This window comes from Paraglaciecola polaris LMG 21857 (assembly GCF_000315055.1).
GTDB lineage: Bacteria > Pseudomonadota > Gammaproteobacteria > Enterobacterales > Alteromonadaceae > Paraglaciecola > Paraglaciecola polaris.
On the sequence record NZ_BAER01000059.1, the window covers coordinates 1 to 45,876 of the forward strand.

Sequence of the window (45,876 nt, forward strand, 5' to 3'; positions counted from 1 at the left end):
AGTAATTAGTTACCTAAGCTGTGCATTATTCGAATTGATAGTTGAGCAATTCGATATCGCGTTGATAATGCTGTGCAACAGTTTCTATAGAATCTTGGTTATAATAGCGACGATAATCTTTTTGACGGTCGTCTGCTTTACGTTTATGGGGAAGGGAAAAATGTTTCATCCCACAGTGCTGGCTAATAGCAGTAAAATCGTCGGCTAAGGTTTCATAACGGCCAATGTAATCCACAATAATGTTGCCATCTAAATCGACTAGATGGTCGCTCTGTAATTTTGTCGCAATATCAAAATGGAAAATATACGGCCTGCTCAGGGTAAACTTATATTTGATAAAGTCGTTGAAGTTATTGATCCCGTTGAGTAAATGTGGCTTTTCACGTTGAATATGATGGTATGAGGACACCTGTAAATCCCAGGGGTTACGTACAAAGGCAAACTTGTATAACTGACGAAAAAAGGCATCGGGTAGCATTTCTTTAGCGGCGATAACACCCGAGTGACGTGGAAACTTCGTCCCAGTAATGTGTCCGCTCATATTACTTAGTTTGTGGCAGGGGAACATAAGATAATACATGGGATCGTGCCAGCGTAATTTATTCAAAACCGAACGAATGCTTGTTCCACCTGTTTTGGCGATGTGTATGTATAAAAACTTATAACGGTGGTTTAGCAGCATTTATTGCCCTCAGGTAAAAGCCATTCTGGCAAAAATACGCCAGTAGAAATATATCTAAAACGACAGTAGCAAACGAGCTGACTAAATCGAATAGCGCAAAGCAATAATGCTGAAGAACTCCACGTTTAGGTAAAGTTTTGTCAGTGCCTTTGTTTATTTCTGTCAAGCTGTCAGGAGAGGCTATAAAGCAATGCAGGCGTAAACGCATGGAGCAAGTAAATACAGTTTTTTTGGGACAATATTAAGGCTATCGCTAAATACTTAGTTGCTTATAGCCTTTAAAGTGAAGGGTAAGCTTAGATTATGCCGCCATTCGCCCGCAGAACTTGACCGTTTATCCACGCGCCGTCTGGGCCAACTAAGAAGGCTACCGCACGAGCAATATCATCAGGCGTGGCTAATCGCTCTAGTGGACTCATTTTCGCTAGGCGATCAATCATTTCTTGTGATTTTCCATTTAAAAACAAGTCTGTGGCTGTGGGGCCCGGTGCGACTGTATTCACGGTAATTTCTTTGCCGCGTAATTCTTTACTTAGAATAGCACTGAGAGTTTCAACAGCTGATTTTGTGGCCGCGTAAATACCATAGTTCTCTAATTTCAAGCCGACAACACTGGTGGAAATATTCACAATGCGCCCGCCATTTGGCATGCGGTTAGCCGCTTGTTTAAGCGTATTGAACGTACCTTTTAAGTTGACTGCGATTTGCTCATCAAAATCAGCTTCTTCGCTCTGCGCCACAGGTGCATTGATCATTATGCCTGCGTTATTTATTAACACCTTGATTGGGCCTAATTCTTTTTCAACGATATCGAACATATCGATAACGTCGTCGGTATTAGCAACATTGCACTGAACGGCAAAGGCACGGCGATCAGCTTTCTGCAGTTCAGCTACCAGAGCCTGTGCTGGTTCGGCATTTTTGGCGTAATTAATTGCCACAGAAAAACCATCGGCCGATAATCTGCGCGCTATTGCCGCACCTATCCCTTTTGACCCACCCGTGACTAACGCAACTTTTGACAAAGACATAATTAACTCCTGACTCAATATAGGTAAACGACGTTAGCTTACAGGGTTCGGCTTTGAAGATAATCAATGGAAAATTAATCTTACACTTCCGCTTTTTAATTACGCTTATTGTGGCTGAAAAAGTTACACATATGCTTGAAATTGTTGGACGAGCAATAAGCCGTGATTTCCTCTATGTGGTGAGTTAGCCCTTATGAATATGCGGTTTGGCGAGTGGCCTTTTTATTGCACTGGTCAGTTTCTCTACCGCGTTTATTCTGCGCGCTAGTAATCCATCCTACTTTTCTCGATGCAATGAAGGACTAGTCATGACTGAATCATTTAAATATACCGGAAATAAAGGCAAGGGTGGTGAACTACACCAACCTGCCTCGGATACTCACCCCATTATGACCATTGCTCAAGGGTGCCCTGTGAGCGATGATCAAAATTCCTTAAAAGCAGGAGCCAGTGGCCCCACGTTAATGGAAGATCATGTACTTAGAGAGAAATTGTTCCATTTTGACCACGAACGAATTCCTGAGCGCGTAGTTCACGCTCGAGGTTATGGAGCACATGGTTATTTTGAGACATACGAAGCATTAAATGAGTTAACGTGCGCCGATATTTTTCAGCGTAAGGGAGAGAAAACGCCAGTTTTTGCTCGCTTCTCCACTGTCGCGGGAAATAAAGGTTCACCGGATTTAGCGAGAGATGTGCGCGGTTTTGCGGTGAAGTTTTACACGCAAGAAGGCAACTGGGATTTAGTGGGTAACAACATTCCTGTGTTCTTTATTCAAGATGCTATGAAGTTCCCGGATTTGGTTCATTCCGCCAAGGCCGAACCCGACCGTGGTTTCCCTCAAGCACAAACAGCTCATGACAATTTTTGGGATTTCATTAGTTTGACACCAGAATCGATGCACATGGTTATGTGGGCTATGTCTGACCGAGCTATCCCACGTTCTTTGCGCTTTATGGAAGGCTTTGGCGTGCATACTTTTAAATTCATTAGTGCTAAAGGGAACGAAAAATTTGTTAAATTTCATTGGAAGCCCAAAGGCGGAATGCAATCTGTCGTGTGGAACGAGGCAGTGAAATTAAACGGAGCCGATCCTGATTTTCACCGTCGGGACATGTGGCAGGCGATTGGAGAAGGGGACTATCCAGAATGGGAATTAGGTGTACAAGTCTTTGACCAAAAATTTGCAGATGATTTTGAGTTTGATGTTTTTGATGCGACCAAACTTATCCCTGAAGAACAGGTACCGGTAAAAATAGTTGGTCGAATGGTGTTGGATAGGGTTGTAGACAACTTTTTTGCTGAAACGGAACAAGTCGCTTTTTGCACGCAAAATATTGTACCTGGTTTGGACTTTACGCCTGATCCTCTGTTGCAGGGGCGGAACTTTTCTTATCTAGATACGCAAATTAAGCGCCTCGGTGGGCCAAATTTCACCCATATCCCAGTTAATGCACCTAAATGCCCAATGCGTCATTTCCAACAAGACGGACATATGGCCATGCAAAACCCCAAAGGGCGGGTTAACTATGAGCCTAATTCATGGGAAGGAGGAGAGCACAATCCACGGGCATGCCCGGCTCACGGTTACCAGAGTTCATCTGAGCAAGTGAGCGGTGATAAATTGCGCTATCGTTCTGAAACCTTTGCGGACCATTACAGCCAAGCGCGCCAGTTCTATATTAGCCAAACAGATATAGAGCAAGGGCATATACAAAATGCGCTGGTATTTGAGTTATCAAAAGTTGAGCATTTGGCTATACGTGAGCGAATGGTTTCACATCTGTTAAACATTGATGAAACCCTAGCGAAAAAGGTTGCCGATGGTCTGGGCTTGGAGAATATGCCTCAGGCGGCAGAAGCAGCAATGAAGACTCGGGATGATCTGCCGGTGTCGGACGCATTGAGTATTTTGAAAAACGGTACCCATACCTTCAAAGGGCGCAAGTTGGGTATATTAGTCTCTGATGGCGTGGACGCCGCAATCTTTAATAAGGTAACAGATGCATTGAAAGCGCTAGGCGCGAATCATGAGGTGATAGCGCCACAGGTTGGCGGTGTGACATGCAGTGAAGGTAAGCGTATCAGTGCCCAACAAGTAATTAACGGGGGGCCTTCGGTGTTATATGATGCAGTGCTCGTGCTTGTCACCGAGGAGGGAGCCAAATCATTGGCGAAAGTCCCTGAAGCGAAAGACTTTGTTACCGATGCCCATGCCCACATGAAGTTCATCGGCTATACGCCATCGGCTATGCCATTGTTCGAAGCGGCGGGGCTTGCTGATAAAGAGGACAAAGGCTGGATCGATCTAAATGACATTAGCGCCAAATCCTTTGTAAAAACACTGGGTGCGTTGCGTTATTGGCAACGCTAAGCAGATAAAATAGCCCACGTATCTTTAGCGGTAATAAAGAGGCTGGAAACACCCGCCTCTTTATTTATCCACATACTCCTCATAGCCAGATTCAATTGATTGTTTCCATTGGCTAACAAATTTCTAATTATTGCTCAACGTCAAAGTAAGTAGCGAGTAACAGTTAACGTAGATTTTTCTGCTTCATTGCATTTACTTTATTGGTTAGAGATTCACGTCAACTGCGAGAAGGAAATAACATTGCCTTTACAATTGTTAACAATTAACTAATAATAATTATCGTTTTTCTTGTCGGCCCAAATAATGTTGTTGCGTTACGTGTTGTGTTTTTTGTTGTTACTGCCATCCGCTTTACACGCCAAACCCGAGAAGTTGTATTGGGGGCATGTTTATGAAACTAGCGAGCCTCTGCACAAATGGGCGATGTGGGCCAGCGAGCAGATAAAGCAGCGCACCGACGGGCGTTATGACATTGATGTGTTTCCAGTGTCAATTTTGGGTAAAGAAGCGGCTTTAAATGAGAGCTTGCGCTTGGGCAGTGTGGATATTATCTACACGGGGACCAGTTTCATTGCCCAGCTTTATCCGCCTTTCGGCATTACAGATATGCCGTATATTTATGCTGGGTATGATCATTGGCTGAAGTTTAACAACAGCGAATTATTTGCAGAATTAGCGCAGGGGTATAGTGAAAAAACTCAGGGCAACCATATCGTGGCGAACAACTATTATGGTGAGCGCCATGTGAGTGCTAACGTTCCCGTTTTAACCCTAACAGATATGAAAGGGCTGAAAATACGGGTGCCCAATGCGGCGATTTTCAAGTTGTTTCCTCAGGCGGTCAATGCCAACCCAACCCCTATCGCATTTTCAGAAGTGTACATGGCTCTGCAACAAGGGGTTGTGGATGCACAAGAAAACCCTCTACCGACAATAAAAGCCAAGAAACTTTATGAGGTGCAAAAGCACATAAGCCTAACAGGGCACATGGTTGGCTCGAATGTCACTATTATCAGCCAGCGTCGCTGGAAGATGCTAAGTCCAGACGACCGGTTCATTTTCGAAGAGGTACTACAAGAAGCGGCCCTTAATGTATCCCAAGAAACCCGTGCTCACGAGCAGGCATTAATCGCTTGGTTTGGGCCGCATGGCGTTAAGGTACACCATGTAGATAAAAGCCCGTTTCGCCAAGCGACACTGCAATTGCATAAACCGTTTATTGCCACCATAGGTCAAGAAAACTACGACCGTCTCTTACAATTAAATCAAGCAGAAGAGTAAATTATGTCCCTTTCCGATGCCACGCCTTGCGATACTATGCTTAGCAAGCAGCCACTTAAAAGCGAAGATATCATAAGCTTGCTCATATTTTGGGGATTGGCGATGTTGTTGTTTGCACAATTTTTTAGCCGCTATGTATTAAGTGCTTCTTTAGGTTGGTCCGAAGAAATTGCTCGTTATTTGCTGATTTTGCTGGCGTTTTCAGGAGCAAGCATTGCCAGTCGTAACGATGCCCATATCGGCGTTACCTTGTTACATCGTTATTTGCCCATTAAAACCTTGAGTATGACTAAGTTATTCATCGCCATGCTTAATCTAACTGTTGTGTTGCTGTTGACATTTTACGGGGTTCAAATTGCGCTTTCGTTACAAGTCTACACACTGGCTTCTTTATCCATTTCAATCAGTTGGGTATATGTTTTGATGTGTGTTTGTTTGTTGCTCATGGGGGCGCGAAGCTGGCTGGTGGTAGTAGCGAATTGGCGTTTAGTGTGCAATACATTCAAACCGGCAGTGGGTCAGTTATGATCGTGCTTGTCTTGTTTTTATCCCTAATATTGCTTATTGCGCTGGGCACACCGGTGGCATTTGCATTAATCCTTTCTTCCCTCTTGGCCATTGCGCTTGATGGCAACATGCCGAACCTAGTGGTGTTACACAGTATGGTCGGCGGTATGAATAGTTTTCCGTTGTTGTCCATTCCCTTCTTCGTGCTAGCAGGGGCGTTAATGAATTCTGCGGGGATTACTCAGCGCATTTTTGATTTTGCTAATGCTCTGGTGGGCTGGCTACGCGGTGGGTTAGGGCATGTAAATGTGGGGGCGTCGATATTATTCGCTGGCATGTCTGGCGCGGCGGTGGCTGATGCGGGTGGGTTAGGCGCAATTGAAGTTAAAGCCATGCGTGACAAAGGCTACGATGCTGGCTTTGCGGTGGGGATAACCGCTGCGTCATCTACCATAGGACCGATCATTCCACCCAGTTTGCCGCTGATTATTTATGCTGTTATGTCGTCTGCGTCAATCGGTCAGTTATTCGCTGCAGGGATAATACCTGGCTTAATCATGGCACTTGCGTTGATGATAATGGTGGCTTGGTATGCTAAAAAACGCAATTATCCCAAAGATGCCGGTTTTTCTGTACTGCGTTGTACATCGACGCTTAGACGCGCATTTTTATCACTGATGACGCCTGTGTTGATCATTGGCGGCATATTGCTTGGTTTGTTTACTGCCACTGAAGCGGCCATAGCAGCCAGCGCATACGCCCTATTTTTAGGGGCGCTGGTATACCGAACATTAACCATTAGAAAACTGCTTGCTCTGAGTATTGAAACCATAGAAACCACCAGTATTATCATGTTGATAATAGGCGGTGCAGCGATTTTTTCTTGGGTGTTAACCACCCAGCACATAACCGAAAGCTTCACCCAATGGATGCTGGGTTTTACAGACAGTAAAGTGGCTATTTTGTTACTGATAACCCTCATCCTATTCATCGTTGGCTGCTTCATGGAAACTATCGCCGCGATTACTATTCTCACCCCAGTGTTATTACCCGTAGCGATTAGTCTAGGGGTTGATCCGGTACACTTTGGCGTAATGATGGTACTGAATTTAATGATAGGCTTGTTAACTCCACCGGTAGGCATGGTGTTATACGTTTTATCTCGGGTGACAAACGTGCCTTTTGAAAGCTGTGCCAAAGCCACGCTACCGTTTTTGATCCCATTAGTCATAGTGCTGCTGTTAGTGACATTTATCCCACAATTGACCCTGTGGTTACCATCGGTGTTGTATTGAAAACATATATTTGATTAACATTTTTTAACCAGCGCTAGGCTTAGCGCACTATGGGTAATGAAAGTGCAGTGTCGCGCGCAGCAATGGGCTTTCAAAAGCAAAGTTATCAACGCTATACTGGGTGTTAACGTTAGCAACTTGCCTCGTAAATGAAAAACAGCCTCAGTATTCGTGTTTACTCTAAGCAGCTTCAACGTCATACCCATAACAACCATCATCAATTGGTCTTGCCTATTCAGGGGTATATTGCCATCGAAATGGATCACTATATGGGCAAAGTGACGTTAGGGGAGTGTGTGGTGATCCCGACTGGCACCGAGCACGGTTTTAAGGCTGATGAAGCGGCGCGTTTTATCGTCGCGGATATGGATATGCTCCCCGCTCACTTATTGGATAATACATTAGCGGTATTTTCTATCTCGCCCCCTTTGTTAAGCTTTTTAATGTTCGTGGAAAAACAACTGGAGCATCAGGTTGACAGTGGGATCGAAAGCTCAGTGCTCGATGTATTTAGCATGCTGTTAGAACAGCAACAGCATGCTTTAGTACCGGATGAAAGAATGCGCAGCGTGCAACGATGGATAACCGATCATATTGGTGATGAACTCAGTGTTAATACATTGGCTGGCATTGCCTGCTTAAGCCCAACTCAGTTTAAAAAGCGCTTTAAAATGAGTTTTGATACAACGCCTCATCTATACATTACCCAATTGCGCATGGAAAAATCAAAAGCCTTGCTCGCCCACACGGACCTGCCAGTTCAGTTGGTTGCCCAGAACGTCGGCTACAGTGACCTTTCTGCTTTCAGTCGACGTTTTTCCAGTTACTTTGGTTTGTCGCCAAGAGCTTTTTCTAAGGCCTAAAGAAACGTCCTTTTAAGCAACAAATGCGTCCGTTTAGCAAAGTACTCTGTGAGTAAGGTGCTTATCATCTCATTAACAGCAATGGCTAAATACTAAGGAACGTTACATGGCTATTATTCGCAGTGCTAATACTGAGTATCAATTTGGGGTCGGGGCTATTTTGTTTTCGTCACTGTTGTGGGGGACAACCGGCACGGCTGCTACATTTGCCCCGAATGTTAGTCCTGCTGCTATGGGCGCTTTTGCGATGGGAGGAGGAGGTTTAATTTTGGCTGTCTCTGCATATAGGCAGGTGCGGCATCATTATCTTAAGATTTTATTGTTAAAACGATTGTGGTTATTTAGTGCTCTGGCGTTAGCGATTTATCCTTTGGCTTTTTATACTGCTATGGGACTCGCTGGTGTGGCTGTGGGTACAGTGGTGTCTATCGCGAGCGCGCCGTTTTTCGCCGCTGTGCTTGAGTGCCTTATTAGCAAAGAAGTCAATATTACTAAGCGGTGGTTTGTCAGTTTTGCTCTGGGGTTAGTTGGTATCGCATTATTGGCCTTTAGTGAATGATCAACTGGAGAGAATAATACCGATAAAATGATGGGGATCGCCTTAGGTTTACTTGCTGGACTGACTTACGCGATTTATGCCTGGGGGGCGAAAACAATGATAGATAAGGGAGTGCAGTCGCAAGCCGCTATGGGTAGCATATTTGGACTTGGGGCAATGGTACTTTTACCTTCTTTGCTGTTTTCCGGTGATAATTTATTTGCATCGTCCACTAATACAATCGTGGTTTTTTATATGGCGGTGATCCCTATGGCGTTGGGTTACTTCGCTTTTGGATATGGCCTGCGTCATATCAAGGCGAGTAGCGCCTCCCTTTTAACATTATTAGAGCCAGTGGTGGCGGCAATTTTAGCTGTTCTGGTCGTAGGTGAAGTTATCTCACCAGTGGGATGGTTTGGAATAACGTTAATTTTGCTGTGCCTATGGGGGCAAACATCGCTTAAGAGCTAAGTACCGGGGCGAATAGTGCTTACCGAGCGCGCAACATCTATTGGCTGCATGCTCATTGAGTCTATTTGGCTAGAAATCATTCACTTGTATCCGATGTCTGAATGGGGGCATTACTGCTTAAATGGGTTTTCAAAAAAATATCCATTTCAGCAAACACTCGATGACGATTGCGCTGGATCGACAGGTAATGGTCGCCATTTTTTAATTCAACATACTTTACATCCTTATTTAAGTTTTCGAGTTCATCGCACATCTCGCGACTTTGTCCTACTTCTACCACGCGATCGTCTTCTCCATGTAGTAATAGGAGCGGAATATTCAGTTTTTCTGCGTGGTAATAAGGAGAACGGGGTTCTAGGTCGTCCTCATCATCACCAATTTGTTATCTAACGAGTTTCTTATTCAAGAAGTGGCGGCTTTTATTGACTAACCGCTCTAAGTCCATCACACCAGCAAAACTAATCGCACACTGGAATAAATCAGGGCTTTTAACGGTGGCCATGGCGGCGGCATAGCCACCGTAAACTGCGGCCACGATACATATTCTATTCGGGTCGGCAATATTCTTCTCTATCAGCCATTTGGTTGCAACGGTGATGTCGTCTTGCATTGTTAAGCGCCAGCCTTGCATCTGGCTATCGGCAAATTGCTTACCGTAGCCTGATGAGCCGCGAAAGTTGGGACGAAAGACAGCGTAACCACGGTGAGTGAAAAATGACGTTCAATAATCAAAGTCGTCATATTCGCGAGCACCTTTTACCTTCGTTATGGAGAATGCCGTTTTTGAATTTATTATTCCATTAATTTCATTCACGGTGAAAAATAGCAGAAGATAATAAATATCTATAAAAATCATTTATTTAACTTGTCGGACTTCTTTACAGTGTTAACAGTGTGATTTTGTAACCGTATGAAAATAAAGGGTTTAATAGTTGGCTGACTTATTGCTTAATCGTCGCGCCTCTAAAGACTTAGATGCATTAAAAAGTTCTTAAAAATCAAATGGAAGTAGTAATGAAATTGATATCTTTAAATAAAATATTCTTAATTTTCGGTTTTGCCTTATCCAGCGCCCAGGCTAGCGCTACATTAATCGGCGATGAGCCAACGCAAAACCTCAATGCAATCAGTTTTACCGAAAGTTACGCAAATGGCTTAGGGCGCTACACCGTCACTAACGAGTTACAAGGAAGTGAGCTATTAGGCTTCGGTGTCACCAACACTGACACGACGGCAGCGATTGAGACCGTGGAAACTTGGGATACATACATTGAAGAGAGCGGCGGGGGGCACGTCGATGATAATTATTTCTATTATAACTCCTATACCATCAATGCTGAAAACTGGTCTTCACAAGTGCTTTATTTTGAACAGAGCACCGTTGATAGCGGTAACGATGGTGGAGGTTACTACAGCCCACAAGAATATACCGCGCAAGATCTTTACGGCGATATCGATAGCTTCTTTACAAACGGTGAAAACACCTTGAATTGGTACGCTAGTAATGACGGCGCGCTTTGGGGAGGCAACACTTGGGGTGGTTTCGTATTTCATGGCGACCAGCCGGCTTCTTCACTCTACGCGATACTGTCTGTCGATGACGGGGCATCAACCACCTTCGCCAATGGCATCACGCCGGCTAATGTAACCACCACACCTGACGCAACAAATGTACCTGCACCAGGCACCTTAGCTTTGTTAGCACTAGGCATCTTTGGCGCAGTGCTTCGTCGACGCAAGTAACGGTCGTTATTAGGTAAATTATCTCGCATGTTATTTGCGAATAACCAAGCGATCCCATCTGTATGTTGTGGTTGCTTTTTAGGTAAACAATCAGGCTTTATTCATTTTAACTAACAAAACGATAATTCAAATGGAAGCAGTAATGAAATTGATCTCTTTTAAAAAAATATTTTCCGTACTATGTCTTACCGCTGCAAGTTTGCACGGCAATGCAGCGGTCATCCGTGATGTAGATAACCTAGGTGATATTTATTTTACCGAAAGTTTTGAGGCTAGCGCTGAACAAAGTAACAGTGAAGCGCTTCCAGATTTGCCCGATACAGGGGGAACTGGTGGTGAACTTGTTCTCTCTACAATAATTGGAGGAGGTGGTGGTGTCGATATTGATCCACGGTTAGCTGGAAAGGGCGTTGGAACATATACAGTTACCAACAACCTAGCGGACAGCGTATTGGTAGGATTTGGAGTGACAAATATAGACACCATCGCGTGGATTGACGATGAACTTGATACTTGGGTTGGAAATCAATACATCAGCTACTTTGCTTTGACCATTGATGCATCTAATTGGCAAACAGAAAACTTGTATGGCTTTGAAGATGAAGCCAATACTGCCCAAGATTTGTACGGTGATATTGATGACTTTTTTAAAGACGGTGAAAATACGTTGAATTGGTACAGCTACTACGATGGTGCACTGGCGTATGGTCAGAGTTGGAGCGGTTTCAAATTTTATGGCGATGGGCCCCGCTCATCATTATATGCAGTATTAGAAGTTAATAACTCTCCTAATGTATTCGTTAGCGATGTTACGCCTTTAAACGCTAATACCCCTGTTAACAACGTACCTGCGCCGGGCGCGTTAGCATTGTTAGCGCTAGGGATATTTGGCATGGTAATACGTCGCCGCAAATAGCGGTTAATTTCTCTTCTTCGCTAGCTAATTGTTACTCAATGAGCATAGCTAAAATGTAAAACAACCGCTTGGGGTGACTCAGCGGTTGTTTTTATTGAGGGGGAATTACCCCGTTTTTTTATTTTTGCGCCATTTCTTCTTATAGGCAGGTTTGGTTGACGCAAGCCCAGCAAATAGACTGGTGTCGATTTGCTGGCTGCTGCTAATCATATTGCCAATGGACTGGGTTAGGGGCAGCATAAAGTCTTGATAGCGCATTTGGCGCTGGGCTATTTTGTCTAAATTTGACTCCCAAATAGCAGTCATGTCGGGTTGGGTTGCTTCGCTGGGCAGGGCATTTATCAGTGCTTTACCAGTGAGTGTGGCGTGTATTTCCTTGCCATTTTTCTGCATAAACTGACGCTTGAATAACAAATCAATAATGGAGGCCCTCGTCGCTTCGGTGCCTAAGCCATCAGTATCTTTGAGAATTTTTTTGATGTCGTTGTTTTGCACGTAACGGGCGATACCTGTCATGGCCGCTAATAATGTGGCTTCAGTAAAGTGTTTGGGTGGGGTGGTTTGTTTTTCGATGAGCTGGGAATCGAGGCAATCTACTGCTTGACCTTTGCTTAACGCAGGTAGTGGATGTGTTGTTTTGTCGTCGGCTTGCTTGGTCAATGCTAACCAACCTAGTGCTACCGTGGCCTTTGTTTTCGCCACAAACTCACCACCGGCGATGATCACCACTAGAATCTGCTCTTGATATTTATGAGGCTCGTAAAATTGCATGATGTATTGGGTTGCGATGAGCTGATAAATTTTTGCTTCATCCGTGCTTAAGCTCGATAGCACTTTATTTCGACTGCTAGGGATAATGGCATGGTGAGCTTCGACCTTGCTGTCGTTCCATGCTTTGGATTTCAGTGTGTGCTTGGCGTTGTCTACCGCATTTTTGTGCTCAGGAGAGTTGGCTTTAATAGCGGCTAATACCGAAGGGACTTCTTTAAAATGCTCCGTCGGTAAATAGCGAGAATCTGAGCGAGGATAGGTAATTAGTTGATGTCGCTCATACAGGGATTGGCAAACGTCTAGTACCGCCTTTGGCGATAAGTTAAAGCGTTTTGATGCTTCAATTTGCAGCGCCGATAAGTTGTAGGGCAGTGGCGGCGGACTTTGCTTGTTTTTTTGCGTATTTGCTTGGACTATGCCGGATTGCCCACGGGTTTTGTTGACCACAGTTTCGGCTAACTTTTTGACAATGACCCGTCCTTCTTCATCCTGATAGGGCTCGCATGCTGCACTCGGTTGCCACTTGGCTTGAAACTGTTGGCGACCTTGTGGATGACCTGCCTGAGTAACGAGTGTGGCAAATACTTCGTAAAAGGGTTTTGATTGAAATTGCGCAAGTTCTGCATCACGCCTGACGACCAATCCCAGCACCGGTGTTTGCACGCGACCGACCGATAACACCCCAGAATATCCGCCGCGTTGACCGAGTAAGGTGTAAGCTCGAGTCAAGTTTAATCCGTATAACCAGTCTGCGCGTGAGCGGGCTAAGGCAGAAATAGACAAGCCGGTGAATTCGCGATTTGAGCGAATATTGTTTAGGGATTTTTTGACTGCATTCACATTTAAATCGTTAATCAGTAACCGCCCTGCGTTAACGATAACCGAGCGCTTAACTTTGCAGTAGGTGATCACCTCGTCGACTAAAAGTTGTCCTTCGCGGTCGGGATCCCCCGCGTTAATTACCTGACTGGCCGTTTTCAATAAACGTTTGACCACAGTAAGCTGTTTGCTGGTGCCTTTTTTGGGTACCAGTAACCAATTGTCAGGCACTATGGGTAAGTGCTGCAACGTCCACTTAGCATAAGCTGGGTCGTATTTATCCGGTTCAGCTTGCTCTAGTAAATGACCAATACACCAGGTGACACAATCGCCGTTTTCTAGCTCTATATAGCCGTCACGTTTTTGTTGCCTCCCTGCAAACCCTTGGGCAATCGCGCGGCCCAAGCTAGGTTTTTCTGCGATGTATATAATCATAAATATAGACTGTATGAAAAAACAGTATTATAACAATAAAACGTCTTCGGGTGTAGTACATGTCGTATTTCATGTTTAAGGACGTTATGAATATATTGGCTCTTGGTTTGCTCTTCATCTCTTGATTGGCAAGTGGGAAACCGTATTCATGAATGTCAAAAAAGAGTGTTTTTTTGTTTTCCATCTCGTATACTAATTGTTAACAAGCAACAATTATCAAAATGGTGGTGTATGAAAAGCAGCAAGACGAACAATAACAAAGCCCTAGGTATTTCAAGACGAGATGCGCTGAAATTTGTCGGCGCCGGTGTTGGGGTTGGTGTACTTGCTGCTAGTGCGGGCTGTGCCAGTTCGATGAGTACAACCCAATCCGATTCACCTGTTAATATACCTGTCAAGTTGGCGACCAATACCCAAGACCCATGGCATAAAACCCATGACCGGGTGTGGCTAGGCGGTGAATTTTGGGCCAATCCAATGGAAGACTGGCAGGTAAAAGAAGGTCATGCACATTGTATCAATCCTGGAGGCAACCGGAGTGTTCACTCGTTAACGCATCAACTTAAACATCCACAGGCTGGATTTGCCACTAGCGTGCGGCTACAAAACTTACAGCCAAGTGCTAACGACGGTGGCGGTGGTATTCGTTTAGGGGCCAAAAGTGAGCTTAATGAGCACAAAAGCAATTGCTTCGCGCGTCAGGGGCTTGACATTGGGATCATCAAAAATACCTTAATACTCGGTGCCGAGCGTATGCCGTTAACACAGGATATAGGACAGCAGGCCGTTGATTTAGTCATAACTGGCACACCACAAGTCGGCGCTATGTTACTTAATGTAAAAGTGCTCCTAGCAGATGATCAATCTATTTTAGGTGAGCAGAGCCTATTGGTGTCGGCTGAGGAAATTTTAGGCAATGTGGCATTGGTTAGTAACCTTGCCTTAGCGGCCACAGATTATCAAACCGACGCCCAAGCACACAATGGGAGTCGTTATCGCTTTAGTCGCTGGCAAATGAGTGGTGATGGCTTTGAATATTCACCAGAGCAACAGTTTGGTCCCATTTTGTGGACCATGTATACCTTAAGTGACTCCCGTAGCGATCATGGTTTTGTGCTTAAGTTAAGTGCCTTACTTGGGCCCATGGGGCAAAGCGACAATCAAACGGTTGAGTTGCAAGTTAAGCGTAATAATAGTTGGCATTCGCTGGGAGAAAGTCATATTGACCCCCATGCATCCCTTGCTACTTTTAGCGTGCAAAACTGGGATGAAACACAATCTGTTGAATTCAGAGTCATTTATCAGCAACTGCACACAGATGGCAGCCAAACTCCGGATAGTTACACAGGCACAATACAAGCGAATCCGGTTGGTCGACCGTTACGTATGGTGTCGTTAACGTGCCAAAACGACTACGCATTTCCCTATGCGCCGGTGGTTGAAAACGTAGTGAAGCTGGCACCTGATTTAGTGTTCTTCTCCGGTGACCAATTGTATGAACACCATGGTGGATTCGGCTACGTTCGTGCTCCCGCAGACCGAGCAACGTTGAATTACTTGCGCATGTATTATCAGTTTGGTTGGGCTTTTCGTGATGCTATGCGCCATCAACCTACCGTTTGTTTGCCGGATGACCATGATGTACTGCAAGGTAATTTATGGGGGGAGGGCGGTGCTCCTATGCAGCACATAGAACGTGACCCTTCTGCGAGTATTTTAGGTGGCTATATTCAGCCTGTACCCATGTTAAATGTTGTGCATAAGACCAATACATCCCATCACCCTGATGGATTTGATACAACGCCGACCCCTAGCGGATTAAGTCGTTACTATGGGGATTTGATATACGGTGATATTGGTTTTGCTATCTTGGCTGATCGCCAGTGGAAAAGTGCTCCAGGGGGAATTGGTGTGGTGGTCGGCGAAACCGGGCAGGGAGAGGAGCCTACCTATGTAAATCCCGATTTTGATCCGCCAAATTTGGCATTGCTTGGTCAGCGCCAAGAAGCGTATTTAAAACAATGGGCACAGGATTGGCGTGGTCATCAACTCAAAGCCGTATTGAGTCAGACGGTATTTGCTGGTATTGCCACCCATCAGCCACGTCCCGATCGTTATCTCAAATATGATTTCGATAGCAGTGGCTGGCCTGCCACCGCCCGCAATAATGCGATTGACATTATGCGTGAATCCACAGCCTTACATATATGCGGTGATACGCATTTAGGTACGCTTTCACAATATGGTGTGCATCAGCAGCGTGATAGTAATTGGGCGTTTTGTAGCCCTGCTATTGCTGCCGGTTGGCCGCGCTGGTGGAAGCCAGACAGCATTGCGCTAAAAGTGCAGAATCGACCCGCCCATGGCTTAGATAATACAGGTGAATACCTGGATGCATTTGGTAATAAAATGTATGTTTATGCAGTTGCTAATCCCTTGGTAGGTAAGTCTGGGAATCGCTACGTGCAAGCCCACGAAAAGGGCAGTGGATTTGGCATGATCAGCTTTGATACTCAAGCGCAGACATACACAATGGAAGCTTATAAATTTTTGATTGATGTAAACGACCACAAAACAACAAATCAGTTTGACGGTTGGCCAGTGACCATTCACAAAGACGAAAATCGAGGTATGAATCGTCTGAGTTAACTTTCTAACGAGGTGGGTGTAAGCAATTTACGCCCATCTCTTGTTATTTAATCTGCTTTATTGTTCACGTTTCCTTCTTTTATTAAATTAGTGGGTTAAAAAATACATTTTTTTAACCTTTTTAATTTACAAAATATTAACTAATTTAATTCTCTATCGTGCGACCTTCCCTGCTTTAATCTTTTTATCTGTTTGAAAGGTATCGATTTTTAAACTTCTTCATAGAGAATGCATTTGTTTTCGATGAAGCATAAAGCAAGTCCAGTCACTGCAGTTGTCTGTTTTAGTCATTAACAAAGAGTTGACAAGTGGTATTCAGTTTTGGGAATATGCCCTCACTAAGGGCATATGCTCATTTGTTCGTCAGGTACTAAAAAGTGTGTGGGATTGTTCGGTAGGATGTTGTTCGGACGCAGTAGACCTCATTCTGTATAAATTAGTAGCGAGTTACACGGTAAATGAGTTTAGCGCGGGCATAAATCGACAGCAGGTTGAATAAACAATATGACGTCTCAAACGCAAAACATCAGTATCGGGAATATCAGCGAAGAACAGCTACCTATTCCTAAGCACAAGTTAAAAGGGTGGACTCACTTTTTGGGTCTTTACGCTGGTGAACATGTTGCCGCTACGGAATTTGTATTTGGTGCAACTTTTGTTGCACTCGGCGCGACTATGACCGACATTTTGTTAGGTTTGTTGATTGGTAACATTTTAGCGGTACTCAGCTGGACCTTTATTACCACCCCTATCGCCGTAGAAACCCGTTTAAGTCTTTATACTTACTTGCAAAAAATTGCCGGTGATTCAATGACTAAGCTCTACAACTGGGCGAATGTTATTATCTTCACTGTGATCTCGGCCGCTATGATTACGGTGTCGGCAACCGCAGTGCGTTTCGCCTTTGATATTCCTGCTCAGCTTAATTGGTATCCTACCAATCCGTGGTTTGTGGCTATCGTGCTGGCCGTTGGGTTTATTGTGGTATTGGTTGCCATGTATGGCTTTACGGCTGTCTCTAACTTCTCGGGTATTTGTGCCCCTTGGTTATTGGTGATGTTTGTAAGTGGGCCGTTGATTTTAATGCCGGCCTTGGCGGATTCCGTGATTGGGCAAACGACATTAAGTGGCTGGGCGGACTTCATGCATATAGGCAGTATTTCCGTATGGACCGGCCTGGATTCCAGCGGTGAACCAGGCATAGGTTTACTCGAAGTGATTGGTTTCTCTTGGGCTGCGAACACCATTACCCACGTAGGCTTGATCGATATGGCGTTGTTACGTTATGCACGCAAGCGTTCATATGGCTTATGTACGTCAGCGGGCATGTTGTTTGGTCATTATATCGCATGGATTTCAGCGGGTATCATGGGGGCTGGTACTGCTGTCATCGTGCAAAAGTCCATTGTTGAGCTTGACCCAGGTGATGTGGCTTACCAAGCACTAGGTTTGTCTGGTCTGGTGATTGTTATTGTGGCGGGTTGGACAACCGCCAATGCCAACCTATACCGTGCGGGCCTAGCTGCCCAGGCTATTTTCAAAAATCATTCGCGCAACAAGACCACCTTTACTGTGGGCATAGTGACTGTGTGCATTGCCTGTTTCCCGTTTGTATTTACTAAGTTGCTTCCACTTTTGACCTACGCTGGTTTGTTGGTTGTACCTGTAGGTGCCATCGTCTTCGCTGAGCATTTTATCTTCCCTCGTATTGGTTTGACTCGCTACTGGGTTGCGTATCGTCAGCTGACACATAGCCGTCCCGCAGTGGTTGCTTGGGGATTGGGGTTAGTCTTTGGCTTTGGCTTGAATGCGCTGGATATTTTGTCCTTCTATTATCTGTTTATACCTACTTGGTTTTTTACCATCATCATTTACACCTTTATGGCGAAACGTCACGGTGCGGCAGAAAAGTATCCCGAAGAACAAGCCAAAATGGAAGAATTTAATCAACGCGTTGAACAGCATCAAGCGGCACAGGCTGAGCTTGAGCCAGAGGTTTTTAAAGACATCTCAATGCTGACAAAGTTATTACGTGTTATCTCGATCACAAGCTTATTGGTCACCTTTGCATTGGCTTGTAACACCATGTTTTTCAGTGCTGACATTCCTGATTATGAAGTGAATAGAGATCTGTTCTTCACTGTCGCTTTTGTTTGCACATTAATCTATTTTTTCACCGCATATTGGGCAATGCAGCGCAAAAAAATGGCTGCTGGCCTTATTCTTCAGGACGCATAACATGACTATTAACGATACTATTCTATTGAATCAAGCGAACTTGGCAGCATTGCCTGACAATGTAACGGTTCCAAATTATGATCGCACGGCGTTAACGGCGGGCATTGTGCATATCGGTGTGGGGGGATTTCATCGCTCACACGAAGCATTTTATACCGACGAATATATGCAACAAAGTGGCGATTTAAGCTGGGGGATTTGTGGTGTGGGGTTGCGTGAAGGCGACCGAAAAATGCAGGGTATTCTTAAAGAACAAGATTATCTGTACACCTTGATTGTGAAACATCCCAATGGACAAGTGGAAAATCGCGTGATTGGTTGCCTGACTGATTTCTTATTGAGCTGCGACGACCCTCAAAGCGTAATCGACAAGATGGCTGATGAGCAAACCAAAATTGTATCGTTAACTATCACAGAAGGTGGCTACAACTTTAATCCGATAACGGATGAATTTGATTTTGAACATCCAGATGTGATCCATGATTTAGCCAACCCTGATTCGCCGCGCTTGGTATTTGGTTATTTAACCGCTGCCCTTAAAAAACGTAAAGACGCAGGGCAAAAACCTTTTACCGTGCAGTCGTGTGACAATATTCAGCATAACGGCAATATGACCCGTAAAATGCTGCTGGCGTACGCAGGTCAAATTGATCGAGATTTAGCCCAGTGGATAGCCGCAGAAGTACAATTTCCTAACGCTATGGTTGACCGTATTACACCGGCTACTACACCTGCGGATATGGCGTACTTAGCCGATGACATCGGCGTGCAGGATAATTGGCCTGTTGTTTGCGAACCTTTTCTTCAGTGGATCATTGAAGATAAGTTCAGTGACGTACGTCCGTTATGGGAGCAAGTCGGTGCGCAATTTGTGACGGATGTCACGCCTTACGAAAAAATGAAAATTCGATTGTTAAATGCCGGTCACTCAGTGTTAGGCATTTTGGGGTCGATTGATGTGCAAGATACCATTGATTCAGCAGTACAAGAACCGCTGTTCGGACGTTATTTACGCCTATTTATGGATAGCGAAGTGACGCCTATTCTTGAGCCCGTCCCAGGTATCGAACTAGCTCAATACAAAGACGTATTGTTTGAGCGTTTTGCTAATCCGAACATCAAAGACAGCTTGTCACGTATATGCTTAGAAAGTTCTTCAAAAGTATCGACTTTTTTACTCCCCACATTACTTGAAAATTTAGCTAATGAAGGCAAAATTGAGTGTGCCACTTTAGTCATAGCGGCTTGGTGTTATTACAATGACAAACGTGTGAATTTAAACGGTCAGCCGTTAGATATTAATGACGTGATGGCTGAAGAGCTGCACAGCGCCGCTGAGCAAACTGCTCGTGAGCCGTTGGCGTTTTTGCAGCTTGAAAGTATATTTTCTGATGTGAAATCTCACCCACGTTTTGTAACAGAATATCAAAAGCAAATCGACATCTTGTATCGTAACGGCGATATAAAAAGCCAAATGCAAAAGATTGTTGATCAGGCTAGTTAGCTCTAGTCTCTTAGCCTCTCGGACGGTTTATATCGCTTATACGTTCGGGGGCTAGGGGCTTTTTTGACTTAAGCGCTATTCGCTTATTCCCACCTGTGTTGACACAGCCCACATCTAATTCATTTCAATACCTTGTATATTAATGCTTTCATCCATATCTCAACGCTAACTTAATATTGATGGCATGTTCATCAAGCTTACCCTAATAAAGAGATTATATGTCTGATTTACTACAAGATTTACAATGGCGTTATGCAACCAAAAAATTTGATCCAAGCAAAACAGTTTCCCAAGAAAAAGTTGATTTCATATTAGAGGCCATTCGCCTTAGTGCTAGCTCTAGCGGTTTGCAGCCTTACGAAGTCTTAGTGGTAACCAATGACGATATTCGTCAGAAAATAGTGCCTCATGCATGGGGACAAGAGCAGATCACTGACGCTTCACATCTTTTAGTGTTCGCTGCGTGGGATAACTACACGGCCGAGCGTATTAACATGATGTTTGATTTGGTCAATGAACAGCGCGGTTTTAAAAATCAGGGCTGGGAAGATTATCGCAACATGTTGTTAAACGCTTATCCTCAGCGTGATGCACAAACCAATTTTGAGCATGCGGCTCGTCAAGCATACATTGGGTTAGGTTCCGCTCTGATTGCTGCTGCTGATGCCAAAGTAGATAGCACACCGATGGAAGGTTTTACCCCAAGTGAAGTTGATGACATTCTTGGCCTGCGTGAAAAGGGTTTACGTTCGGTGGTGATGTTACCGCTGGGTTACCGTGCTGACGAAGGTGACTGGTTAGTTAACTTGAAAAAGGTGCGTCGTAGTGATGAAGATTTCATCACACAAGTAGCGTAACTCACCCAACAGCTATACGAGAAAACGCTGCCCGTGGAAATAATCTGCGGGCAGCGTTTTTTTATGCCCCCACGGGTTAGCGGGTGAAAATTCGCTGGGCATGAGTGGTTAAGCCTGAGGTAACACTACCAAAGTGATCACCAATGACAATTTCAAGACCTGGAAATACTGAATTTATCCAATTTTGTACCACGGGTGACATAGCTGTACCGCCAGTCACGTACAACACATCAGGTGTTGCACCCGCCTGCTGAATCGCTTCTTTCATCAAACGTTCAAACTTACTTAACTCGTCCGCTATGGCATCGCTTAGCTGCGCTCGGCTAATGGGAATGGTAAAATTTTTTTCTATGTAATCCAGTGATAAGCAAATGTCGTTTTGATCTGACAACAATATTTTTGCCAGCTCGGCACTACGGCTTACCCGTAATCCAAACTTACCATCACGCAGGGCTTTTAATCGATTAAGTTTAGGGTTTGGCGAAATACGACAATACTCGTCGATTTCTTTACCCGTTATGCGGCTATTAAACTCTTGCTGGGCCGCTACATCATTAACGGTAACCGCTTGTTTGAATAAATGATTGGGCACAGGTAAGCCGTTGTTAAGCACAGTATTTTTACCAAACTCGGGCATCAGCGCCATCAACGCGAGTTTGTTGTCTAAGTCGATACCGCCAATGCGCTTACCCGTGTGACTCAGAATACAATCTTGTCGGTCTATTAATTTGATGTAACTGGGTCCGACTTTAATCATCGAGCAGTCGGTAGTTCCCCCGCCTAAATCGAGAATAAGGACTAGCTTATCTTCTTTTAGCTGGCGTTCGTAATCGTAAGCAGCTGCCACAGGCTCCATCAAAAACTGAACATCTTTAAAGCCCACTTTGGCCGCAGCGCTATCAATAATAGCAAGGGCCTGCTTGTTGCCATCTTTGCCGAGCAAACCATGGAAATTAACCGGTCGGCCTATCATGATCTGGCTAAGCTCTTGCTGCTTAATGCATTCAGCTTCTTGTTTAATAAACGCCAGCATTTTTTCCACTATGGTGGTAAAAACGGCTCTTTGTGTGGCATTAATATCAGCCCCTAAAAAAGATTTAGGTGATTTAATATAAAAGCCGCTTTCCGGATCGTTGACGTGAGTCAATGCGGCTTCCTCACCGAAAATCACATCGCCATTGGCGGCAAGTGCCTGAACTATACTTTGGGCGCGTTGACCTGAGTTGCTGTTTTCACGATGTGTTTTACGCAATTGCTTGCGAGCGATATTGACCAGTTGTTCACGACTTAGTGTGTCATGCGCTAACCGCTCATGCTTGAGCTGATTAATTTGTCTATCAAGGTCGTCGGGGGATATTACCGCTGGTGCAGTCATCCCGTGTTCAATGAAAAGCGAAGAGGGCAGACGATTCTTGCCATCCTCTAGGGGGATCAATATAGGCTGTCCATTTTCCATTACGGCAATTGAGCAATTAGAGGTGCCAAAGTCTAGGCCTGCGAACATTCAGGGGGATCCTTGCGGTATTAAACGATTTGACTCATTTTAATATAAAGCGCCGCAATAAATTGTTATTTAAATGTTGTTAGTGCATTCGTAACGGTAAGCGCCAAGCCGTCTTAGATAATAAACATCTTAAAATTCCCAGATAATACTAGCGACTAGGTTTCTTCCGACTTCATTTTGCCCTGAACCGTGAACCCGATAGTTTTTATTAAATAGGTTTTCAATAGCCCAGTTTAACGAAATTTGGTTTGAAAATTCGTAACCTCCTCTGATATGCAACAGCATAAAACTAGGTGTCCCATTGGGAGGAATACGTTGAATATCTGTTTTATCCCTTGCTGATAACTTATCAGCCTTTGCCATACCTTGAATTTGAGGCTCAATCCACCAATTGGCTCGTTGCGAAGCAAATTTAATCGATAGTTGTCCTGATAACGGCATTAAACGGCTAATGTAATCCTCAGTTAAAACACTGCCTGCTTGGGGAATACTTTTCGTTTTTCCGTATTGGTAACTTAAGCCGAAATGACTGCTGATGTGTTGCGTTAATTCGTATGTATACGAGATATCACTACCATAAATATAACCATCGCCTTGATTGGATTTCGTTATGATAATTTCACCATTGTCAGTAACCTCCCCATTGGGGAACAAAATAATCTGATTATCAATATTGGTATAATACACCGCAAGATCGATTGAGGCCTTTGTGTCACGTTTTCGATAGCCAAGCTCGTAACTTACAAAATTTTCAGAGTCAAGATTAACGGAAGGAATTTCGAACTCGTTGCTTCTGGCGGAATCAAGACGCGTTAAATCTGAAAGGTTTGGCGCGCGAAACCCTTCAGATAGACCAGCAAACAAAATACTTGAAGCACCTATTTTGTATTGAGCGCGAAAACTTCCAACTAAGTCGCTCCATGATTTATCAATCGAAATTACCTGCTTTGTCAGTGGTTCTTCTACTTGTTTAGCACGTGTACTTATATGTGAATACCTGAGGCCGGCAATTAACTTAAGGTTATTTCTAGCTGACCAATGTAGCTCTGTGTAACCCGCAGTTGTGGTGTAGCTTGCATCGTCCGCTACAGGTCCTTGAATTATATTGCTTGAGGAAAAACTGCTTATGCTGTCACGATAAACGTCTGTTCCAAATAGAATACCAAGGTCATTCACTGTGACGCCTGAATCTAATATCAGGCCTATGGTATTTACTGAAAACCCCTGGTTATCAATACGATCGCCAGTTCGCACTCTGTGGCGTCTCTCATCTTGTTGCTGAAACGAAAGCACTGCATTGAAATGTGTGAGTAAAGAAAGCTCCTGCTTTTTGACGCGAAAGTACGTTAATTGGCGTTTTTGATCTAAATTCCGTGCCAATTCACTCCCTATTTCAGTTCCATTAAATGGGACTGAAAATACCGTTTTATGTGTGCGTGGCACATCTTGTTGATGCGTTAAAAAATGCGCAAATGTGACGTTCCAACCCTCGTTGAATTGGTGGAGCCATTTTATGTCAAAGTTTGCTTCGTCGTAACCAGTGTTAGGTAGCACACTTTCACCTGATTCTATATCGCCAAAATCTTTACGGTTTGCCGATACGCGGATAGCTGAGTCTAGGGTGATGCTTTTTTCAAAAGCTAAGCCTTGGATATTTAGATTGGACGCATTAGCTCCTTGTACGAACATGGTAAATTTAGGGTCATCTTCGTCTACATTTGGCTGTTTAGTGATTGCGTTTACCGTCCCGCCAATGCCATCAGAACCGAATAGCACGGACGAGGGACCCATTACTATTTCCATACGCTGCACCGATAACGGATCAACGGTATTCCAGTATTGATTGGGGCCTGAGCGGAACACGGCATTGTTGAGCTTTATACCATCTACCAAAAACAAGTTATGGAACCCAGTGAAGCCGCGTAAAAAGGGTGAGCCTTGGCCGTGGGATGTTTTTTGAGACATTGCGCCGGGCACATCACGAAATATATCTGTGGTGGTGCGATAATTTTTGGCTGTGATCTCGTCATTGTCTACGGTATAAACTGAGTACGGTATTTCTAGCATAGACTGGCTAATTTTTCGGGAGGTGATAGTGATACTTTCCATTGCCGTTGACAGCGAAGTATCTTGGGCAAAAGCATAATTCAATAGCACAAAAGCAGTTAGCAGATAGGCAGTTTGAACAACGTACCTTTTCTTTAAGGATTGGACTGAACTCATAACGTAATACTTCCTGTATAACGGAATGTGAAAAGACAGTGCATGCTAATGCACTGTCATATAGAAGTATTAGTTAATATGGTATCTACGTTTAATTGCTATCATCAAACCGAGAATCAGTAATCCAAATGTAGCGGGTGTTGATGCACTCACTGCAGGATTTCGTAGTACGCCATCACCAATACTATCGATGAGTAAAGCATTGCCAAAGGCGTCCCCGAGAGCATAAACCGTCTCGACACTAACAGTCGTTGTTTCTCCTTCTTCTAATTGATCAACATCAAAATTAAATGTGGCAAGACTAAAAGCACTTCCTTGTAATACATCCAATTCATCGACTTCGAGTAAGCTTAGAATACTTATTCCAATCAAACCTGGGACAAACTCACCAAAACTATCGTCAATGGCTTCAGTTGCTAAATCTCCTAGCATGTCAGTTAACGAATAACTCGTCAGACTCAATCTAGAATCATCGAAGAAAATATCTAAATCGAACGTACCTAAGGAGTCAGCACTGCCTGCCATTAGCCCGGAAATCATTAAGTCCATGCTCACGGAATCTCCAGTAGTGGTAACCTGTGAGCTGGGCGCGAAACTAAGCATTACGTTAGCGTTTGCGTTATTGATACTTAATGCAGCAAATACTAATGTCACACTAAGCAATAAATTTTTCATAGATTTCATTTTATTTCCTTAAGTAGTTTAGTGTTATGAGGAAGCTGCACATCGTGAATTGGTACATTCTAAAACACACTTACGCGCATCTAATTTGTTTATCACCCCATTACGGTCAATATCGAGTGGTTCATTGGGACCCGCAGGTGTATTTCTATGCGGACGGAATAGGTTAATATCCAGAATGTTCACTTCATTGTTATTGTCCAAATCACAAGAAAGTGCGTCCTCTAGTGTATTTAGCACTAAGTCACTTAGAATAGGCGACTCGTTCTGGTCATTAGGTCTTAGAACGGTGCGCACATCGATAAACCGACCGCTTATCGCTAAGTTATTGGTACCATTTGTTACGGGAGTGAAAGGTAGCAAGGCTAACTCAGGACTTGTGTTGGCTGCTCTAACTGAGACCGTAATACTTGCACCTGTGGGAACTTGTCCTTCAGGTTCGGTATTCCATGAAACCTTATCCCAGATGGTGTCAGGTGCACCTCCGTCCCCAATTACAGTCCAAATGCCTGTAGGATCAGTCACGGTGCGCGCTGCAATTCCAGTCGCATCACTATAGGTATAGGGGTTGCGTCCAACGGGTTTAAGTAATAAAACATTTCCGGTGTCCTTGTCGAATTTTGTCACATTATGGCTACTAAGATTGACCGCCCAAACATTGTTTTTACTGTCAGGAATAACGCCGATTGAACTGCTACCAGGGTTGCTCGTTAACCATAGCCGATTACCAGCGGCATCGACGCGAGTGACATTGGATGTGCCTCCTACAATAAAACCTTCTCCATCTACTGATAAACCGAAGTTAGAATTCGATAACGGAGCAAGTGTAAAGGTGCCTGTGGTCGGGTCATTATCATCCGGCATTTTAGGATCGTATTCGCGGAAATCACGACCAGAATTACCCAGATAAACCTTGCCATTACCGATAGCAATACCATAGCTGCTGCCGGAAAAGGTTAAAGTATCCAACCAAGTATTATTATTAGTGTCGAGGATCCCTAATCGACTGCTCAAGCTTGCACTCCATAGAATGCCGTCACCATCAACAAGGCAACCATAAGGCGTTAAGCTACCGGTTGTTGCAATTGGGCCAGATAAAACTGAGCCATCAACTGAACTTATTTTGTAATATTCTCGTCGATTAAATAAGCCGACCCAAATATTTCCGTCAGTCCCGATGCAAAGGGAACGCCCTAAACCATTATTTTCACCTACAGGGACTATCCAAGCAATTCGTTCGTCAGCTATTTCATTGGTTTGTAAAATACCATCAGAATTCAGATCAACAGGTGGGATGAATTCAGTAGGTGACGTCCTATCGATCGAACAGTCTCCATTGGTATCTACACTTGTGTCGATGACACCGTTTCCGTTTCGGTCAATCCCCCCTTCAGAGAGAATTTTCATTATACTGGCGGGTTTACCATCAAAGTGTCTATTTGCCACAAAAACGTTACCCTCAACGTCGACCGCTGTGCGTGATGGGGCGGGGCCTGAATAAGCGCCATGGAACGTACTCTCGAACCAAGTTGAGTACCTGGCGTCCTCACAGTCATTGTCTGTATCAATTTTAGATACCGAATCTTCCCCTGCGTTGGCAACCCATAAAATAGGGAACGTTTCCCCTATGGCACTTAGCTGTAGCTGATTACTGTTAGGTGATGTGTAGTTAACGCTATTGAGAACCCCTAAATCAAAATCGGCGTCATTAGTATAAGCAATGGTTGTAGCGAGTGACTCTGCAGATATACCTAAGGTAAATACAAGGGTCGAAAAAACCGTACAACCACAAGTGGTTTTAGACAATACATTAATTTTCATCGTTGTATCCTTAATCGTTTTCCATAACGAGACTGGTACTGCTTGCCTCAAGATTGTTCATTGATGCAACCACGGTCAATTCTCCCGTGACTTCAATTGCTGTGGTGTAATAGAAGGTTCCATCACTGCTACTAACGACATTCGCTTGAAAAACAATTTCTCCCTCTTTGTTTAAGGCTTTAATTAGAATGGGGGAGCTATTAGGTGCACCTCCACCATTAATCTCAATATCGTTGCCAACAGTCATGACGGAAGGGGTTGATACCCAAGAAGTCGCGTAGGCAGTATTCGATAAGAGCACTGTAAGACACATTAATAGCGGTTTTGGGGTCCATAGGTGGGATTTGACGCTTTTCATAAATTACCTCTTCAGATTCGAAAATCCTTCTGTACTACTGAAGGTAGGAAATTGATGAAAAGCATATAATGGGCCACAAAAGTTTTTACGTTTGTTTACAAGTGGTTAAATGTCACCCGATTTTGCGTGTTTGTCCTATTGTAAAAAACTTCGGCAGTTAACTATCTGTCATTGGTAAGAAAAAAGGGCATTATCTGGAATTTTCCTTCAACTGGATATAATTGACTTTCTATATTTGAGCTTAAACTTAACTGGTATAATCCAAATTGATTATTTCGGTATGCGCTATAGAGCAGAGCTGTGCTCGTTGGATCCCAAACTGGATCCCTCACTTCAATCCCTGATTCAGTCAATGCTATTGGCTTAGGTGCTCGTAAATCACTGACGAACAATTGCAATCTAGTCCCGTCGACTCTATTGCTCAGCCAGGCTATTTTATTTCCATCGGGTGAATATTTAGGTGATGTGTCAATAGTGGGCAATTCCGTCCACAGGCGTTGCGCCTTATCAGATAGATTTATCTCCCATAAATCGAACTGCTTTTGGTGTTTGACTGACACCATCATATTGTTGTTATTTGGGGCCCAATCGTATTCGGCAACAACGTACTTACCTTTATCAAAATAAGTTTGCTTTTGCTTTTTTGCTAAATCGAATATATGTAGAACGGAAGTGCGTCCAACTTGCTCGCTGAATGCTAGGTGAGAGTCGGCTTGATTTATTTTCAGGTCAAGGATGGTATTCGGGCTCGTATAAATAGGGACTAAATTAGTGGACTTAATACTGGTTATAAAAATCGTATGTTGTGTGTTTGAATTAACTGAATAAGCTATTTCATCTTTGTCTGAAAAGCATGCTAAGGAGCTCGGAAATCCAACTTCAGGTTCGATTTTTTTTATTTTATTACCCTGTTTATCTAGCACTTGGATAAATTTACTTGTTTGGCTCCTTGTTATAACGGCAAGCCAATTCCCCTCTGGGCCACTACATGGTTCCATATCATCAAAAACATTATGCGTAATCTGAGTGCGTTTTTTGTGGTTGTTAGTTGTAATGTAAAGCTCAATATCACCATCTTCATTGGATAAATATCCAATTTCAGCCGCGATAATTTTTTGCGTGAAGATACAAATAATGCTGAAAAATGCAATGCTCGAAATTGTTTTAAAGTAGTGCGACATGATATTTTCCTTATTAAATTTATTTCCTTGGATCGAATTAAATATAGTAAGCACTAATATTTTGTCTAACAGTGCTGCCTTATCGGATCGTTCAAATGTAATGGCTGTGTAGCTGATATGTCGTATTTTCACTCAACTATCTGATCTGAATCCGCCTTTTCAACTTATATCTAATCAATAAAGCGTCGGCTGAATTGATTGCAAATAAGGATATTGATTGATATCAATATCCTAAACCACGAATTTAAGAGAAGAGTAATTATATGGATAGTTAAAAAAATAGTGTTGGTGGGCGGTATTGTTTTGCTTGTTGGTTATATTGGCGGTTCGATTATGGCGTCGCATAAAGCCGAAGAAGCATTAGAAGCCATGGTGAAAGAGAGCCGTTCCTTTGGCGTAGACGTGACATACGATGACGTGTCCGCTTCGCCTTTTGGTAGCGCGACAATAGATGAACTGGTGATTGATGCTGGTTTTGGTAAAGTGCTAATTGATGAGTTGGTTATCGAAGAGTTTGCAGAAAAAGAGGGTGTGTTAAGTAATATTGCCTTATCTGCTGACGACATCAGCGCCAGTGGGTTTTTGATAAACGATAATCCGAAAGATCTGTACGAAGCATTTATTTATTTGCTGCAACAAAAAGACAATGATATCGATTTGAAATTAGCACTGGAAGTGGATGTTGAGGACGACAAGGCCGAATTAGAAGAGTTTAGTATCGAAGGTGATAACATTGGTGAGTTGAATGTATCTATGGAGATGAGCGGTCTTAAAAAACTCCAAGGCTTGGGCAGTCACAACGCGCTGTTAATGGGCACTGTCATGCTGCAAGAGCTTGTAATACACGACGCCTCTGTTTATTTACAAGATGATGGCCTGCTAGGCACACTGTTAGACAGTGAAGCAATGCAAAAAGGCGTGTCTGCTGATTCGTTACGTGATAAAGCCATTGAACGAGGCAAAAAGGCAAAAGCGCGCATGAGTAGTAAAATAGAGCAGCAGCTTGCCGATGCCGGAATAGCCTTGCTTGAAGGTGATGCCATTACTCTCACGTTGGATAATGATACACCCGTTAGTGTTGGCCAGTTATTTCTTGGTGGTGAGCAGGGTATGCAGCAGGAAATGCAAAAAATTAAGTTTGATTTAGATATCGACTAACCTAGGCGTTTTAGGTATGAAGTCGCTTTATCTTGTGGATTTAATCGGCGCTACGAATAGAAAATTTCATTGAATAAAAAGTCCTGATAACGATAAAACATGCTCACCTAATGGTGAGCATGTTTGTTTTCAATTGGCTGGGAAGTAAAATTATGCAGCACTATCTGTTTTTTTGATAAATCAAGAAAAACGGAGCCCACAATATTGTGATCCCCTGACATCCAGTTCTCATGTTGATGACTGTTAAGCGATACCGCCACCTGATTGACGCCTGCTTCCAGCCAACTTTGTGGAATATGTACATCTTTACCATATAACCTTTGTCGCTTTATACCATTCACAAACACATGAGCATGCCCTTGCAATATACCGCCGACCTTATTATCAGGAGTATTCACTGCTAAGTTTGGGGCGTTCAGCAGGTAATTGTCGATCTCTACGTGAATGTTCACGCCATCGAGTGGGTCTCGATAAGCGCTTAACTCAATTTTAGGTATCGGTGTACCTTCACCAATATCTAATGCTTTATGTTCATGAATTTCAGTAGATGCCATCACTGTAACATTCACTACTTGGATCACGCCTAAGATAAGTGATACCAACAACACGCGAGCCAAAAAACTCGTTTTTGACGTGACGTGGTTACTTTTATTCATATTAACCCGCTCCTGGAGGTGGTCCCATTACCGAACCGGTACTGCAAGATGCGACTGCGTTATCTTGCAACTGCCCAGCAAAGCGGCTGCCTATTATATAAGGGAACGCAGGCGCATAAGAGCCGTCTACCTCAGTGATCGTAATATGGTAATGATACCCTCGAGTGCTATCTGTATGGCCATTGAATTGATCTAAGTATGCGCCGCCTTGAGCCGTTAACTCGCTAGCCCAATAGTAATCTTCGTAGTAATAGCCATTTTCTGCTGTCAGTTCATTCTTGGATAGAGTTTCAACGACATCGTCGAAGTCTGGCCCTTGTGTGGCGCTTTCGGTACCCAAAGAGGCGTCATAGGGATCAACCAAGGTACAACTGCGTGCATCGTCTGAGCAGCCCGTTTCAGAAGTCGACGTGTAATCACGCACAGCCCATGCACTGACGGCGAGCACACCGTTATCTTGCCATGGACCGTAAATTGGATAACCGTCGGCCGCGTAGCCGTAGATAGGTGAATGCTGGTCGCCTGTGTCACCGACCAAGTCTGCTAAGCAGCTAGTATAAAAATGGTGGTGATAATCGCCATTAGCTGAGTGACCGCCACAAATGTCAACGTCGTATTGCTCTGCAACTGGCGCCAGGTTTTGCCATGAGCCATCCGTGTTATAGCTCATTCCGTCTCCCCAGTTATACACAGAGGAGCCATTGACAAATAAACCAACTTTACCCAGCCCGTTATCGCATTCTTCTGTGGTTACCTCTGGTGTTTTAGGAAAATAAACCTCTCGTTCATCTTCTGTTGGGCAAGCTGGACCAGGTGGCCAGTAGCCGTAGCCTGCATTGGAATCGCAATTATCCCCAGTGCTCACGTAACCAACATCTTCACCGAACTCAACAATATCTCCTACGGAAGCTGTTGTTTCACCTGTGACTAAATCTGAGCTGGCTTTCGGGCGATTATTAATGCTGTCAATGATGTCTTGGGTCATGGTGACATCGTACTTTGGGATCCCTTGGCTTGTGACGACGGTATAATCAACATTATCAATGGTTTCCTCAGTAACGGATTGCACGTTCACCAACACGCCAACCCCGCTTGAAGAATCTAGAATACGGGTAGACACTTCATCGGTGGTGTTGATGATCCATACGCTATCTGGTGTCGCATCATCGCTGTCAACGGCTATAGTAACTGATACCGTATCGGTTACCGCATCATTGGTGCCATCATCTACTGAGATTTGAAATTGCAGCGTTTCTGCTGTTGTCACCGTAGGGGTAGTAAAAGTCGTGCTAGCTGTTGTGTTATCACTTAGTGTTACATCGGTACCAGACAATTGAGCCCAGCTAATGACGTAGCTTGTATCGTCATCGGTAATGGTGGCAGTTAATGTAACGGTGTCGCCACTTGCAGCGATTTGAGCATTACCCGCTTCAACGACAGGAGCTGCATTTTGCGTTTCCTCCGTCGCGGCATCATCGTTGCTTGATGAATCAGAACCACAACCGGCCACTAAAGCACAAAACAGGAGTGTACTTGACCATTTCATTAAACGACAGTGAGCGCTTTTTGTCATTGAAGAACCTATATTAGCATTTTAATTAGAAAGTGATTCTAACCATCAATTGTGGAATAAGTGTGCAGATCTTGCGTATTTTTCAAGGAATTAAAGGGGGGAGTAAATGCGCAAACTCCATTCTGTTCTAGGTATTATTGAGTGACTTATTCGGCAGAGAACAGAATTCGTCCCTGCTTTCTAGCTTATGGTTGTGCATTGCAACTTAGTGCCTTTATCAGATGCTATTCAGCTAAGTCGTAGTGAGTTTTATATAAGCCTGTGTTGTTGAACATTCTTTCTGGTGGTAGATCATTTGCGACGATAATCGTCTTGCCCTCAGCCTTATTCTTAGTCAAGGTAAACGCATCATATAGAGTCCCATCACCCATGAAAGCCTGGTAGCTAAGCTGCTGGTTACTTTTTTTGACGATTTGATAAGTGGGTGTGTTTTCACCTATGCGCTCGAGTGTGACGCCATAATCACGATATTCGTCCCAGCGAGTTGGTTTTACGGGGTAAGTTTTAGGCCCTGCAACCGTTGTCACAAATACGCTCTTAACCTGCTTAAGTGATGTGCTACTGGCGGCGATAGCAAGGTCTTTTTCAGTGCCTATGCTGCCGCGGGAATAAGCATGATCATGCCCCTGTAAAACCAAGTCAACATTGTGTTTTAACATGATGGGTAAAAACGCGGCGCGAACGTCGGGTTCATCTTGGCCCGCTGTGCCCAGCGGCATACCACATGAAGAGAATATTGGGTGATGCAAGGTTACAATACGCCATTTCGCAGAGCTGTTTTGTAATTTTCGGTCAAGCCACGTTGCCTGAGCCTGTAGCAAGGCTATATTTCCTTGGGCTTCTGAGTCCAGTACAAATACATCTAGATCTGGGTAGTGGGTTACGTAAGCAGTTTCTTGTAATGCTTTAGGTAAACTGGGGGATAATGGCAGGGTAAATTGGTCTTGCCATAATGTTGAAAGGGCCCAGTTTTTTTGCTTATTTTCTTGCATCTGCCAATCATATTCATGATTACCCGCAACCAACACCGCGGGCAGGGAACGATGGATAAATTGCCCTGCATTGAGCCAGTTTGACCACTGTTGATCGCTTGCCCCTTCGTTGACTAAGTCACCAGCGTAAACAGCAAATTTAGCTTTAGGCGCATGTTGCCAAGCATGACGTAGCATCAAAGGCCAATGTGAATAAATGCCATTTTGGGCATCTCCGAAGTATAAAAACTCGAAGTCCTGCTCCGTGTTAGTTGGGGCGGTTTTTATCTGTTGCCAAGGTGACCACTTCCCAGATGCGCCTTCGACTCGGTAGTTGTAGTTAGTATCGGCTTGCAGATTATAAAAAGTAAGTGAGTGATAACTCACGATAGGTAGTCCTGTATTAGAAGGATAGGAGAATTGACCTTGGCTATTGATACCTTTATCTGGCGACGTACGGTAGGTTTTTGCTGAGAATTCTTTGGCGTTCACATCGTAGCGTGCATTAGGGCTCGCTTTAACAATTTGGCCGTGCGTATTTTTCACGGTTTTGTCAGTACGCCATGTCACTGAGAAGCTAGACGCAGGAGTGGGAGTGGGCGTAACAATAATGCGATCTGGCCAAGAAGATGCGCGAATATGCGGGGTGATCGCCTTCACAGGGCTTTGTGCGGCGCGAACGACTTTTGTTATGAACAATGTCGGGATGAGTAAAAAAGTACTGGCTATTAAGGTGATAAGAAAATTTTTCATAAGAGAGGCCTATGGCTAAACTAACAAAATGTTAAAACGTCACCGCTGAGCAGTGACGTTTTGATTATAAAAATCAGGCGTAAATACACCACACCTGATTTGCTCATCTTCTTAAAATGCGTAGCTAACGCCACCACCGTAAGTTGCTGGTGCACCCACTAAACGAGCACCGCCATTTAACTCCAAAAAGTACACCTCATCAGTGATATTACGACCATAGGCATATATATTTAAACCGCTTGCAAACGTCACGTCGACGCGAACACCCAACAAACCATATGAGGGGGCGGTATTGCCATCGCCCGCGTTCAAGCGATTAGACTCTTCACCATGGTAGCTATAGTTGATGCGAGCATTTAGCTGGGTGTTATTTGCCAGTGAAATTTGATAGTTCAGAGCAGCAGTTTGACTCCATTCTGGTGAGCCGGGTAATGGGTCACCAATCGTACTGATGACATCATTTACTCGGTTTGAACTGAATTCGGTGATCTCAGTATCCAAATAGGTACCCGCTGTATTGAAAGTTACTTTATGCTCGTTCGCTTCAAACAAAGTAACTGCAATTGAGGCTTCAGCACCGCGGACTGTGGCTTCACCAACGTTAGTCCTGCCATTGGTATCGTTCGATAGGCGCGCTGTGGCCTGTAATTCTTCAAAGTCATAAGAGAACACATCAAAGGTAATGTTGATAATGTCTGTTACATAGCGAGCGCCGGCTTCATAGGCAAGTACTTCTTCCGACTCGAAGGGTTGGGTTTCTTCTTCAGAGAATATCGATGTACCATCGAAACCGCCGCCACGATAGGCTGTGCTCACAGAGGCGAAAACGTTGAGATTGTCACTAATGAAATACTGAATAGCCAATTTGCCAGATACGTTGCTGTCATCAAACTCACGATCCCATGAGAAGTTGGCGTCTGTTTTAAAGGTTTCTTCAAATACGGATAATCCCCATGGATCGGCATCAATATTTTCACCGCGGAATTTCGCATTGTCTTTGGTGTAGCGCAGGCCACCGCTTATCACTAAGTCGTTAGACACATTCCAATCTATATTAGCAAACGTAGCGAAACTATTACGTCGTTGATTATAGGGTGAACTGTACTGAGACAATACTGCATAGCTTGTCCAGTTACTGGTGAAATCCACTGAGTCATTGATAAAAAATGCGCCTGCTATCCAGTCAAATTCACCGCCGGTTGCGTCACTCAAGCGAATTTCTAACGATGTTTGGTCAAGCTCATCGTCAAAGTTGTATTGGTAGCGAGGAAATGATGTGCCGTCTCCGTTACCGCTGACATTGCGCTCACTATTTTGTAATGCGAACAGTACATCAAGGTTTAAGCCTGATTGTAATTGGCGGTTAAAGTCCCCTGAAAATCCGCTCACATCGATTTCATGTGAGTAGTATTCGCTGGTGTAAAAATCGTAAGGGTCGTTACCTTCACCTGCGTTGAGCGAGGGGTTGTCGTCTTCAAAAGCAATACGGTCATACTGACGGGTATCGCCTCGATCTTGACTCGTAAAATAATGCAATGTCAGTGAGGTTACATCATCGAAGTCATAAACGGCAGTGCCACGAAAGGCGAATAAGTCCGCGTCACCAAAGCCGTCTCGCTCGCCTGGGTCAGCAACTGGTGGTACAACACCTTCTGTACCTTCAGGGACGAACCCTGCGAAATTGCCTGCGCCTTTACCATCCATAAAGCCGCCGCCCTGTTCCATTAATACGGCTACGCGTACTCCTAAGTTTTCTGAAACTTTGCCGCCAACCGCTGCTGTGCCTGAAACAAAGTCGTATGAGCCGTATTCGATATCTGCATAGCCGTTTAACTCATCACCTGGGGCACGTGTGATGGCATTAATTGCCCCAGCTGTGGTGTTGCGCCCGTAAAGGGTGCCTTGTGGACCTTTGAGTACTTCAATACGCTCTAAATCAAAAAGAGGCATGCTTAAATAAGCGTTAGATGTTTGGTAAATGCCATCAATATGTAGCGCAACAGAAGGGTTGCCGTTTGGCTTGTAATCATCCGCCCCGCCTATACCGCGAATAGTAATAAAGCTATTTTCAGGTCCGCCAAATGCCGAGTTAATTGAAATACCGGAAAGACTATCAATTAAGTCTGTGAAATCTGTCACGCCTTGGGCTTTCAACTCATCCCCGCCTAATACTGAGATTGCTACTGGAGCGTCTTGTAAGCTGCTATCGCGTTTTAGTGCTGTGACCACAACTTCGTCCATTGGCGCTTGATAAGTCGTGGCGCCTTTACCTTGAACCTGTTTTTTCTTGGCGGCTTTTTTAATCACAATAGCACCGCTTGGCTCCTGATGAGCCTGTAAACCGCTGCCTTGCAATAATTGTTTTACTGCATTAATGACCGACAAGTTACCTGCTGTGGCCTTGGCTTGCTTGTTACTAACTAAGCGACTGGGGGCAATAATAACGCTCCCCGTTTGCTCTGAAAGTTGATTCAAAGCCTGTCCGAGAGGTTGAACAGCAATATTCACCTCATTTTGTTTGGCCAATACTTGGTGAGACGCTAAAGCAGCGAGTGCGGTGCCAAATAAAGCAAATTTAATCGAGCGGCTAAGGATTTTCATGATGTATCTTCCAATTAATTTATGAGGGTTCGTTACAAGAGTCATCACGACGATTTATTTTTCAACTTAAGTGCTTGTTTCATAAAAACTTCACACAATGGGTGGTTATTTATCCATTTTTTAATCGCTAGGGCTAAAGTGGGCCAGCAAGGTTTATTGCTGGCCGTAAATGCGTTATTCCTTGGTTAAAATACTGCGAGTATCTTCATGAGTGAGCCTTATGGAATAGGCTGATGCGAGCGCTGCTAACATGGGTTCGATTTGTGCAAAAGTAAGTGATGCGGTGATAGGCAATTCTTTGATACTTTCATCCAATATAACAACGGGTTTTTTCACGTAGCGATTGATATCCATAATCACATTTTTAAGTGCCACGTTATCGTAAATCAACCGTTCATTGAGCCAAGCGAATTCCGTTTCTGGATTGAACTGAGTGATTGGTGAGATAAAACCACCATTAATATCAGCTCGTAATTGTTCGTTCGGCCTTAGCTGTAAAATGTGTTCACTTTGGTCTTCTTGCTCAGGTAAATCTGCAACGTCAACTAAGCCCCTTTTCACTGATACTTTTAAACTATTATTTAGACTACGCTTGACTTCAAAAGCCGTGCCACGCACACGCACTTCTGTGTGCTGAGCTGTCACAGTGAATACACGACTTGGGTCGTGAGTCACATCAAAGTAAGCACTGCCTTTACGTAAGTTGACGCGTCTCTCGTTTCGGTTGATAACCACAAGAATGCTTGAGTTCCCTGCAAGGGTTACGTCGGTCCCGTCGTTTAAAGTTATATGGCGATTTTCCCCGATTGAAGAGGTAAATGCAGTCGGTGGTTGAGTGATTTCAAGGCTATTGGTGGTTGTGAAAACACCGTTGACGACCAATAACGCAATGCTTGCGGCCATCGCTGCAAGCATGGAAGCCGACGTTATTAATCTGCTTTTTGATCTTGTAAAAGTTGAAGGCTCGGAATTTTGTGAGGCATGTTGTTCTATCCATCGTACAGCTGAATCCGTCATACCTAGAGTTTGCCATACCTTTTGGCTTTGGCTAAAGGCATGTCTGTTTTCCTCATTGTGATTCAGCCATGTAATAAATTCATCGCGTTTTGTTGCGCAGGTATGCCCTGAATACAAATAGGTTAACCATTCTCTGGCCTCAATTTGTTGAATGCTGGAGGCTGATTTGTTACTTTCAAGTGTGGTTGAGGGGCTATCTGTAGCGTCTTTTTCTTGAATATTCATTGTTTGTGCTCCCTGGCGATTTTATTCGAGGGAATGTTATTGGGCTGCTCGCTATTGCGGATGTGATGTTCCTGCTCATCAAAGGATTCCAAGACCGCCATTGCCCCATTTAGCTGCCGGCAAATGTCAGCGACACTCCAGCCTGTATCAGCGGAAATTTGGGAGTATGTTTGGCCCTTGATACGGGCGCGCATTAGAATTTCACGTTGTTTTTCGCTAAGCTGTTCAGTGCCTTTTTGAATAGCGGCTATGCGCTGTTTACCCTGTAAAATAGTTTCCGGGCATATTTCATTAAATTGGCCCTCAGTTAGCTGAATTTGCTCGGCGATGAACTCACGAGCTTTGCATAATCTACCAATCGATTTGAGGGTGATATTGATGGCGATTTTGATGATGTACGCTTTAGGGTCTTCTATCTTGTCCAGGTTTGGCATTTGAGCGAATCGGCTAAAAGCTTCTTGGACCACATCTTCTGGCTCCGGTGGACCAGAGCCATAACAATTGCGCAATATTCGACAAACGTCTCGCCAATGTGCACGAAACAGGCTATCGATGGCGCTTTGCTCATTTATTTTACGTGAATTAAATGTCGACGGCGATAACGCAGAGGACTGTGGCTTTAAATAAGAATTGAGGAAAAAAAGTGGGGCTTTTTGTAAAGCTTTACTCATTACTTAGGCTCTATCACACTAACACGCGGGGATATTAGCGACTAAATAAAACAAGAAAATGACAGTTTGGCGCTTTTAGGTAATCTTCATTAAAACGTCATATTTTGTTTTCAGAGCGATAAATGACCTCTAACCTATTTAAATAATAAAAAGTTGTCACAAAAAAAGCCGGCGAACCGGCTTTTTCAAGTACTCATGATGTGCTGGAAAACGTTTATTTTCTGAAGCGTTTGCCCACCCCTAACCCCAATAAACCTAATCCTAAAATGGCAAGACTAGTTGGTTCTGGTACGTCGCGTTTGTCTAAACCAACCACTATGTTGTCGAACTCTCCCGCTATGCCCGAAGATACCACTCGCAAACGGTTAAAAGCTTCACTGGCATTAAAGGCTATATTCACATAAACATTTGATGAATCTGCCGCTTGATTACCTGATGTACCATTCAATTGACTCAATAACTCAGCGCCGGTAATACTATTTACCAGCACATCATTAGCGTAAAACTCAAATGAGTTGTACGTGTCCACTGAACCCCAGTAAAAACCGAGATAGTTAACGCTCGATCCCGCTAACGAGGGTATTGTTGAGCCTATGTTAGCCAAAAAATTGGTGTAATCAATGTCCACATAGCTATCGGTACCCACAGTTGAAGGCGTGGTATAGGCATAACATGTACTGTCACCAGCGGGAGCTGCCGCGATGTTTTTCGATGAGCCTTTACGAACATTCAACACTGATGGGTCGCTTGTGGTGATGTCCAGCGGTGAGTTAATGGCACAACCATTTGATAAGCCTGCAACGTTATAGCTTTCGTCCTGAGTTAAGGGTAAGCCGCCGATAGCGGTCGCCTTATCGAAGGTTTCAACGAAAAAGCCGTCGTTAAGAGAGTTAATGGTGTTATTCGCATTGACGTTAAGGCTAGTTTTACCTGAACCGTCAGTGGCTGCTTGGCCGCCAAATGTTATGGTCGCGGCGATTGCTGACTGACCCATCGCTAACGTTAACATTGAAAGTGTGAATAAGTATTTTGTGTTTCCGAGTAAGGTTTTCATTTTGTAACTCCGTTAAGCTGCTACATCTACATCTACATATACTGCTACCATTTATATTTGCATAAGTTGTGCCAATATAAATAATGTCTATATATCATGATATTAGTTTAGAGTAGGTAAAATAACGCACCGAATGCGTAAAAATAGATGACGTTTTCGCACAAAAAATACCCACGCAGTGTAAAAAATTCCGAATAACGAAACGCCGCCTTACATAGCGTAATTTTGAGGTATTCAAATCTTGTGGTGCCTAATAAGATTAGTTGGCTGACAGTAGGGGATATTCACGGCCATTTATGCAGTGTATTGGTACATTTGAACGCGCCAATTGAATCAGCTTGATTGTTTTTAGACATTAATGAATGGATGTCTTAATAGTAAAGGCTTTGGTGGGGTAATTAATAAATACATGCTAAATGACCGTGCCGTTTCATTTGCCATTTACGCTTGAAAAATAAGCAAAAAAAAAGTCGGCGAACCGACTTTTATTTCAAAAATAAACGATTTATTTTTGCAATTTTTTACGTAATGCTAAGCCCATTAATCCCAAACCTAAGAATGCTAAACCAGTTGGTGCTGGCACATCACGCTTTGTTAATCCAACAACAATGTTATCGAACTCACCCGCTATACCAGAAGAAACCACGCGCAGTCGATTGAATGCTTCATCAATTGTGAAATCAATATTCACATAAACATTTGATTTGTCGGATTCTTTATCACCTTCAACACCGCCAAGTAAGTTTAATATTTCTTCACCAGCAATGCTTTTTACTAACGTATTATCTGAGTAAAACTCGAATGTGTTGTATGTATCAATTGAACCCCAATAGAAACCTAAATAGTCGATACTTGAACCGGCTAAAGACGCTTCGATACTTCCTATGTTGGTTAAGAAGTCAGTGTAATCAATATCTACAAAACTTGGTGTGTCTACAGTGTCTGGAGTTGTGTACGCGTAACAAGTGTCATTACCGGCAGGTGCCGCTGCAACATTTCTCTCCGAACCGGAACGAACATTTAACACGTTGGTTGCACTAGGCTGAACGAGTAAAGGTGAGTTTATAGCACAACCAGTGGATTTGTCTGTTACATTGTAACTTGTGTCATTTGCAGAAGGTAAACCTGGGATGGCAGTAGCCACATCGAAGGTTTCAACAAAAAAACCATCGCTGATAGTATTAATTGTATTATTTGAGTTTACGTTAACACTTGTTTTACCTGAATCATCAGTGGCTGCTTGGCCGCCAAAAGTTATAGTCGCTGCACTAATCTGTTGTGATGCGGTCAATGCTACTAAAGCAGCGGCGGATAAAAACTTAGCTTTTTTAAATAAACGTGTCATAGGTTACTCCTTTACGACGACCTAACTGCAAACTTGTTATTGTAATTATTGATAAAGCACTAATTAAGCCAACTTTGATTAATTCTTTAATTTCAGTGCCTTACCTTTAAAGTTGATTGGCATCGGAACAGTAGTGTAAAAAAAGTGGACGTTATTTAAACGCATTGTTTCAATGCGCAGACGCTTTATAAGGTTGCTTATTATAGCTGTGGTTAAGTTTTAATCAATGTTGTTTTTTTCTTTGGTATATAAACGGTTGTAATTATCAGTTTTATGCTTATTGTTCAAACGCAAATGGCAGTATATCGTTCATGGTAAGCGTTTTAATTTCACCTTCGCTGGTAGCCATATGTACTAAGGTGTCTTTACTGGCGAACTCGAAAATACGTTGTCGACAACCACCGCAGGGGGAACAAAAATGTTCATTTGGACTGGCAATGAGGATTTCCCGTACTTGCCGTGCCCCGCCAGCTACCATAGCAGCAAGCGCGTTACCTTCGGCGCATTGACCAAGTGGAAAAGACACATTCTCTACGTTACAGCCCGTGTATGTGTTTCCGTCTTCCGCGACTAATGCCGACCCGACCCTGTAATCAGAATAAGGAGCATGAGCTTTGGCTTGAACATCCAAAGCGGCGTTGAATAATATTTGTAAATCAGTTTGTTGCTTGTTCAAAATGGTTTCACTTGTTTTTGTGCTAGCCAGTTAGTGTGCATTATTTTTACAACTTGATACAGTAGATTGCAATTTTCGACCCGTGGTTGTCTTTACATTTATCGCTAAATACGCCACTCTGCTTTTTTATTTACTATCAATTTTCTGGCTGATTTTGCTTTTTATCGCCATCAATTTTAGGTCAAGCGTCGCACATTCTTATGCAAAATAAATTTTTCTCACTGATATTGTTAGGATTCTTGCTAGGCGGATGTGCCAGTGATAATCAATTACAGGGTAGTCAGGCGCAAATGAGTAACTTATTACTCGCGGAACCTGCACCTATGAGTGTACGTTCGCAAATGGCTATTGCGCGCTACAGCCAAATTTTAGCTAAAGCCCCATTAGAAGAACATGAGCGTGCGGAGCTACTTCATCAGCGTGGCATGTTGTATGACAGCGTGGGCTTGGCAGGGTTGGCTCAGTACGACTTTGATCACGCCATACGTTTAAAGCCCGACATGGCGGAAGCCTATAATTCATTAGGTGTGCATTACACACAGCAGATGAATTTTATTCAAGCTTATGAAGCGTTCGATGCCACGTTGGACATTAATCCTGAATACGAGTTTGCATTTCTGAATCGCGGTATTGCACTTTATTATGGCGGTCGTCCTGATTTAGCCGTCAATGATTTCGGTGAGTTCTATCGTAAAGATCAATCAGACCCTTATCGAGCACTTTGGTCATTTATTGCTCACAGTGAGCTTGACCAAACTGAAGCGTTAATGACGTTAAGCAAGAATCGAGAGAGTCTAGATAACGACAATTGGGCGACCCATTTGGTTGACCTTTATTTAGGCCGAATTGACGAGCAGGCATTATTAAATGGCCTTATTCAAGGTGTAACTAGCCAGCAAGAGCTCACTGACCGTCTATGTGAAGCCTATTTTTACCTTGGTAAATATAATTCGGCTCAAGGCAATCGTGGAGTTGCTTCGAACTATTTTAAGTTAGCACTTAGCACAAATGTCTTTGAGTATGTTGAGCATCGATACGCTCGTTTAGAACTAGATATGTTAAGAGATCAAGCTGTCGCTGAAAGTGAAGCTCCTTAAGGCGGCAGTGCTTTTGAGCCGCGCAAGGTGCTAAAAAGCAGCCTTGGATTATTATGTACTTTAGCTTGGCTGTTTACAGGGCACAGCGATGTTATTCAGTATTTACCCTTCTTACACAATCAGGCTAATAGCAACCAGCAACCTCTACACTACCTGTACCGTGCTTATCGGGCCGGAGATGAGCAAGCTCTTGAGCAATTAAGTCAAAGGGCCATAGCGCTCAATGATGGCTATTGGCTGCATTTCGCCAAATTAGCAGGCTCTGCCCAAGCAAAGCGTTACTTTTCGTACCTGCAGGTTGGAAATGAAGGAAATAAAGCTGCTATAAAAGCGCTGAATTATTCCGCCAAGCGCGGTGAGCTAGATGCCCAAGTTGCGTTGTACCATCACTGGATCACTCAAAACCAATTAGAAAAGGCGCAGCACTGGTTATCGCGTGCCGCTAAACGTGATGCAAGTAGTGCACTCATGTATGCCAAATGGTTGTCACTCAAGGGACAAGAGTCACAAGCCTTAGAGTCACTTCAAATCGCTCAACAGCTGGGCAGCGCAGAAGCATTGAAGTTACTCAATATGCGTGCCGGGTCTGCTCCCAAAAAATACAGTGAATTAACGCTGGCTTCATCAAAAGCGGTCGTGGAAAATTGTGCCCAGCGGCTACAGTTTGTTGCCAGCAGCTTGCATTCAGTTATGCAAGGACAAGCGTTCATCGATAATTTTGCCAACGATGAGCGCTTAAAAACCTTACCTATCTGTATCAACCGTCCTTTATGGCTTGCTCCTGATTCATTAACGTGTTCAGGTAATTGGCAAGGAGCTGGCCGGTTAGGCTGTAATATGACCCGAATGAGCCAGTCACTTTTTGGGCAACGCTTCACCCATGTAGTGGTATTGGCGCAAGCAGGAAAGGCAAATGTACACAATGGGGTGATGTTTTTAGACAGTCAGGACGATTACAACGTATTTGTACATGAGCTTGCACATTTCGCAGGTTTTATAGACGAATATCCATTGTCCGAAGGGCTGGCTAGCGTGATATGTGAGCTTAACGATGCCCCGAACTTGCGAGTGAGTCGCCAAGGACATCAGCCTGACATGCTAGGTTGGCAAGGCTTAACGAAAGGTCAGCGTATTGCAGTCAGTGAATCACGCACCTGTGATAATCACCAAGCTCAGGCTTATAAGCCCAGCACCAAAATGACCTTTATGGAGTTTTACGATGTGCCTTATATTCCCCCCATTTACCTACGGGCCTGGGCTGAACGACTCGCAAATAAGCCATTATTAACGCCTGCTTACATTAATTTTTATCAGGGTTATGATGCTAAAGGGGACACTGAGCAAGGTACGTATTGGCGAACCCGCTACCAGCACTACCTACAAGCGGATTAAGTAAAGCCAATTGGATCTAACGGGAAGTGTGATTTTTGTTCATACAGGCGGTATACTACTCGGACGATTTATGATGTTTGTGGTAACCAACATAGCACTATGAGCCAAGCACTTTCTATTGGTACGGTAGATTATCCGTTTCCAGCAAAACCAGCTCGATTAACTTCTGCTCAGCAACAAGATTACATCGACAAAATTAAACAGCTACTCATCGAGAAGAATGCCACGCTCGTTGCGCATTACTATACCGATCCTGAAATTCAGGCATTGGCTGAGGCAACCGGTGGTTGTATTTCTGACTCCCTTGAAATGGCACGTTATGGCAGAGACTGTGACGCACAAACGCTTGTAGTGGCAGGAGTGCGTTTTATGGGAGAGACTGCAAAAATACTCAGCCCAGATAAAACTGTCATCATGCCAACCCTCGAGGCAACCTGTTCATTGGATATAGGGTGTCCTGAGGCTGAGTTTTCAGCATTCTGTGATGCGCATCCAGATCACACCGTTGTGGTTTACGCGAATACGTCTGCGGCAGTAAAAGCTCGGGCTGATTGGGTTGTAACGTCCAGCATCGCCCTTGAAATTGTTGAGCATTTAGACTCCCAAGGTAAAAAAATCATTTGGGCACCGGATCGTCACTTAGGTGCTTATATAGCCAAAGAAACTGGCGCAGACATGTTGATGTGGCAGGGGGAGTGTATCGTGCATGATGAGTTTTCTGCCAAAGCCCTGCGCGATATGAAACACCTTTACCCTGACGCTGCGGTACTCGTGCATCCAGAGTCACCTGCTAGCGTGGTGGAGTTAGCCGATGCAGTTGGCTCAACGACCCAGTTAATAAATGCAGCAAAAACCATGTCTAATAGCCATTTTATTGTTGCAACTGACCGTGGTATTTTTTATAAAATGCAGCACGCAGCCCCAGATAAAATTTTGCTTGAAGCACCAACGGCAGGTAATGGTGCAACATGTAAAAGCTGCGCCCATTGCCCGTGGATGGCTATGAATGGCTTACAGGCTATTTACGAAGCATTGACGGAAAAAAGCGGTCACGAGATCTTTGTTAGCGATGAACTACGTAAAAAAGCCCTGATACCACTAGACAGAATGCTCGATTTTTCCGCTGAGCTTAAAATGAAGGTAACAGGTAACGCCTAGTTAAGCATTTGAAGGGATTATTAATCATGTGAAAGCCAGCTACTGCTGGCTTTTTCATTTTTCGGCCACATTAACAGTGTAGAGTTTTGTTTTAATTCCACTATTTAGGAGTGTTTCATGCCAGATTTAAGCCGTTACAAAGGGATCGTTTTCGATATGGACGGAACGCTAATTGACTCAATGGGCTCACACGCTATTGCATGGCAACAAACTTGTGAGCATTTTGGTTATCCTTTTGATGGTCAATATATTCATGACCTTGGGGGAGTACCGACACGGCAAATAGCCAAGTTACTTAATGAAAAACATGACCTCCATCACGATGTAGACGACGTCGCCGAAGTCAAGCGTCAAGCTTGGTTAGCCCTCGATGACAATCTCAGTGTTATTGACGACACATTTCAAGTGATGCAGCGCTACGAAGGCGTGTTACAAATGGGCATAGGGACAGGTTCAGAGCGAGACAATGCTATTCGTATGCTTACAGAAACGGGTTTACTCGACCGAGTCGAAACCGTGGTGACCGCATCAGATGTCACTAACGGTAAACCACACGGTGAAACGTTTTTAACCGTCGCGAAAAATATGGGCCTCAGAGCAGATGAATGTGTGGTGTTTGAAGATACAGAAATAGGCCGACAAGCTGCCGCAAATGCAGGCATGGATTGCATCATGGTCATAAACGGCAAGATTGAGCTACCTGCCTGATTAGCCTAAAAAGGTGTCAATTTAAGTGAAAACACAATAATTGTTTAATAAATAGTCGTCTTAATCGCTAATTAACCT

At 43.9% G+C, this 45,876-nt stretch carries 34 protein-coding genes and 2 pseudogenes; 17 read left to right on the forward strand and 19 right to left on the reverse strand.

Going from position 1 to position 45,876, the window contains the following annotated elements:
• Nucleotides 1-25 precede the first annotated feature (25 nt).
• Both GPLA_RS11790 and GPLA_RS11795 read right to left on the reverse strand, forming a co-directional pair.
• The gene (locus GPLA_RS11790) at nucleotides 26-682 is read right to left on the reverse strand and encodes a sulfotransferase family 2 domain-containing protein (RefSeq protein ID WP_007105148.1); all 657 of its coding nucleotides are present in this window, start codon (nucleotides 680-682) and stop codon (nucleotides 26-28) included.
• A 296-nt stretch (nucleotides 683-978) separates the two neighbouring features.
• Nucleotides 979-1,713, reverse strand: a complete 735-nt coding sequence (locus GPLA_RS11795) for an SDR family oxidoreductase (protein WP_007105150.1) — start codon at nucleotides 1,711-1,713, stop codon at nucleotides 979-981.
• Between the two features lie 308 nt (nucleotides 1,714-2,021).
• Between GPLA_RS11795 and GPLA_RS11800 the strand changes: the two genes are divergently transcribed.
• The 6 genes and pseudogenes from GPLA_RS11800 (at nucleotide 2,022) to GPLA_RS11825 (ending at nucleotide 9,043) form a co-directional block, all read left to right on the forward strand.
• Complete coding sequence (locus tag GPLA_RS11800; protein WP_007105152.1) at nucleotides 2,022-4,088, forward strand: catalase; 2,067 nt, start codon at nucleotides 2,022-2,024, stop codon at nucleotides 4,086-4,088.
• Nucleotides 4,089-4,391: 303 nt separating this feature from the next.
• A complete protein-coding gene (locus tag GPLA_RS11805; protein ID WP_007105154.1) occupies nucleotides 4,392-5,369 on the forward strand; it encodes a sialic acid TRAP transporter substrate-binding protein SiaP in 978 nt (325 codons plus the stop codon).
• Between the two features lie 3 nt (nucleotides 5,370-5,372).
• Nucleotides 5,373-5,897, forward strand: a complete 525-nt coding sequence (locus GPLA_RS11810) for a TRAP transporter small permease (protein WP_007105155.1) — start codon at nucleotides 5,373-5,375, stop codon at nucleotides 5,895-5,897.
• Nucleotides 5,894-7,171 (forward strand): TRAP transporter large permease, encoded by a 1,278-nt coding sequence (locus GPLA_RS11815; RefSeq protein ID WP_007105156.1) that lies wholly within the window; start codon nucleotides 5,894-5,896, stop codon nucleotides 7,169-7,171. Before GPLA_RS11810 ends, GPLA_RS11815 begins: the two co-directional genes overlap by 4 nt.
• A gap of 149 nt (nucleotides 7,172-7,320) precedes the next feature.
• Entirely contained in the window at nucleotides 7,321-8,034 is a 714-nt protein-coding gene (locus GPLA_RS11820) for a helix-turn-helix domain-containing protein (protein WP_007105157.1), read from the forward strand.
• Nucleotides 8,035-8,140: 106 nt separating this feature from the next.
• Nucleotides 8,141-9,043 (forward strand): annotated as a pseudogene (locus GPLA_RS11825) (DMT family transporter).
• 76 nt (nucleotides 9,044-9,119) lie between these two features.
• On the opposite strand, the pseudogene GPLA_RS23225 reads toward GPLA_RS11825, so the two are convergent.
• Nucleotides 9,120-9,749: pseudogene (locus tag GPLA_RS23225) on the reverse strand (alpha/beta hydrolase family protein); the annotation flags it as partial.
• 308 nt (nucleotides 9,750-10,057) lie between these two features.
• Between GPLA_RS23225 and GPLA_RS11835 the strand changes: the two are divergent.
• On the forward strand, nucleotides 10,058-10,786 hold the full coding sequence (locus GPLA_RS11835; protein ID WP_007105158.1) for a PEP-CTERM sorting domain-containing protein: 729 nt from the start codon (nucleotides 10,058-10,060) through the stop codon (nucleotides 10,784-10,786).
• A gap of 142 nt (nucleotides 10,787-10,928) precedes the next feature.
• The gene (locus GPLA_RS11840) at nucleotides 10,929-11,702 is read left to right on the forward strand and encodes a PEP-CTERM sorting domain-containing protein (RefSeq protein ID WP_007105159.1); all 774 of its coding nucleotides are present in this window, start codon (nucleotides 10,929-10,931) and stop codon (nucleotides 11,700-11,702) included.
• 105 nt (nucleotides 11,703-11,807) lie between these two features.
• Here GPLA_RS11840 and GPLA_RS11845 read toward each other — a convergent pair whose 3' ends face one another.
• A complete protein-coding gene (locus GPLA_RS11845; protein ID WP_007105160.1) occupies nucleotides 11,808-13,727 on the reverse strand; it encodes a DNA topoisomerase III in 1,920 nt (639 codons plus the stop codon).
• Between the two features lie 231 nt (nucleotides 13,728-13,958).
• Here GPLA_RS11845 and GPLA_RS11850 point away from each other — a divergent pair, with 231 nt between their 5' ends.
• From GPLA_RS11850 to GPLA_RS11865, 4 genes are all read left to right on the forward strand, one after another.
• Nucleotides 13,959-16,376, forward strand: a complete 2,418-nt coding sequence (locus GPLA_RS11850) for an alkaline phosphatase D family protein (RefSeq protein ID WP_007105161.1) — start codon at nucleotides 13,959-13,961, stop codon at nucleotides 16,374-16,376.
• Nucleotides 16,377-16,880: 504 nt separating this feature from the next.
• A complete protein-coding gene (locus GPLA_RS11855; RefSeq protein ID WP_007105162.1) occupies nucleotides 16,881-18,614 on the forward strand; it encodes a purine-cytosine permease family protein in 1,734 nt (577 codons plus the stop codon).
• A gap of 1 nt (nucleotide 18,615) precedes the next feature.
• Nucleotides 18,616-20,118 (forward strand): mannitol dehydrogenase family protein, encoded by a 1,503-nt coding sequence (locus tag GPLA_RS11860; protein ID WP_007105163.1) that lies wholly within the window; start codon nucleotides 18,616-18,618, stop codon nucleotides 20,116-20,118.
• Between the two features lie 218 nt (nucleotides 20,119-20,336).
• Nucleotides 20,337-20,975: an NAD(P)H-dependent oxidoreductase gene (locus GPLA_RS11865; protein ID WP_007105164.1), complete on the forward strand. Its 639-nt coding sequence runs from the start codon at nucleotides 20,337-20,339 to the stop codon at nucleotides 20,973-20,975.
• 76 nt (nucleotides 20,976-21,051) lie between these two features.
• Here GPLA_RS11865 and yegD read toward each other — a convergent pair whose 3' ends face one another.
• From yegD to GPLA_RS11895, 6 genes are all read right to left on the reverse strand, one after another.
• Complete coding sequence (yegD, locus tag GPLA_RS11870; protein ID WP_007105165.1) at nucleotides 21,052-22,479, reverse strand: molecular chaperone; 1,428 nt, start codon at nucleotides 22,477-22,479, stop codon at nucleotides 21,052-21,054.
• 129 nt (nucleotides 22,480-22,608) lie between these two features.
• Complete coding sequence (locus GPLA_RS11875; RefSeq protein ID WP_007105166.1) at nucleotides 22,609-24,702, reverse strand: TonB-dependent receptor; 2,094 nt, start codon at nucleotides 24,700-24,702, stop codon at nucleotides 22,609-22,611.
• A gap of 69 nt (nucleotides 24,703-24,771) precedes the next feature.
• The gene (locus tag GPLA_RS11880) at nucleotides 24,772-25,386 is read right to left on the reverse strand and encodes a hypothetical protein (protein WP_007105167.1); all 615 of its coding nucleotides are present in this window, start codon (nucleotides 25,384-25,386) and stop codon (nucleotides 24,772-24,774) included.
• Between the two features lie 24 nt (nucleotides 25,387-25,410).
• Nucleotides 25,411-27,204, reverse strand: a complete 1,794-nt coding sequence (locus tag GPLA_RS11885) for a hypothetical protein (RefSeq protein WP_007105168.1) — start codon at nucleotides 27,202-27,204, stop codon at nucleotides 25,411-25,413.
• Between the two features lie 10 nt (nucleotides 27,205-27,214).
• The gene (locus tag GPLA_RS11890) at nucleotides 27,215-27,562 is read right to left on the reverse strand and encodes a hypothetical protein (RefSeq protein ID WP_040514621.1); all 348 of its coding nucleotides are present in this window, start codon (nucleotides 27,560-27,562) and stop codon (nucleotides 27,215-27,217) included.
• A 161-nt stretch (nucleotides 27,563-27,723) separates the two neighbouring features.
• Complete coding sequence (locus tag GPLA_RS11895) at nucleotides 27,724-28,875, reverse strand: TolB family protein (RefSeq protein ID WP_153810561.1); 1,152 nt, start codon at nucleotides 28,873-28,875, stop codon at nucleotides 27,724-27,726.
• A 201-nt stretch (nucleotides 28,876-29,076) separates the two neighbouring features.
• On the opposite strand from GPLA_RS11895, the gene GPLA_RS11900 reads away from it, so the two are divergent.
• The gene (locus tag GPLA_RS11900; protein WP_226993102.1) at nucleotides 29,077-29,901 is read left to right on the forward strand and encodes a hypothetical protein; all 825 of its coding nucleotides are present in this window, start codon (nucleotides 29,077-29,079) and stop codon (nucleotides 29,899-29,901) included.
• 107 nt (nucleotides 29,902-30,008) lie between these two features.
• On the opposite strand, the gene GPLA_RS11905 is transcribed toward GPLA_RS11900, so the two are convergent.
• From GPLA_RS11905 to GPLA_RS11945, 9 genes are all read right to left on the reverse strand, one after another.
• The gene (locus GPLA_RS11905) at nucleotides 30,009-30,557 is read right to left on the reverse strand and encodes a hypothetical protein (RefSeq protein WP_007105172.1); all 549 of its coding nucleotides are present in this window, start codon (nucleotides 30,555-30,557) and stop codon (nucleotides 30,009-30,011) included.
• 1 nt (nucleotide 30,558) lies between these two features.
• A complete protein-coding gene (locus GPLA_RS11910; RefSeq protein ID WP_407636149.1) occupies nucleotides 30,559-32,103 on the reverse strand; it encodes a YHYH protein in 1,545 nt (514 codons plus the stop codon).
• Between the two features lie 251 nt (nucleotides 32,104-32,354).
• Entirely contained in the window at nucleotides 32,355-33,854 is a 1,500-nt protein-coding gene (locus GPLA_RS11915; protein WP_007105174.1) for a purple acid phosphatase family protein, read from the reverse strand.
• 111 nt (nucleotides 33,855-33,965) lie between these two features.
• On the reverse strand, nucleotides 33,966-36,455 hold the full coding sequence (locus tag GPLA_RS11920; protein ID WP_007105175.1) for a TonB-dependent receptor domain-containing protein: 2,490 nt from the start codon (nucleotides 36,453-36,455) through the stop codon (nucleotides 33,966-33,968).
• Between the two features lie 174 nt (nucleotides 36,456-36,629).
• Complete coding sequence (locus tag GPLA_RS11925; protein ID WP_007105176.1) at nucleotides 36,630-37,697, reverse strand: FecR family protein; 1,068 nt, start codon at nucleotides 37,695-37,697, stop codon at nucleotides 36,630-36,632.
• Nucleotides 37,694-38,368 (reverse strand): RNA polymerase sigma factor, encoded by a 675-nt coding sequence (locus tag GPLA_RS11930; protein ID WP_007105177.1) that lies wholly within the window; start codon nucleotides 38,366-38,368, stop codon nucleotides 37,694-37,696. The genes GPLA_RS11925 and GPLA_RS11930 overlap by 4 nt, the downstream gene beginning before the upstream one ends.
• Nucleotides 38,369-38,582: 214 nt before the next feature.
• On the reverse strand, nucleotides 38,583-39,422 hold the full coding sequence (locus tag GPLA_RS11935; RefSeq protein ID WP_007105178.1) for an Npun_F0296 family exosortase-dependent surface protein: 840 nt from the start codon (nucleotides 39,420-39,422) through the stop codon (nucleotides 38,583-38,585).
• Between the two features lie 505 nt (nucleotides 39,423-39,927).
• Complete coding sequence (locus GPLA_RS11940; RefSeq protein ID WP_007105179.1) at nucleotides 39,928-40,767, reverse strand: Npun_F0296 family exosortase-dependent surface protein; 840 nt, start codon at nucleotides 40,765-40,767, stop codon at nucleotides 39,928-39,930.
• Nucleotides 40,768-41,044: 277 nt separating this feature from the next.
• Nucleotides 41,045-41,443, reverse strand: coding sequence for a cytidine deaminase (locus GPLA_RS11945; RefSeq protein ID WP_007105180.1), 399 nt, complete (start codon nucleotides 41,441-41,443; stop codon nucleotides 41,045-41,047).
• Between the two features lie 200 nt (nucleotides 41,444-41,643).
• Here GPLA_RS11945 and nlpI point away from each other — a divergent pair, with 200 nt between their 5' ends.
• The 4 genes from nlpI (at nucleotide 41,644) to GPLA_RS11965 (ending at nucleotide 45,798) form a co-directional block, all read left to right on the forward strand.
• Nucleotides 41,644-42,540, forward strand: coding sequence for a lipoprotein NlpI (gene nlpI, locus GPLA_RS11950; protein ID WP_007105181.1), 897 nt, complete (start codon nucleotides 41,644-41,646; stop codon nucleotides 42,538-42,540).
• A 27-nt stretch (nucleotides 42,541-42,567) separates the two neighbouring features.
• On the forward strand, nucleotides 42,568-43,932 hold the full coding sequence (locus tag GPLA_RS11955) for a hypothetical protein (RefSeq protein WP_007105182.1): 1,365 nt from the start codon (nucleotides 42,568-42,570) through the stop codon (nucleotides 43,930-43,932).
• Between the two features lie 99 nt (nucleotides 43,933-44,031).
• On the forward strand, nucleotides 44,032-45,090 hold the full coding sequence (gene nadA, locus GPLA_RS11960) for a quinolinate synthase NadA (protein WP_007105183.1): 1,059 nt from the start codon (nucleotides 44,032-44,034) through the stop codon (nucleotides 45,088-45,090).
• A gap of 117 nt (nucleotides 45,091-45,207) precedes the next feature.
• Complete coding sequence (locus tag GPLA_RS11965) at nucleotides 45,208-45,798, forward strand: beta-phosphoglucomutase family hydrolase (protein WP_007105184.1); 591 nt, start codon at nucleotides 45,208-45,210, stop codon at nucleotides 45,796-45,798.
• Nucleotides 45,799-45,876: the final 78 nt, after the last annotated feature.

Bases quoted from the DNA above. Each gene is read 5' to 3' on its own strand.
- GPLA_RS11790 (WP_007105148.1), bottom strand. From the start codon at position 682: ATGCTGCTAAACCACCGTTATAAGTTTTTATACATACACATCGCCAAA.
- GPLA_RS11795 (WP_007105150.1), bottom strand. From the start codon at position 1,713: ATGTCTTTGTCAAAAGTTGCGTTAGTCACGGGTGGGTCAAAAGGGATA.
- GPLA_RS11800 (WP_007105152.1), top strand. From the start codon at position 2,022: ATGACTGAATCATTTAAATATACCGGAAATAAAGGCAAGGGTGGTGAA.
- GPLA_RS11805 (WP_007105154.1), top strand. From the start codon at position 4,392: ATGTTGTTGCGTTACGTGTTGTGTTTTTTGTTGTTACTGCCATCCGCT.
- GPLA_RS11810 (WP_007105155.1), top strand. From the start codon at position 5,373: ATGTCCCTTTCCGATGCCACGCCTTGCGATACTATGCTTAGCAAGCAG.
- GPLA_RS11815 (WP_007105156.1), top strand. From the start codon at position 5,894: ATGATCGTGCTTGTCTTGTTTTTATCCCTAATATTGCTTATTGCGCTG.
- GPLA_RS11820 (WP_007105157.1), top strand. From the start codon at position 7,321: ATGAAAAACAGCCTCAGTATTCGTGTTTACTCTAAGCAGCTTCAACGT.
- GPLA_RS11835 (WP_007105158.1), top strand. From the start codon at position 10,058: ATGAAATTGATATCTTTAAATAAAATATTCTTAATTTTCGGTTTTGCC.
- GPLA_RS11840 (WP_007105159.1), top strand. From the start codon at position 10,929: ATGAAATTGATCTCTTTTAAAAAAATATTTTCCGTACTATGTCTTACC.
- GPLA_RS11845 (WP_007105160.1), bottom strand. From the start codon at position 13,727: ATGATTATATACATCGCAGAAAAACCTAGCTTGGGCCGCGCGATTGCC.
- GPLA_RS11850 (WP_007105161.1), top strand. From the start codon at position 13,959: ATGAAAAGCAGCAAGACGAACAATAACAAAGCCCTAGGTATTTCAAGA.
- GPLA_RS11855 (WP_007105162.1), top strand. From the start codon at position 16,881: ATGACGTCTCAAACGCAAAACATCAGTATCGGGAATATCAGCGAAGAA.
- GPLA_RS11860 (WP_007105163.1), top strand. From the start codon at position 18,616: ATGACTATTAACGATACTATTCTATTGAATCAAGCGAACTTGGCAGCA.
- GPLA_RS11865 (WP_007105164.1), top strand. From the start codon at position 20,337: ATGTCTGATTTACTACAAGATTTACAATGGCGTTATGCAACCAAAAAA.
- yegD (WP_007105165.1), bottom strand. From the start codon at position 22,479: ATGTTCGCAGGCCTAGACTTTGGCACCTCTAATTGCTCAATTGCCGTA.
- GPLA_RS11875 (WP_007105166.1), bottom strand. From the start codon at position 24,702: ATGAGTTCAGTCCAATCCTTAAAGAAAAGGTACGTTGTTCAAACTGCC.
- GPLA_RS11880 (WP_007105167.1), bottom strand. From the start codon at position 25,386: ATGAAATCTATGAAAAATTTATTGCTTAGTGTGACATTAGTATTTGCT.
- GPLA_RS11885 (WP_007105168.1), bottom strand. From the start codon at position 27,204: ATGAAAATTAATGTATTGTCTAAAACCACTTGTGGTTGTACGGTTTTT.
- GPLA_RS11890 (WP_040514621.1), bottom strand. From the start codon at position 27,562: ATGAAAAGCGTCAAATCCCACCTATGGACCCCAAAACCGCTATTAATG.
- GPLA_RS11900 (WP_226993102.1), top strand. From the start codon at position 29,077: ATGGCGTCGCATAAAGCCGAAGAAGCATTAGAAGCCATGGTGAAAGAG.
- GPLA_RS11905 (WP_007105172.1), bottom strand. From the start codon at position 30,557: ATGAATAAAAGTAACCACGTCACGTCAAAAACGAGTTTTTTGGCTCGC.
- GPLA_RS11910 (WP_407636149.1), bottom strand. From the start codon at position 32,103: ATGAAATGGTCAAGTACACTCCTGTTTTGTGCTTTAGTGGCCGGTTGT.
- GPLA_RS11915 (WP_007105174.1), bottom strand. From the start codon at position 33,854: ATGAAAAATTTTCTTATCACCTTAATAGCCAGTACTTTTTTACTCATC.
- GPLA_RS11920 (WP_007105175.1), bottom strand. From the start codon at position 36,455: ATGAAAATCCTTAGCCGCTCGATTAAATTTGCTTTATTTGGCACCGCA.
- GPLA_RS11925 (WP_007105176.1), bottom strand. From the start codon at position 37,697: ATGAATATTCAAGAAAAAGACGCTACAGATAGCCCCTCAACCACACTT.
- GPLA_RS11930 (WP_007105177.1), bottom strand. From the start codon at position 38,368: ATGAGTAAAGCTTTACAAAAAGCCCCACTTTTTTTCCTCAATTCTTAT.
- GPLA_RS11935 (WP_007105178.1), bottom strand. From the start codon at position 39,422: ATGAAAACCTTACTCGGAAACACAAAATACTTATTCACACTTTCAATG.
- GPLA_RS11940 (WP_007105179.1), bottom strand. From the start codon at position 40,767: ATGACACGTTTATTTAAAAAAGCTAAGTTTTTATCCGCCGCTGCTTTA.
- nlpI (WP_007105181.1), top strand. From the start codon at position 41,644: ATGCAAAATAAATTTTTCTCACTGATATTGTTAGGATTCTTGCTAGGC.
- nadA (WP_007105183.1), top strand. From the start codon at position 44,032: ATGAGCCAAGCACTTTCTATTGGTACGGTAGATTATCCGTTTCCAGCA.
- GPLA_RS11965 (WP_007105184.1), top strand. From the start codon at position 45,208: ATGCCAGATTTAAGCCGTTACAAAGGGATCGTTTTCGATATGGACGGA.